Origin of the sequence: Pseudomonas sp. JV449 (assembly GCF_032424295.1) — a bacterium.
Taxonomy (GTDB): domain Bacteria; phylum Pseudomonadota; class Gammaproteobacteria; order Pseudomonadales; family Pseudomonadaceae; genus Aquipseudomonas; species Aquipseudomonas marginalis.
The window spans coordinates 1-56,438 of sequence record NZ_VYKD01000035.1 but is presented as its reverse complement, the minus strand read 5'-3'; the positions used below and the strand labels follow the sequence as shown (position 1 = coordinate 56,438).

Genomic DNA, 56,438 nt, shown 5'->3' with positions numbered 1-56,438 from the left:
CTGCTGATCGGCTATCCGATGGCCTATGCCATTGCCACCGCGCGCAAAGAGATGCAGACCGTGCTGGTGCTGCTGATCATGATGCCGACCTGGACCGCGATCCTGATCCGCGTGTATGCGTGGATGGGCATCCTCAGCAACAACGGCCTGCTCAATGGCTTCCTGATGTCCATGGGGCTGATCAACGAACCGCTGCAGATCCTCAACACCAACATCGCGGTGTATATCGGCGTGGTCTATTCGTACCTGCCGTTCATGATCCTGCCGCTGTACGCCAACCTGGTGAAGCATGACCAGAGCCTGCTGGAAGCCGCATCGGACCTGGGTTCGAGCACCTTCAACAGCTTCTGGAAAATCACCGTGCCGCTGTCCAAGAACGGCATCATCGCCGGCTGCATGCTGGTGTTTATCCCGGTGGTGGGCGAGTTCGTGATCCCGGAACTGCTCGGCGGCCCGGAAACCCTGATGATCGGTAAAGTGTTGTGGCAAGAATTCTTCAACAACCGTGACTGGCCGGTGGCGTCTGCCCTGGCGGTGGTGATGCTGGCGATCCTGATCGTGCCCATCATTCTGTTTAACCGCAGCCAAGCCAAAGAGATGGAGGGCAAGATATGAAGCGCGTCAGTTTCTCAAGCTTCATGCTGGTGGCGGGGTTGTTGTTCATCTACCTGCCGATGCTGATCCTGGTGATCTACTCGTTCAACGAATCCAAGCTGGTGACGGTGTGGGGCGGTTGGTCGATCAAGTGGTACGTGGGCCTGCTGGACAACACCCAGTTGATGGGCTCGGTGGCACGTTCCCTGGAAATCGCCTGCTACACGGCGGTGGCCGCCGTGGCGCTGGGTACGTTGGCGGCGTTTGTGCTGACGCGCATCAGCCAGTTCAAGGGCCGCACGCTGTTCGGCGGCCTGGTGACCGCGCCGTTGGTGATGCCGGAAGTGATCACCGGTCTGTCGCTGCTGCTGCTGTTCGTGGCCATGGCGCAGATGATCGGCTGGCCCCAGGAGCGTGGCATCGTCACCATCTGGATCGCCCACACCACGTTCTGTGCCGCTTATGTGGCGGTGGTGGTATCGGCGCGCCTGCGTGAGCTGGACCTGTCGATCGAAGAAGCGGCGATGGACCTGGGTGCACGGCCGTGGAAGGTGTTCTTCCTGATCACCATCCCGATGATCGCGCCGTCGCTGGCGGCGGGCGGCATGATGTCGTTCGCACTGTCCCTGGATGACCTGGTACTGGCCAGCTTCGTCTCGGGACCGGGTTCGACCACCTTACCGATGGAAGTGTTCTCGGCCGTGCGCCTTGGGGTTAAACCCGAGATCAACGCCGTGGCCAGCCTGATTCTGCTGGCAGTGTCGCTGGTGACCTTCCTGGTGTGGTTCTTCAGCCGGCGTGCCGAAGAGATGCGCAAGAAGGCCATCCAGCAGGCGATTGAAGAAGCCGCCGCCGATGGCTGGCAGCAGCCGGACAAGCGTCGGGCTCCAGCGCCGGTCTAAATGTGGGAGGGGGCTTGCTCCCGATGGCGGTGGGTCAGTCAATAGATGCAGTGACTGACACTCAGCTATCGGGGGCAAGCCCTTCCCACATTTGATCGCATTTCAACTCCGCTACGCCAACCACGGCGACTTGCGAATCACCTCGACAAAATTCATTGGCTTGAACCCCGGTTCCTGATCCACCAGCACATCGGTCTTCACGTTGCCGAACGTGGTCTGCGGGCGATGGCGCAAGCCGTCGGCAAACGCGCAGATGATGCACTCCTTGAACCCTTCACCGCGTGGATGCGCATGCACCACGGCTTCGCGCTGCACGCTGCTGAACGCGGCGTAGTCCATGCCCAGCACGTCCATTTCCACACCGGCGGTCACCAGTGCCACGGTCGGGCGCAGGTGTTGCGGCACGCCCGGCGTGGTGTGCAGGGCGATGGACAGCCACACCTGTTCGATATCGTCGTCGCTCAGCCCGTAAGGCTTGAGGAAGGCCGCGGCGGCGTTGGCGCCGTCCACTTCGAAGCGCTGGTCATCACTGCGATGGCCTGCCACCAGGCCCAGGTCATGGAACATGGCGCCGACGTAGAGCAGCTCCGGGTTGTAGGCCAGTTGCTTGCGCTCACCGCTCAATGCGCCGAACAGGAACACCCGGCGGGAGTGGTGGTAGAGCAGGTCGGATTCGATGTCGCGGATGTAGTCGGTGGTGGCTTTGGCCAGGGCGCTGTCCGGGATCTTGATACCGGCGATGGTGGTGGTCATGGTGGTTCTCCTCTGGAAAGCAGTCAGTTTGGTCGCTGGTCGGTGCAGCGAACATCGCGGTGAGGGCGCGATCCCGGCCAATGTGCCGACACATCGTGCCAAGCAGAAATCGACTAGGGTGTAGCGGGCGATATCACTCTGGAAGCCTGCGAAAATCCCAGTGTGGGAGGGGGCTTGCTCCCGATTGCTGAGTACCAGGCACTGCATCTGCTGACTGATACAGCGCCATCGGGAGCAAACCCCCTCCCACAGGGTTTGCATTTTATTCCGCTAGAAAAAGGTGTCTGTGAGCATGCACAAGACCGTCGCGATCCTGATCTTCCCCGGCGTCCAGTCACTGGATGTGACCGGTCCCATGGACGTGTTCTACGAGGCCAACCGCTTTCTGGTGCCCGAAGATCATTACCAGTTGGAAGTGATAGGTTTAGGCCACGGCACGATGGCGGCTTCCAATGGCCTGTCACTCCAGGCCCATAATCATTACAGCGAAGCCCTGCAGGCCTATGATCTGCTGCTGGTCGCGGGCGGCCCGCAGTTACCCTTCGAGGACTTCGGCGCTCCGTTCGATGATTGGCTGCGTGGCGCCACCGCCCGGGCGCGACGGTTTGGCTCAATCTGCAACGGGGCCTTCATGCTGGCGCGCGCCGGATTGCTGGACGGAAAAACCGTCACCACCCATTGGAACGACGCCGCCGACCTGGCGCGTCTGTGCCCCTCGGCCCAGATCGAAGCCGACCGCCTCTACGTACAGGATGGCAATCTCTACACCTCGGCGGGCGTCACGGCAGGCATCGACCTGTCGCTGTACCTGCTGGCCCAGGACCACGGCCCGGAAGTGGCGTTGAGCGTGGCCAAGCGCCTGGTGGTGTTCACCCAGCGCTCGGGTGGGCAGTCGCAGTTCAGCCCGTTCCTCACGCCCCACGCCGAAACCACCTCGGCGGTGGCGCTGGTGCAGTTATACGTATTGGCGAACCTGACGGGTGACCTGACCATCGCCGACCTGGCCAAGGCCGCCAACATGAGCGCGCGCAACTTCTCCCGGGTGTTTGCCCGTGAGGCGAGGATTACGCCAGCGGAGTTTGTCGAACGGGCGCGGGTGGATGCGGCGCGGGTGATGCTCGAAAGCACGCATGCGCCGCTGAAAACCGTGGCCTATCAATGCGGGTTTCGCGATGCCCAGCACATGCGCAGCGTGTTCAATCGCCGGCTGGGCGTGACGCCGCAACAGTTCCGGCTCAATTTTGCGGCACCGGTCTAAGCCCCTTCCACAGGTTGACCGATTTCCAAGGGGCTATCGCGCCGGCAGCAGTTTCAGCGTGCTGCGGGTATTGGCCGTGACTTCCTCATCACTGAAATGCGCCTGCTCATAACCCCCTTCGATATAGGTCTCGGCCTGGTCGCCATAGTGCTTGTCGAACGGCACGCCGCTTTGCCCCACCGGATTGATGGTGAGGGCGTGGGCCACGTCGGCAAAGTCGATCAGGCGGCGAGTGGACGGGCCGTAGGTCACCGGCCATGGTGCCGTGCCGATATTGGCGGATTGGTTATTCGGCACTTCGTGAGTGCCGGGTGCCGGGAACGGGCCGACGTTGACGATCAGGTCCAAGGGTTTCTGTGAGCCCAGCGGATGACCGTGGGTCAGGGTATGAGCCTTGCCCCACTGCCATTGCGTCGGGTCATCGCCGAAGGTGGCCTTGAGGTGCGCGAGGCTGTTGTCCCAGGCCCGCTTGACGGTGTCGGCGCGCTTGCCGTCCCACCAGGGCGAGGCCGGGTCGGCAGCCAGGCGGGGCAGGGCGGCGTCGATCACGCGGGTGGTGAGTAGGGTCTTGAACATCCCGTCACCCAGCTTCGGGTGGAAGGCCGCGTCGGCGAGGTTGAACAGGAACTGGTTGAACAGCGTGGCGCTGGTGGAATCCAGCGGGTAGTCACCCTTCCAGCCGGCAAGCTGTTCCACCAGCTTCAACTGCGCCGGGTCTGTGACCACCTCACGCAGCACCGGTAACAGAGGCGCCAGCAGGCGCGGGCCGAAGGCGGTGGTGGTGCCCAGTTGCAGGGCCTGGCTGTTGGTCACATCCCACTTCACGCTCTTGTCGCTCAACTGCGCGTTCAACTGCTGGCCCCGGTCGGCGAGGTTGTAATAGCCGGGGATTTCCATGCCGGTGGGCGACGCCGGCTGGGCATTGGCCGAGACCACATAGCCACGCGCCGGGTTTTCTTCCTGGGGGTTGGCGCTGAAGGGGTAGAAGCCCAGCTTGTCGGCCTCGGCGGTGCTGCCGTCGAGGATAAACCCTGGGTTGGCACCTGCCGGGCGAATCGGCAACTGTGCCGCCGCCCACCAGCCGATATCGCCCATGGCATTGGCCCACACGATATTCAGCCCCGGTGCCGACACTTTGGACGCCGCCCTACGTGCCTTGGCCAACGTGTCGGCGCGGTTGAGCTGGTAGAAACCTTCGAGGATCGGGTTCTGGGTGTCGAGGAACGCCCACCACATGGCAATCGGCGTCTTGCCGCCGTTGTCGCCGAGCACGTCATTGACGATCGGGCCGTGGGGTGACTGGCGCAGGGTGAGGCTGACCGGTGCCTGGCCTTTTACGGCGATCTGTTGCTCGCTGCGGGTCATGTCGACCCACTGGCCGTGGTACCAGACCTGGTTGGCGTTGTCCGGGTTGACCTTTTCGGCGATCAGGTCGAGGTCGTCGTTCTGGAACATGGTCAGGCTCCAGCCGAAATCCAGGTTGTGCCCCAGGAACGCCACGGGTACCAGCGCGTTGTGATAGCCATACAGCTCGAAGCCCGGCGCCGACAGCTGCGCCTCGTACCACACCGACGGCACCGAGAAGCGAATATGCGGGTCACCCGCCAGCAGCGGTTTGCCGCTCTTGGTGCGACTGCCACTGATGGCCCAGGCGTTGCTGCCCTCGAATTGCGGCAAGCCGTTGTCGGCCAACGCCTGCTCGCTCAGGGCGGCGAGGGCGCCGAGGGTTTTCCAGTCACTGTCGGCCAGGTTGAGGGCGCCCTTGGGTTGCCAGTCGAGGTCGAAGACGTTCAGGTAGTCGCTGCCCAGTTGGTCGCGGACGTAAGTCAGCAAGGGCTCGGTACGAAACGCAGCGGCAAAGCTGTAGGCCATGTACCCGGCGACGCTGATGGTGTCCTCGGCGGTAAACGCGCGCCTGGGGATGCCCAGTACGTCGAACTCCATCGGGCGGGTGTGGCTGTCCTGATACTGGTTGATCCCGTCCAGATAGGCTTGCAGGGCCTTCCAGTGCGCCGACTCATGGTCCTGCTGGGCCACGTAGGTGGCGGCGCGGTCACGAATGCGCAGGCTGCGGAACAACTTGTCGGTCTCCAGCAGCTTCGGTCCGAGCACCTCGGCCAGTTCGCCACGGGCCAGGCGGCGCATGATCTCCATCTGGAACAGGCGGTCCTGGGCATGCACGTAGCCCAGGGCGCGATACAGGTCGGTCTCGTTCTCGGCGCGAATATGCGGCACGCCACGGTCGTCGTAGCGCACGGTGACCGAGCCTTGCAGGTTGGCCAGTTCAACCGTGCCCTGGCGGGTGGGTTGCTTGCTGTAGACGTACCAGCCCGCACCGAGGCCGATCAGCACCAGCAGAACCGCAAGAACCTGCAGGACGCGCTTCATGAACATTCCTTACCAAGAGTGGGGTGGCGGGCTACTCATCTTTCGACCACGAACAATAGCAGCCCACCGCCAGGGTGTGCGTGGCGTTCACGTCTCGGCCGGCTTCAAGGGCTTTCAGGATCGGCTCGATAAAACTGTTATTGGAATTACACGTCAGCCCTTCGCTGTAGGGCCCGAAATACGCGAGCTTGCCGGTGCGGTCCCAGATGCCCACGGCGGGGCTGGCCGGCACCTCGCCGGCGCCGGGCAGGGCGGTGAGGGTTTTCATCTTGCGCAGGTTATCGGGCAACTGGCCGTGGCTGCCGGCTTTTTGCAGGGCATAGAACTCGACGCCCTGGGGTGCGTATTGCGCGATCAACTCGCCCAGGTGCTGCTGGTTGCCGACGTTGCACGGGCAAGCGGGGTCCCAGAAGTGCACCAGGCGGATCGGCCCGGGGCCGCTGAGTTCGGCGGGCAGGCGCAGGGCGTCGCCGGAGAATACCGCGGTGTGTTCGCTGAAGGCGCGCAGGTAGCGGCCCTGGAACCAGTCATAGGCCGCCCACAGCACACCGGCGCAGATGATGAGGATCAGGCTGGCGAACAGGGCGTTACGGTAAGGCTGTCGCATTCGGATCTATCCTCGCAGGTCGCGTAGCTTGCCATGCTTGTCCTGACAGATGAATATCGCAGCTCGATATTCATCTTCGCCGCAAGTCTGGAAGCCTTTATGCCTGTGACCTTTGACCCTGATCACCTTCGCGAAAGCCTGCGGCCCCTGGTGGATGCGCAACCGCTTTCAGCCGAAGCACGGGTCTACCAGCGTTTCTACGGACTGGACCTGAGTGCACGCAAAGTGCCGACAGTGAGTCGGCTGGGGCGTTTCGAGGTGGCTGGGTTCGAGGTGGTCGCCCAGGTGTGGTGGCCGCCCGTGCCGGTGGCGACGATGTTTATGTTCCACGGCTTCTACGACCATATGGGCCTGTATCGCCACGTGGTGGACTGGGCCCTGGACCAGGGCTTTGTGGTAATCGCCTGCGATTTGCCGGGCCATGGCTTATCCAGTGGCGCGCGCGCCAGCATCGATGATTTTGCCGTGTACCAGGATGTGGTGCAGGCACTGTTCGCCCAGGCCCAAGCGCTGCAATTGCCGCAGCCCTGGCACTTGTTCGGGCAAAGCACCGGCGGCGCGGTGGTGGTGGATCACTTGCTCAACCGGGGGGCCGACAGCCCCGCCCAGGGCAAGACCTTCCTGCTCTCACCGCTGGTGCGGCCGCGCGCGTGGGGATGGTCACAGGTCAGCTATTACCTGCTGCGCCCGTTCGTCAAAGGCATCGCCCGGCGTTTCAGCGAGAACACTCACGACCCGGCGTTCAAGCCGTTCCTGGAAGCCGACCCGCTGCAACCCCGCCAACTGCCCACCGCCTGGGTAGGTGCCCTGGCGCGCTGGATCAAACGCATCGAAGCCGCCCCGCGCAGCCCTCGGCGGCCGGTGATTGTGCAGGGTGAGGAAGACATGACGGTGGATTGGCAGCACAACTTGCAGGTGCTACGGGGCAAGTTCGACCAGCCCGAGGTGTTGATGCTGCCGCGCGGCCGGCATCACTTGGCGAATGAGATTCCTGAGATTCGCGAAGAGTACTTCCGGTATTTGACGGACCATCTGAAATAACGCAGTCCAAATGTGGGAGGGGGCAAGCCCCCACATTTTATTACTGCGTCAGGCTTGAAGTGCTCTGGCCGACTGCCAGACCTGCGCGAATCGCCGCCAGCGCCGCCTGGTAATACGCCTTACCTTCCGGTGACTCCGCAAACGTCGCGAACTCTTCCAGCTCCGGGTCGGACAAATCCCGATAGACGTAGAGCAGAGTGTTGTTCAGGTCATTGCCAATCTGTTGCATCAGCCGCTCACGCTGGCCATTCAGCATGCCTTGGGCCTGGCCGCCACCCAGCAGGCCGGGGATCATCTGGCTCAAGCTGTCGGCGGCCACGCCGGCGATCGCCAGGCTCACTTCCGCCCCGGCTTCGCGGGCGGGCAAGGCCTGGGCCAGGTGGCCGATGATCAGGCTGCGAGTGGCGTCAGCCTCGATGTGCGGCAGGCCTTGGGCGTTTTTTGCCAACTGGTCGCGGCGCGTGGCCAGCAACTCGGCCGCAACGACCTTGCGGCCCAGGGGCGATTGGAAAAACGCCAGGGCCGGCGCAGGGTCCGCCAGGTGCTTGCGTAACTGGGCTTCGGCGCGCTGGTCCATGGCCTGGGCGGCAAAGCGCTTGTTGCTGTTGTCCACCAGCGCCTGGTACACCGCCGGCGGCAGGCTGTTACGGTAGCGTTGCTGGGCAGCACTGAGGGCGTCATTGAAATGCGCACGTTGTTCGGCCCAGCCGGCGACCTTGTACAACTGGTCATGGCCGTCTGCCCAGGCGGGCAAAACGCAGAACATCAGCAAGGAAAAAAACAAACGACGCATATGGACTCCTGTCAGTCGGCCACTATTGTCCGTGTCGGGCGTAGGATTTGTCGAGAAGTCCTATCAGTCAGCTGACTAAAGTGTATTCAGACGCTCGGCGGCTCTGTCGGATTCACAGGCGTATGGATACTATGCGCGCCATGCAAATACCCCTCGATCACCCCCTGCTGCAACGCATCGTCGATGACCTGGCCGAAAAAGGCTGGTCGCAGCAGAACGGCTTCCTGCCCCAGGCTCTGACCCTGGAACTGGCGGCTGAGTGCCGTAAACGTGCGGCCGAGGGTGAACTGGCCCCGGCGGCAGTGGGGCGCGGGCCGGCCCAGGAGATTCGCGAGGGTATTCGCGGCGACCATATCCAGTGGCTGGAGGAGGGCGACGCGGCGGTCTGTGACAGCTATATGGCGTTGATGGACACGCTGCGCCTGGCGATGAACCGTGGTTTGTTCCTCGGCCTTGAGGATTTCGAAAGCCACTTCGCGATGTATCCCCCCGGCGCGTTTTACCTCAGGCACCTGGACCGGTTCCGCGACGATGATCGGCGCATGGTTTCGGCGGTGATCTACTTGAACGACGCCTGGTTGCCCGAGCACGGTGGCCAGTTGCGTATGTACCTCAAGGACGGCGTCGAATACGACGTGGTGCCCAGCGGTGGATGCCTGGTGGTGTTCCTGTCGGGCGAAGTGCCCCACGAAGTCATGCCGGCTACGCGCGAGCGCCTGTCTCTCACCGGCTGGTTTCGTCGGCGCGGCAACGAGCCGTTCTAACCATGCAAAAGATTCTGATCAGCCGCTGCCTGCTTGGCCACAAGGTGCGCTACGACGGTGGGGCCAGCGGGCCGTTCGATCAACTGGCGGCGTGGCAGGCTGAAGGGCGCGTGGTTGCGATCTGCCCGGAAGTGTCGGGCGGTCTGCCGACGCCCAGGCCCTCTGCCGAGATTCCAGGTGGGCAGGGCATCGATGTGTGGGAAGGCCGCGCCCAAGTGTTGACGGCCGAGGGCGAAGACTTCAGCGCCGCCTTCCTCGACGGCGCCCGGCAAGCCTTGGCGTTGGTGCAGCGCCATCACATCCGCATCGCCATTCTCAAGGCCAATAGCCCGTCCTGCGGCAACCTGCTGACTTATGACGGCACTTTCACCGGTGTCAAGGTCAGTGGCGAAGGTGTCACGGCGGCGCTGCTCAAGCGCCATGGCGTGCAGGTGTTCAGTGAGCTGGAGTTGCCTGCGGCGGCACTGGCGTTGGCGCGCCTGTAGGGGCCTGGTCCTCGAACCACTTCTGGGACAGTGCCTTTAATCGGCCATCGTCCTTCACCCGCTTCAACGCCCCGTCCAGGCTGGTCTTGAAGGCCGGGTTGCCCTTCTGGAACGGGATCGCCAGTTCAGGCTTGTCGTGATAAGCCTCGCTGAAATCGAACTGATCCTTAAGCTCGGCAGTCATAGCGACATGGTTGATGGCCACATCGTATTTGCCGGTTGAGACCCCCGGCAGCATGTCGGCATCGTCGGTGGTGATAAACGAGGGGCGCACGTCCATTTCCTTTGCCAGCAATTCACCCAGCTCGACTTCAAAGCCGGTGAGTTTGTCGCCTTCCTTGAAATTGTACGGTGGTGTGTTGGCTTCAAGGGCGATGCGGAGTTCGCCGCGATCGTTTACATCGTCGATCAGTTCGGCATGAGCCAGGGGGCTCAGAAGGGGCAGCAACAGTAACAGGCCAGGCGAAAAGCGCATGGTCACTCCTAAAGAATTCGAATGTGCGAGGCGCCGTTCAGCATCGCTTTGCTATGGTGGTGAGTGCCTTGGACAGCAATTTGTCGCGAAGTTGTCAGAACCCTACAGATTTCATGGAAAAACTGGAGAAGCGAATGAAAGCCCTATTGTCCCGTGCAACCATTGCCAGCCTGCTGCTGGGTGCCTCGATGTTGGCGAATGCCGCCGATGTTCCGCGTACCCCCGCGCCCAAGGGGGCTGAGGTGTTTATCGTCTCGCCCAAGGATGGCGCGACCGTCGACAAAACCTTCACCGTCAAATTCGGCGTCAAGGGCCTGGACCTTGAGCCGATCGACAAGCAAGTACCAAACGCCGGCCACCATCATCTGCTGGTAGACCAGGATGTACAGTCGCTGAAGGCTGATGAGGCCATCCCAGCCACCGCCACGTCGATTCACTTCGGTAAGGCGCAGACTGAAACCGAACTGACCCTGGCTCCAGGCAAGCACACCCTGCAACTGGTCGCAGGCGACAACGTGCATCGCCAATTCGAGCCCACTGTAGCCTCGAAAGTGATCACGGTTAACGTCAAGTAAGATTTGTTCAGACAAAAAAATGGGAGGCCCCTGCGGGTCTCCCATTTTTTGTGCAGCGTGTGCAGCGTTAGAACAACACGCGGCTACGGATAGTGCCGTTGATGTGCTGCAGCTTCTCTTGCGCCAGGTCCGAGTACTCGGCGTCGACGTCGATCACCACGTAGCCGACCTTCTCGTTGGTCTGCAGGAACTGACCGGAGATGTTGATGCCGTTTTCCGCGAACACCTTGTTGATCTCCATCATCACCCCAGGGATGTTCTGGTGGATGTGCAGCAGGCGGTGCTTGCCAGGGTGAGCCGGCAGGGCCACTTCCGGGAAGTTGACGGACGAGACCGAGGTACCGTTGTCGCTGTACTTGACCAGCTTCTCCGACACTTCCAGGCCGATGTTGGCTTGGGCTTCGGCAGTGGAACCACCGATGTGCGGGGTCAGGATCACGTTGTCCAGGCCACGCAGCGGGCTTTCGAAGATGTCGTCGTTGGAGCGTGGCTCCACCGGGAACACGTCGATTGCCGCGCCGATCAGGTGCTTGTCCTTGATGGCGTCGGCCAGGGCGTCCAGCTCGACCACGGTGCCCCGTGCAGCGTTGATCAGGATGCCGCCTTTCTTGATGGCGCGGATTTCCTTCTCGCCGATCATCCACTGGGTCTCAGCGGTTTCCGGAACGTGCAGGGTGACGATGTCGGACATGCCCAGCAGTTCGGTCAGGCTCGACACCTGGGTGGCGTTGCCCAATGGCAGCTTGGTCAGGGTGTCGTAGAAGAACACCTGCATGCCCAGGCCTTCGGCCAGTACCGACAGTTGCGTGCCGATCGAACCGTAACCGACGATACCCAGCTTCTTGCCCCGGATTTCGAAGGAGTTGGCCGCGCTCTTGATCCAGCCGCCACGGTGGCAGGAGGCGTTCTTCTCAGGGATACCGCGCAACAGCAGGATGGCCTCGGCCAGCACCAGCTCCGCGACGGAACGGGTGTTGGAGTACGGGGCATTGAACACTGCGATGCCGCGCTCGCGCGCTGCATTGAGGTCGACCTGGTTGGTGCCGATGCAGAAACAGCCAACTGCCACGAGTTTCTTGGCGTGATCGAAGATCTCTTCGGTCAGTTGAGTGCGGGAGCGAATGCCGATGAAGTGTGCATCGGCGATCTTTTCCTTGAGCTGGGCTTCCGGCAGAGAACTGGTGATGTACTCAATGCTGGTGTACCCGGCAGCTTTCAGAACGTCGACAGCCGATGGGTGGACGCCTTCCAAAAGAAGGAACTTGATCTTGCTCTTATCGAGAGAAGTCTTGCTCATCTGCGTAAACCTGTATCCCGGAGAAAAATGGCAGGGAATCGAATAGCCGGATGTGCCCTGATTCACCAATACTGTTCCCGTTTGACGGCGTCTGTTGCCGTCATGCTGCGTTGCCGCTCCTCCCCATAGCCAGCTATGAGTCGTCGCGGCGTCTTGCCTGACGACAACAGCCACTCGTCAAACAGAAACGTATTGGTAAATCAGGGCACAGAGCTGACCCGGACGGCAGGAAAGCCGTCACCGCAGAAACGCCCTTGGGCTCTGTCCTGCGGGGGCGGTATGCTAGCATACGCGCCCCGCTAAACACCTATTCCTGCGACGTGAAGCGTTCTCAGGATGACCATGAATTGTTCGAGAGTTCTGTCGATGACCCATCCTGCCCTGATTGATGAGCTAAAGACCCTGGTTGAGCCCGGCAAAGTGCTGACCGACGCCGACTCCCTGGAGGCTTACGGCAAGGATTGGACCAAGCACTTCGCGCCCGCGCCCACCGCCATCGTGTTCCCCAAGACCACCGAGCAAGTGCAGGCCATCGTCCGTTGGGCCAATGCGCACAAGGTGGCGCTGGTGCCATCCGGTGGTCGTACCGGCCTGTCGGCTGCTGCCGTGGCGGCCAATGGCGAAGTGGTCGTCTCGTTCGATTATATGAACCAGATCCTCGACGTGAACCTCACCGACCGCACCGCCGTGTGCCAGCCGGGCGTGGTCACCAAGCAATTGCAGAACGTCGCCGAAGAAAAAGGCCTGTACTACCCGGTGGACTTCGCGTCGTCCGGTTCCAGCCAGATTGGCGGCAATATCGGCACCAATGCCGGCGGGATCAAGGTCATTCGCTACGGTATGACCCGCAACTGGGTGGCTGGCATGAAGGTCGTCACCGGCAAGGGTGATGTGCTGGAGCTGAACCGCGATCTGATCAAGAACGCCACCGGCTATGACATGCGCCAACTGTTTATCGGCGCCGAAGGCACCCTGGGCTTTGTGGTCGAAGCCACCATGCGCCTGGACCGTGCGCCGAAAAACCTCACCGCGATGGTGCTCGGCACCACCGATTTCGACTCGATCATGCCGGTGCTACACGCCTTCCAGGGCAAGCTGGACCTGACCGCCTTCGAGTTCTTCTCCGACAAGGCCTTGGCCAAAGTCCTCGGTCGTGGCGATGTGCCGGCGCCGTTCGAAACCGAGTGCCCGTTCTACGCGCTGCTGGAATTCGAAGCCACCACCGAAGAAGTCGCCAACCACGCCCTGGAAACCTTCGAGCACTGCGTCGAGCAGGGCTGGGTGCTGGACGGCGTGATGAGCCAGAGCGAAACCCAGTTGCATAACCTGTGGAAACTGCGCGAGTACATCTCCGAGACCATTTCCCACTGGACGCCGTACAAGAACGATATTTCGGTCACAGTCTCCAAAGTTCCGGCGTTCTTGAAGGAAATTGACGCTATCGTCGGCGAACACTACCCGGACTTCGAAATTGTCTGGTTCGGCCATATCGGCGACGGCAACCTGCACCTGAACATCCTCAAGCCGGAAAACCTGAGCAAGGATGAGTTCTTCGCCAAGTGCGCCACGGTGAACAAGTGGGTGTTCGAAACCGTTCAGAAGTACAACGGCTCGATCTCCGCCGAACACGGCGTGGGCATGACCAAGCGTGATTACCTGACTTACAGCCGTTCGCCGGTTGAGATCGAATACATGAAAGCAGTGAAGGCGGTGTTCGACCCGAACGGGATCATGAACCCTGGCAAGATTTTCGCGGTTTAACCGCCCCCGAAGGAGTCGTTTCATGAGCTACCAGCACAAGTATGTCGACGGCACCAATATCCACTTTCCTGTGGGTAAAGTGGTGTGTATTGGGCGTAACTACGCCGAACATGCCAAGGAACTGGACAACCCGGTGCCGACCGAGCCGTTGCTGTTCATCAAGCCGGGCAGTTGCGTCGTCCCGCTGGAAGGCGGTTTCAGCATTCCGACCGAGCGCGGTTCGGTGCACTACGAGGCGGAAATCGCGGTGCTGATCGGCAAGCCGCTGTCGAACAAGCCCAGCCGTGAAGAGGTGCTGGACGCCATCTCCGGTTTCGCCCCGGCCCTGGATCTGACCCTGCGCGACAAGCAATCCGAGCTGAAAGCCAAGGGCCTGCCGTGGGAAATCGCCAAGTCCTTCGACGGCGCGGCGGTGATTGCGCCGTTCGTGGTCGGCAGCACCTTCGCGGACGTGACCGATATTGGCATTCGCCTGACCATCAATGGCGAAGTGCGCCAGGACGGCAACAGCGCGAGCATGCTCAACCCGATCGTGCCGATGATCCAGTACATGGCCGGCTGCTTCTCGCTGCAGGCCGGCGACGTGATCCTCACCGGCACCCCGGCCGGCGTGGGCCCATTGAATGTGGGTGATGACCTGGTGTTGGAATTGACCGGCGTGAATCGTTTCGAAAGCAGCGTTCGATAAGCACCTGATGTGGAAGGGGGCAAGCCCTAATGCCAGTCAGTTAAGGCTTTTTGTAGGAGCGAGCTTGCTCGCGAAAAACTCACAGGCGCCGCGTTCATTCAGGAAGCACGCGTTATCGTTGACGTTTTTCGCGAGCAAGCTCGCTCCTACAGGAGGCGATGTACGCTTAACTGACTGGCATTAGGGCTTGCCCCCTTCCACATTGGGTCCGAATCCATCTCGTGCATCGGCTTTTGCATTTTTTTCACACCCCATCCGGATAATCCTCAGCCTCCTGCGCGCGGGTCCATTGATCCTGTGCTATCACCTACCGCTGACTTTCCGGAAAAGCACCCAATGGCCGTGTCCCTGCCTTCCGCCACACCCAAGCCGCGCTCTCGCTTTGCCTTGCGCTGGTATTCCTGGCTATTTCTGGCGGGTGCCATCGTGTACGGCATTTCCTGGGCCATGCATTGGGACGATCGCGGCGTGCTGTGGCTGTTGGAGGGCTTTGAAACGCCCGCCGAGCGCAGCGAAAGTGTGTGGTTGCCTGACTATCACGTTGTCATCGACGCCAAGGTTTTGCCGGGCATGGAGAAAGACGAAGCCTCGGACGTCTCCTATAACCCGCAGACCAAAACCCTGTTTTCCGTCATGGGTAAAAACCCGTTCCTTGTCGAGCTGAGCCTGCAAGGCGATGTATTGCGCAAGATGCCGCTCAATGGCTGGGACAACCCGGAAGGCGTGACCGTGATGGAAAATGGCCTGATGGCCGTGGTCGACGAACGCCAGCACAACCTGACCATCGTCAAGATCGACGCTGCCACCCAGCAATTGAACAAGGCCGACTTCCCGAGCTATGACCTGGGCCCGTCCAAGGATCAGAACAAAGCGTTCGAGGGGCTTACCTGGGACAAGCGCAATCAGCAATTTGTGCTGGGAGAAGAGCGGCCGCCGGCGTTGTTCACCTGGAAAAGCGACGGCAGCCAGACCCTTGTCGGCGATAAACAGAAACTGGCCAGCAAAGAGCTGGACATGCGCAACCTTTCGGCCCTGGCCATCGACCCGCGCACCGGCCATCTGCTGGTGTTATCGGCCGACTCCCACTTGTTGCTGGAGTTGGATGAGAAGGGTGAACAAGTCAGCTTCATGACCCTGCTCGGTGGCTTCAACGGCCTCAAGAACACCATCCCTCGTGCGGAGGGGGTAACGATGGATGAGGACGGCACGCTCTATATGGTCAGTGAGCCAAACCTGTTCTATCGTTTCGAAAAGCAGAAATAACAGACGAATCACGTCGGATATTTCTCTATTAGCGGCATTCGCCAGACACCGGGGCGCGTTTAAGTTTAAATTCAGACAGGCGTGATATTCATTCGCCACTTTTGACTTTGAGCACCGCCCGATGCGTCGATTTGCCCGCCCCAAACCCATTCTTTTTATGCTGGTGTTGATCGCCCTGGTCAGCGCCGGGGCTGTTGCGCAGCATTTTCGCCTGTTCGAGCGCGCCTGGTTCAACTGGCAGGCCTGGCGTCAGCCGGCGGACGAGCGCTCCATCGGCCTGGCGGATTACCGAGTGACCCTTGAAGCCCAGGTTATCGAAGGGCTCGACGACGATGTCTCGGCCCTCACCTACGATCCGGTACGCAAGAGCCTGTTTACCGTCACCAATAAAAACGCCGAGCTGATCGAGCTGTCCCTTGAGGGCAAGATCCTGCGACGCATCCCGTTGGTGGGGTTTGGTGATGCCGAGGCGGTGGAATTTATCAGCGACAACATCTATGTCATCACCGACGAGCGCCAGCAGCGGCTGATCAAGGTGCATGTGGACGACGATACCCAATTCCTCGACGCCGCCGATGCGGAACAGATGACCCTGGGCCTGCATGTCGGGGGCAACAAGGGGTTTGAGGGGTTGGCCTATGACTCGGTGGGCAAGCGCCTGTTCGTGGCCAAGGAACGCGACCCGATGCTGATCTACGAGGTCCACGGCTTTCCCCATTTCAAACCGGAAAAAACCTACTCGGTGCACGTGATCAACAACCCCAAGCGCGATGCCGGGTTGTTTGTACGCGACCTGTCGAGCCTGCAATACGACGAGCGCAGCGGTCATTTGCTGGCGCTGTCGGATGAGTCGTTCCTGGTGCTGGAGCTGGACATCGACGGTCGCCCATTGAGCAGCCTGTCTCTGCTCAATGGACGCCATGGCCTGAAAAAACGGGTGCCCCAGGCCGAAGGAATCGCCATGGATGACGAGGGTACGTTGTACCTGGTCAGCGAGCCGAACCTGTTTTATGTGTTCAAGAAACCCAATCCCTGAGACACATTGGGTTTTGCATCAGGCTTTAAGGGTTTTCACGCCTTCGGAAGTGCCCAGCAGCAGCACATCCGCCGGACGCGCAGCGAACAGGCCATTGGTGACCACGCCGACGATGGCGTTGATCTGGGTCTCAAGCTCCACCGGGTGGGTGATCTGCATATTGAACACGTCGAGGATAATGTTGCCGTTGTCGGTCAACACGCCTTCGCGGTACACCGGATCGCCACCGAGCTTTACCAGTTCGCGGGCTACGTGGCTGCGAGCCATCGGGATGACTTCCACCGGCAGCGGGAACGCGCCGAGCACCGGTACCAGCTTGCTGGCGTCGGCGATGCAGATAAAGGTCTTGGCCACCGCCGCGACGATCTTCTCGCGGGTCAGGGCTGCACCGCCGCCCTTGATCAGGTTCAGGTGTTCGTCGCTTTCATCGGCGCCGTCGACGTAGAACTCCAGGTCGCTCACGGTGTTGAGTTCGTACACCGGAATGCCATGGCCCTTGAGACGCGCGGCGGTGGCTTCGGAACTGGCCACGGCGCCGTCGAATGCGCCTTTGTGCCGGGCCAGCGCATCGATAAAGCAGTTGGCGGTGGAGCCGGTGCCGACACCGACGATGCTCTTGTCGTCGAGTTTGGGAAGGATTAAATCGACGGCGGCCTGGGCCACTGCCTGTTTGAGTTGATCCTGGGTCATGCGGGCTCCGGAACGGGCGGGGAGTTATCGAGGCGCGCGAGTATAACCCAACAAAACCTCCGGATTCGTGTGGTCGCCCGGCCAAACGCTGGGTTAGACTCCTTGGCCCTGCCCAACCCGCCCAGTGATTTCCGCCGATGCTTGAACAGTACGTCAAAAAGATCCTCACCTCGCGCGTCTATGACGTTGCCGTAGAAACCCCGCTGCAGACCGCCCGCCAGCTCTCCGAGCGGTTGGGCAACAAGGTCTGGCTCAAGCGTGAAGACCTGCAGCCGGTGTTCTCGTTCAAGATTCGCGGCGCGTACAACAAGCTGACTCAATTGACGGCTGAAGAGCGTGCACGCGGCGTGGTCACGGCCTCGGCGGGCAACCATGCCCAGGGCCTGGCCCTGGCGGCCAAGGTGCTGGGGGTCAAGGCCACGATCGTGATGCCCAAGACCACTCCGGAGATCAAGGTCGAAGGCGTGCGCTCCCGTGGCGGTAAAGTGGTGCTGCACGGCGATTCCTTCCCGGAAGCCCTGGCCTACTCGCTGAAGCTGGTCGACGAAAAAGGCTACGTCTACATTCACCCCTACGATGATCCGCACACCATTGCCGGGCAGGGCACCGTGGCGATGGAGATCCTGCGCCAGCACCCGGGGCCCCTGGACGCGATTTTTGTACCGGTGGGCGGCGGCGGGCTGATCGCGGGCATTGCGGCGTACGTGAAATACCTGCGCCCGGAGATCAGGATCATCGGCGTCGAACCGGACGACTCCAACTGCCTGCAAGCTGCCATGGCCGCCGGCGAGCGTGTGGTGCTGCCCACCGTGGGCATTTTTGCCGATGGCGTGGCGGTGGCGCAGATCGGCCAGCACACCTTCGACATCTGCAAACACTATGTGGATGAAGTGATCACCGTCAGCACCGATGAAATCTGTGCGGCGATCAAGGACATCTACGACGACACCCGCTCCATCACCGAGCCGGCCGGCGCGCTCGGCGTAGCAGGCATCAAGAAATACGTGGAGACCCGTGGCATCAGCGGGCAAACCCTGGTGGCCATCGACTCCGGCGCTAACGTCAACTTCGACCGCCTGCGCCATGTGGCCGAGCGCGCCGAGCTGGGTGAAGGCCGCGAAGCCATTATTGCCGTGACCATCCCTGAGAAACCGGGCAGCTTCAAGGCGTTCTGCGAGGCGGTGGGCAAGCGCCAGATCACCGAGTTCAACTACCGCTACCACTCCGGCAGCGAAGCGCACATCTTTGTCGGCGTGCAGACCCATCCGGAAAACGACCCGCGCAGTGCGCTGATCGCCAGCCTCACCAGCCAGGGTTTCCCGGTGCTGGACCTGACCGAGAACGAACTGGCCAAGTTGCACATCCGCCATATGGTCGGCGGGCATGCGGCCAAGGTCAGTGATGAAGTGGTGTTTCGTTTCGAATTCCCGGAACGTCCTGGGGCGCTGTTCAACTTTCTTAACAAATTGGGCGGACGCTGGAACATCTCGATGTTCCACTATCGCAACCACGGTGCCGCTGACGGCCGTGTGGTCGCCGGCCTGCAAGTGCCGGCGAACGAGCGCCATCTGGTACCGGCGGCCCTGGAGGCCATTGGCTACCCGTATTGGGATGAAAGCGATAACCCGGCCTACAAACTGTTTCTCGGTTGAGCGACTACGCTGATTGGGGCGGCCTTTAAGGAAAACGACATATGGAAACCCTGACCACCCTCAAAGTTATCCACATCGCCGCCACGGTGTTGCTGCTGCTCAGCGGCCTCGGCCTGGCGCTGTTGGCCTGGCGCAAGCGCAGCGCCGGCCCGGCCGTGACTGTGCAGCGCCCGTGGGCGTTCGTGTGGTTGCTGATGGGCGTTTGCATGGTCAGCATGCCGTTTACCGGCTGGTGGTTGGTGCACCTGGTCGGCTGGCCGCTGGGGCAGACCTGGATCCTGGGTTCCAGCATCCTCTACACCGTGGCCGCGCTGGCCTGGTTCTGGCTGGTGGCACGGCTTAACCGGCTGCGCAAAGGCGAGGGCGGCAGCCTGAATTTCACCTTGGTGCTGGCGGTGGTAAGCCTGGTGGGGTTTGTGGCGATTGCCGGGCTCATGGGCGCCAAGCCGGTGTGGTGAGCGGGGCAAGCCCGCTCACCACGGTTACTCGCTACGCAGGGTAATCACCGGCCAACCCCGCTTCTCGGCTTCAGCGCGCAGATTCGGATCCGGATCCACCGCCACCGGATGCGTCACCTGCTCCAACAGCGGCAGGTCATTCATCGAGTCGCTGTAGAAGTAACTGTCTTCCAGGCTGTAGCCAGTCTCTTCCAACCACCGATTCAAGCGCGTCACCTTGCCTTCACGAAAACACGGCACATCAGTGCTGCGCCCGGTGTAGCGGCCATTTTCCATCTCGCACTCGGTGGCGATCAGCGTCTCGACGCCCAGGCGTGCGGCAATTGGCGCGGTGACGAAACGGTTGGTGGCGGTGATGATCACCAGCTTGTCGCCAGCGGCGCGGTGCTTGGCCAGCAGTTCAGCAGCCAGGGGCAGCATGATCGGCTCGATGCAGTCGCGCATATAGTCGTTATGCCATTCGTCCAGCTGGGCCATCTCGGTGCGGCCGAGGATGTCCAGGCAGAAGTTCAGGTAGGCGGCGTTGTCCAGCTTGCCGGCCAGGTAGTCCTGGTAGAACTCGTCGTTGCGGGCTTTGTAGGCGACCGCGTCGAGAATCCCCCGTTCGCAGAGGTAATCGCCCCACGCGTGGTCGCTGTCACCGCCGAGAAGGGTGTTGTCCAAGTCGAATAAAGCCAGGCGCATTGCAGTTACTCGCTGAAAAGTCTGTAAAAAGGCGTCCAGAATACGGTCTTTTCACAAGAGTGCACATAAGGTAAGAAGCCTCGTTGCCGCTGGAACAACCTTTGTGGAACAATGCGGCGACATGCGTTTGCGAGGTTGTTGCCGTGATCGACCCCGATGGTTTCCGTCCTAATGTCGGGATTATTCTTACGAATGATGCCGGACAGGTGCTATGGGCTCGCCGAATCAACCAAGATGCCTGGCAGTTTCCTCAAGGCGGAATCAACCCCGACGAAACCCCTGAAGACGCCTTGTACCGTGAGTTGAACGAAGAAGTCGGCCTTGAGCGTGAAGATGTGCAGATTCTGGCCTGTACCCGGGGCTGGTTGCGCTATCGTTTGCCGCAACGCCTGGTGCGTACCCACAGCCAACCGCTGTGCATCGGCCAGAAGCAGAAATGGTTTCTCCTGCGCCTGATCTCCAACGAGCAGCGGGTGCGGATGGATTTGACCGGTAAGCCGGAGTTCGATGGCTGGCGTTGGGTCAGTTATTGGTACCCGCTGGGCCAGGTGGTGACATTCAAGCGCGAGGTTTATCGTCGCGCTCTCAAAGAGCTTGCCCCGCGCCTTTTAGCGCGCGACTGACGACGGAGTTCGACCCCGAGCCATGCTCAATACGCTGCGCAAGATCGTCCAGGAAGTTAACTCCGCCAAGGATCTCAAGGCGGCGTTGGGGATTATTGTGTTGCGCGTCAAGGAAGCCATGGGCAGCCAGGTCTGCTCGGTTTACCTGCTGGACCCAGAGACCAACCGTTTTGTGCTGATGGCCACCGAGGGCTTGAACAAGCGCTCCATCGGCAAGGTCAGCATGGCGCCCAATGAAGGTCTGGTGGGCTTGGTGGGGACGCGTGAAGAACCCCTGAACCTTGAAAACGCGGCCGATCACCCGCGTTATCGCTACTTTGCCGAAACCGGCGAAGAGCGCTACGCCTCGTTCCTCGGCGCACCGATCATTCACCACCGCCGCGTCGTCGGCGTATTGGTCATCCAGCAAAAAGAACGTCGCCAGTTCGACGAGGGCGAAGAAGCCTTCCTCGTGACCATGAGCGCGCAGCTCGCCGGGGTTATCGCCCACGCCGAAGCCACCGGCTCGATTCGCGGCCTGGGCGGCCAGGGCAAGGGTATCCAGGAAGCCAAGTTCGTCGGTGTACCGGGTTCGCCGGGTGCGGCGGTCGGTACTGCCGTGGTCATGTTGCCGCCGGCCGACCTCGATGTGGTGCCGGACAAGCACGTCGACGACATCGACGCTGAAATCAAACTGTTCAAGACGGCCCTGGAAGGCGTGCGCGCCGACATGCGCAACCTGTCGACCAAGCTGGCCACCCAGTTGCGCCCCGAAGAGCGCGCGCTGTTTGACGTGTACCAGATGATGCTCGACGACGCGTCCCTCGGGAACGAAGTCAAGACCGTGATCAAGACCGGCCAGTGGGCCCAGGGCGCGCTGCGTCAGGTGGTCACCGATCACGTCAACCGTTTCGAATTGATGGACGACGCCTACCTGCGCGAGCGGGCCTCGGATGTGCGCGACCTCGGCCGCCGCCTGCTGGCCTACCTGCAGGAAGACCGCAGCACCAACCTGGTCTACCCCGACAACACCATCCTGATCAGTGAAGAACTGACCGCCACCATGCTCGGCGAAGTGCCCGAAGGCAAGTTGGTGGGCCTGGTCTCGGTCCTGGGTTCGGGTAACTCCCACGTCGCGATCCTGGCCCGGGCCATGGGCATTCCGACGGTGATGGGCCTGGTGGACCTGCCGTACTCCAAGGTCGACGGTATCGACATGATCGTCGATGGGCATCGCGGCGAGGTGTTTACCAACCCCAGCGAAGTCCTGCGCAAGCAATACGCCGAGGTGGTGGAAGAAGAGAAGCAACTGGCGCTCGGGCTCGATTCCTTGCGCGAACTGCCGTGCGTGACCCTCGACGGTCACCGTGTACCGCTGCTGGTCAACACCGGCCTGCTGGCCGATGTGGCGCGCGCGCAACAGCGCGGCGCCGAAGGCGTGGGGCTGTACCGCACCGAAGTGCCGTTCATGATCAATCAGCGGTTCCCGAGTGAGAAGGAGCAACTGGCGATTTATCGCGAGCAACTGTCCGCCTTCCACCCGTTGCCGGTGACCATGCGCAGCCTGGACATCGGTGGCGACAAGTCACTGTCGTATTTCCCGATCAAGGAAGACAACCCCTTCCTCGGCTGGCGCGGTATTCGCGTTACCCTCGACCACCCTGAAATCTTCCTGGTGCAGACCCGAGCCATGCTCAAGGCCAGCGAAGGCCTGAACAACCTGCGCATCCTGCTGCCGATGATCTCCGGCACCCATGAGCTGGAAGAAGCCTTGCACCTGATCCACCGTGCCTGGGGCGAAGTGCGCGACGAAGGCGCCGACGTACCGATGCCGCCGATTGGCGTGATGATCGAAATCCCGGCGGCGGTGTACCAGGCCAAGGAACTGGCGCGGCAGGTGGACTTCCTGTCCGTGGGCTCCAACGACCTGACCCAGTACCTGCTGGCCGTGGACCGTAACAACCCACGGGTGGCCGACCTCTACGACTACCTGCACCCGGCGGTGCTGCAAGCCCTGCAACACGTGGTGCGCGACGCCCATGCCGAAGGCAAGCCGGTGAGCATCTGCGGTGAAATGGCCGGTGACCCGGCGGCAGCGGTGCTGTTGATGGCGATGGGCTTTGATAGCCTGTCGATGAACGCCACCAACCTGCCGAAGGTGAAGTGGATGCTGCGCCAGGTTGAACTGAGCATGGCCAAGGATCTGCTGGCGGAGTTGATGACCATCGACAACCCGCAGGTTATCCACAGCTCGCTGCAATTGGCGCTGAAAAACCTGGGGCTGACGCGGATGATCAACCCGGCGTCTGCCAAGACCCTTTAATGGCGATACGCAGCCCCCGCCCGTAGCAGCTGTCGAGCGCAAGCGAGGCTGCGTCGGGCGCGCTGCTGGGTAAGACGGCATCAGCGTCAGAACTTGAGTTCTACCTCTCCGAGCCGCCCACCATGCGGTCCAAAGCTTCGCTCCACCATCCGCCGCGTGCCATCGGCATTCACAATCAACGCCGTGCTCGCCCGTGTCCCATAACTCGGGCTGGCGATAAACACACTCGACAGCAAACTCTCCGTCGCCAACCCCACGCCGGTATCCGGCAGCTCGGCAAACGGTGCAATCTGCGGATCGCTCAGAATCTCCAGTAGCGCTTCGGGCTGGGGATCGTTCAGCAACTCACTCAGCGCGGCTTTGGCCTTAAGCAGTTTCGGCCAAGGTGTATCCAGCCCTGCATTGGATAACCCATACACGCCCGCTTTCAACTGCGTCGGCTCGGTGTGATTGGCGTTGTAATGCCACAACTCTTCCCGCGTCCCCACCAGCAGGTTAAACCCGGCATATTCAATCGAACGGCCGTTAACCTCGGCCAAATACTGGTCAATCGGCAGCGAACCACTGAGAAACCGTGCCACCAGTTCCCCGCGGGACTTGCGTGCCGGCGGCTGGTGCGGATCACGGATATTGGTCAGGGCAGCAAAACGCCCATCGGCATTCACGCCCAGCCAGGTGCCGCCCGCTTCCTGATCGCGGCCGGCGTAGACTTCGGGCGCATCCGGCCACTGGGCCAGCGGCAGGCTGGGGCGGGCGTAGAACTCGTCACGGTTGGCCGCGACGATCAGCGGCTGGGCATGGCCCGGCCGCCAGGCAAAAACAATCAGGCACATCAGGCGATTCCCGTTTGTGTTTTTTGCCACTCTACCCACACCGGCAGCAGTGTTCCATCGTATCCAGTTGGGTCGCATGCCTTCCATCCGTTAACATGCCGGACCTGGTTTGGGGGCTCCCATGGAATTTCTGCTGTATTTGCTGCTGGGCGCGTGCGCGGGCGTGCTCGCCGGGCTGTTTGGCGTGGGCGGCGGGATCATTATCGTGCCGGTGCTGGTGTTCAGCTTCACCTTGCAGGGCTTCGACCCGCAGGTGCTGACCCACCTGGCCGTGGGCACCTCCCTGGCGACGATCATCTTTACCTCGGTCAATGCCGTGCGTGAGCACCACCGACGTGGCGCGGTGCGTTGGCCGATCTTTGTCTGGATGACCGTGGGCATCCTGCTCGGCGCCGGTTTTGGTGCGCTGACCGCCGAGGCGATTTCCGGCCCCCACTTGCAGAAGATCATCGGCGTATTCGCCCTGATCATCGCCGTGCAACTGGCCCTGGAGGTCAAGCCCAAGGCCAGCCGCACGGTGCCGGGCAAGCTCGGCCTGACTGTGGCCGGTACCCTGATTGGCTGGGCTTCGGCGATTTTCGGCATCGGCGGCGGCTCGCTGACCGTGCCGTTTTTGACCTGGCGCAGCGTGCCGATGCAACAAGCGGTGGCCACCTCGTCCGCCTGTGGCCTGCCGATTGCCTTGGCCAGTGCGTTAAGTTTCATGATTCTGGGCTGGCATGACCCGCTGTTGCCCGCTCATAGTCTAGGGTTCGTGTATTTGCCGGCGCTGCTGGGCATTGCCCTGACCAGCATGGTGTTTGCCCGTTTCGGCGCACGCCTGGCGCACCGGTTGTCGCCGCGCTTGCTCAAGCGGTTGTTCGCCGGCTTGCTGTTTTGTGTCGGTTTGAATTTTTTGCTGTAACGCAGGCTTAATCGCGCCCGGGCATGGTCCGGTTGCCATAACGAATGATTTAACGAGGAGTCGCAATGCTGCCTTACCCGCAGATCGACCCGGTGGCCCTGGCCATCGGTCCGCTGAAAATCCACTGGTACGGGTTGATGTACCTGATCGGCATCGGCGGTGCATGGCTGCTGGCCTCCCGGCGCCTGAACCGTTTCGACCCGACCTGGACCAAGGAGAAGCTCTCCGACATGGTGTTCTGGTTGTCGATGGGGGTGATCGTCGGCGGGCGCCTGGGGTATGTGCTGTTTTACGATCTCTCGGCCTACATCGCCAACCCGACGCTGATCTTCGAAGTGTGGAAAGGCGGCATGGCATTCCACGGTGGCTTTATCGGCGTAATGATCGCGGCCTGGTGGTTTGGCCGGCGCAACGGCAAGTCGTTCTTCCAACTGATGGACTTCGTCGCGCCGCTGGTACCGATCGGCCTGGGCGCCGGGCGCATCGGCAACTTCATCAACGCCGAGTTGTGGGGCAAGCCGACTGACGTGCCGTGGGCCATGGTGTTCCCGCCGTTCAGCGACCCGGCGCAACTGCCGCGCCATCCGTCGCAGCTGTACCAGTTCGCGTTGGAAGGCGTGGCCCTGTTCCTTATCCTGTACCTCTTTTCGCGCAAACCACGCCCGACCATGGCCGTTTCCGGCATGTTCGCGCTGTTCTACGGGATCTTCCGTTTCATCGTCGAGTTCGTGCGCGTGCCGGATGCCCAGCTGGGTTACCTGGCATGGGGCTGGCTGACCATGGGACAAGTGCTCAGCATTCCGATGATCCTGGTCGGCCTGGGCCTGCTGTGGTGGGCGTACAATCGCCCGCAACCGCTGAAGCACACCGCGCTTTAAATTCGAATGCCGAGGCCCGCGAGGTCTCGGCTTCAACGATACGGGTAATGACATGAAGCAATATCTCGAACTACTGAACGACGTCGTGACCAATGGCCTGACCAAAGGCGACCGTACCGGCACCGGCACCAAGGCCGTGTTCGCCCGTCAGTATCGGCATAACTTGGCCGACGGCTTCCCGCTGCTGACCACCAAGAAGCTTCACTTCAAAAGCATCGCCAACGAACTGATCTGGATGTTGAGCGGCAACACCAACATCAAGTGGCTGAACGAAAACGGTGTGAAAATCTGGGACGAGTGGGCCACCGAAGACGGTGACCTGGGCCCGGTGTATGGCGAGCAGTGGACCGCCTGGCCGACCAAGGATGGCGGCACGATCAACCAGATCGACTACATGGTGCACACGCTCAAGACCAACCCCAACAGCCGTCGCATCCTGTTCCACGGCTGGAACGTCGAATACCTGCCGGACGAAACCAAAAGCCCCCAGGAAAACGCGCGCAATGGCAAGCAAGCCCTGCCACCGTGCCACCTGCTGTACCAGGCGTTCGTGCATGACGGCCATCTGTCGATGCAGTTGTACATCCGCAGTTCCGACGTATTCCTCGGCCTGCCGTACAACACCGCCGCCCTGGCGCTGCTGACCCATATGCTGGCCCAGCAATGCGACCTGATTCCCCACGAGATCATCGTCACCACCGGCGACACCCACGCCTACAGCAACCACATGGAGCAGATCCGCACCCAGCTGGCGCGCACGCCGAAGAAGCTGCCGGAACTGGTGATCAAGCGTAAGCCGGCGTCGATCTACGATTACAAGTTCGAAGACTTTGAAATCGTGGGCTATGACGCTGATCCAAGCATCAAGGCCGACGTGGCTATCTAAAGGCTGCCTCAGTCTAAGGGTGTGGGCTTGTGTGGGAGGGGGCTTGCTCCCGATGGCGGAGTTTCAGCCACCAAATATTTAGCTGATCCACTGCCATCGGGGGCAAGTCGAATCGTCGCACCGCCCCTCCCACATTTGGTCCGGTTAATGCCCGTGGCTTCTGCCTACGTGTGAGGGCTCGGCCTCGCTGGCGGCTACACCGCCGTTGACCTCCAGTCGCTGCAAAATCCCGCAGTGGTCCCCACCGCCACAGCGTTGGCGCAGGTCCAGCAACTGCTCCTGCAACGCCAGCAGCCCGTCAATCCGCGCTTTTACATGGTGGATATGCTCGTCGATCAACGCATTCACGTTTTCACACTGGTCCTGGGGGCTGTCCCGTAGCCCGAGCAGGCTGCGGATCTCTTCCAGGGTCATGTCGAGGCTGCGGCAGTTGCGGATAAAGATCAGTCGCTCGGTGTGCGCCTGGGTGTACACGCGGTAGTTGGCCTCGGTGCGTGCCGGGGGTGGCAGCAGGCCTTCCTTCTCGTAATAACGGATGGTTTCCACCGGACAATCGGTCAGTTTGGCCAGTTCGCCGATCTTCATTGCAGCAATCTCCAAATGGGTGCTTGACCCTATAGTGGCTACAGGGTCTTTACTTGGCAACAGGCACCTTACGGACGCGACCTGATGAGCGACTCCATTCACACCCCGCACAAACACGACCATGACCATGATCATGGGCCGAAGAAACTCACCCCCGTGCACGATCACGGCCATGGCGGTTCCTGCTGTTCCGGCACGCCTGCGCCTGCGCTGGTGCAGTTGAGCGAGGCGCCCACCGCCGGCTCGCGCCTGAGTACCTTCCGCATCGAAGCCATGGACTGCCCCACCGAGCAGACGCTGATCCAGAACAAACTGGGCAAGCTGGCCGGTGTGCAGCAGCTGGAATTCAACCTGATCAACCGCATCCTCGGCGTCACCCATGACCTGCCGAGTACCGCGCCGATCATCGATGCGATCAAATCCCTGGGTATGCAGGCCGATCCGATCGTGGAGGGCACCCCGGCCGCCGAGCCGCCCGCCAAGAAGCATTGGTGGCCGCTGGCGTTGTCCGGTGTGGGCGCGTTGGGCGCCGAAGTACTGCACTTCACCAACGCCGCGCCCACTTGGGTGATTGCGCTGGTAGCGCTGGTGTCGATCCTCAGCGGCGGCCTCACCACCTACAAGAAGGGCTGGATTGCCCTGAAAAACCTCAACCTGAACATCAACGCGTTGATGAGTATCGCGGTCACTGGCGCGATCCTGATCGGCCAGTGGCCGGAAGCGGCCATGGTGATGTTCCTGTTTACCGTGGCCGAGCTGATCGAAGCCAAGTCCCTGGACCGTGCGCGCAATGCCATCAGTGGCTTGATGCAGATGACACCGGAACAGGCCACGGTTCGGCAGGCTGATGGAAGCTGGGTTGAAATGGAGGTCAAAAGCATTGAGCTGGACGCAATCGTGCGGGTAAAACCCGGCGAGCGTATCGGCCTTGACGGTGAAGTCACTGCTGGCCAGTCCACCATCGACCAGGCGCCGATCACCGGTGAAAGCCTGCCGATTGAAAAGACCGTCGGCGATAAGGTCTTCGCCGGCACCATCAACCAGGCCGGTTCCCTGGAGTACAAGGTCACGTCGGCTGCCAACAACTCCACCCTGGCCCGCATCATCCATGCGGTGGAGCAGGCCCAGGGCGCGCGGGCACCGACCCAGCGGTTCGTCGACAGCTTCTCGAAAATCTACACCCCGGCCGTATTCCTGTTCGCCCTGGGTGTGGCGCTGATCCCGCCGCTGTTCATGGCCGGCGCCTGGTTCGACTGGATCTACCGCGCCCTGGTGCTGCTGGTAGTGGCGTGCCCGTGCGCGCTGGTGATCTCCACCCCGGTGACCATTGTCAGCGGCCTGGCGGCTGCGGCGCGCAAAGGCATCCTGATCAAGGGCGGTGTGTACCTGGAGGGCGGTTACAAGCTTGACTACCTGGCCCTCGACAAGACCGGCACCATCACCCACGGCAAGCCGGTGCAAACCGATTACCTGGCACTGTTCCCCACTGTCGAAGACAGCGCCCCGGCCCTGGCCGCCAGTTTGGCCGGGCGCTCCGATCACCCGGTGTCGCTGGCGATTGCCAATGCGGCGGTGGATAAAAACCTGCCGGTGCACGTTGTGGATAACTTCGAAGCCCTGGCCGGTCGCGGCGTGCGCGGCGATATTAATGGCCAGACCTATCACTTGGGCAACCACCGCCTGGTGGAAGACCTCGGCCTGTGTTCGCCGGAGTTGGAAGAAAAGCTGTTCGCCCTGGAAAAACAGGGCAAGTCCGTGGTGCTGTTGCTCGACAAGTCCGGCCCGCTGGCGCTGTTCGCCGTGGCCGACACAGTCAAGGACAGCAGCCGCGAAGCCATCCAGCAACTGCATGAGCTGGGCATCAAGACTCTGATGCTCACCGGCGACAACACCCACACCGCCCAGGCGATTGCGGCCCAGGTCGGCATCGATCAGGCCCAGGGCGACCTGTTGCCCACCGACAAGCTGCACGCCATCGAAACCCTCTACGGCCAAGGCCACCGGGTGGGCATGGTCGGCGACGGCATCAACGACGCCCCGGCCCTGGCGCGCGCCGAGATTGGCTTTGCCATGGCCGCAGCAGGTACCGACACCGCTATCGAGACGGCCGATGTGGCCTTGATGGACGATGATTTGCGCAAGATTCCGGCATTCATTCGTTTGTCGCGGCAAACGTCGAGTATCCTCAAGCAGAACATCACCCTGGCCCTGGTGATCAAGGCGATCTTCCTGGTGGTCACGTTCCTGGGCATGGCGACCATGTGGATGGCAGTGTTCGCCGACATGGGCGTGGCCCTGCTGGTGGTGTTCAATGGCCTGCGCCTGTTGCGCAAATAGAGGATGAGAGGGTGGTGTGCTGAGTGCCGAGTTGAAGGCGTTTTTTATGGTCGCCCGCCTGGGCAGCATCACCCAGGCGGCGAAAAAACTCGGCCTGAGCCAGCCCACGGTCACCACCCAGATTCGCAACCTGGAAAGCCAGTACGGCGTCGAGCTGTTCTACCGTGGCGGGCGCCGCCTCACCGTCAGCGACGAGGGCGCGCGCCTGCTGCCGATGGTCAAGACGCTGCTGCAGCAGGAAGCGGACATCGAGTTTTTCCTGCGCAACAGCGGCCAGGTCCAGGGCGCACTGAGGATTGCCGCGACGGCGCCGTACTACATCCTCGACCTGGTCAAAGCCTTTCGCGAACGCCTGCCGCAGGTGGAGGTATCGGTGGAAATCGGCAACTCCCAGCAGGTACTCGAAGCGCTGGACGATTACCGCGTCGATGTCGCTGCATCCTCGCAGTTGCTCGAAGACCCGCGCCTGATCCGCCGTGTATTGGGCACCGACCCGTTGGTGCTGGCGGTACACCGCAACCATCCACTGGCCAAGCTCGACCATGTACCCCTCAGTGCGTTGGCGGGGCATACGCTGTTGATGCGTGAAGCCGGCTCCACCACGCGGCGGCTTACGGAAGAGATGCTGCAAGGTGCGGGCGTCAGTTACGGGCCGCTGCTGGAAATCGGCAGCCGTGAATCGATCCGCGAAGCGGTGCTGCGCAATATCGGCATCAGCATCATCGCCCGCCAGGAAGTGCCCCATGACCCGCAGCTGAAGGTGCTGACCCTCGAGCATGCGCCGCAGATTCCCGAGTACCTGTACTGCCTCAAGGAAAGAAAAGGCGCTCGTCTGCCGGCGGCGTTTCTGGGGTTGGCGCAGGAAATGTCGCCGATCTAAAGCCTTGTAGTGGCTTTGGGGACCAATCGGGGGCAAGCCCCCTCCCACAGGTGCCCGCATTTCCATGTTGGAACTCGGTCAAGTGTGGGAGGGGGCTCCCGACTGCGGTAGACCAGGCAGCCCACCGCCAAGCGTCCTACACAAATCTGCGAATACCACTATCGCCGCCTTTTGCCTTCCTGCCATAAGAGCGACGCATTGCCTGCCTAGCATGGCCTTCATCAGTTTGATGAGGTGCCACCATGAACACAGTCCTGACCCAACCCGGCGCGCCGATGAACGTGCGCGGTATCCAGAAACGCTTCGGCGCCTTTACGGCGTTGGACAATGTGTCACTGGACGTGGCTGCCGGCGAGCTGGTGTGCCTGCTCGGCCCTTCCGGCTGCGGCAAGACCACGTTGCTGCGCTGCATCGCCGGCCTGGAACGCCAGGACAGCGGCGAACTTTACCTGGGTGACCGCGATGTTTCCCTGCTGCCGCCCCAGGCGCGGGACTACGGCATTCTGTTCCAGTCCTACGCGCTGTTTCCCAATCTCACCGTCGAAGCGAACATCGGCTACGGCCTCACCGGCAGCGGTCGCGATGAAGTGCGCCAGCGTGTCGGACAGATGCTTGAACTGGTGGGGCTGCTTGGCAGTGAAAAGAAATACCCCGGCCAACTCTCCGGCGGCCAACAGCAGCGGGTCGCCCTGGCCCGTGCCCTGGCACCGGCGCCGTCATTGCTGTTGCTGGATGAGCCGATGTCGGCCCTCGACGCCCGCGTGCGCGAGCATCTGTGCACCGAGCTGCGCCAACTGCAACGGCGCCTGGGTATCACCACCCTGATGGTCACCCACAACCAGGACGAAGCCATGTTGATGGCCGACCGCATTGCCGTGATGAACAACGGCAAGGTCGAGCAATACGCCACGCCCCAGGAAATCTACGACCGCCCGGCCACGCCGTTTGTGGCGGAGTTTGTCGGCCAGGGCAACTGGCTGCCGTTCAGTCGCAACAGTGCCAGCCATGCCCAGGTCGGTGGGATGAACATGCGCCTGGCCGAGGACGCCGGCGTGGCCAGGTCCGGCCGGCTGTTCTGCCGCCCGGAAGCGATCAGCGTCAACCCGTCGGTGCATGAGGAGAACCTGTTCCCGGCCAAGGTCCGCGAGATCACTTTCCTCGGCAACCGCTGCCGCATGAGCTTTGAGTTGGAGCAACTGCCCGGCCATCCGCTGCTTGCCGAACTGGCCCCGGAAGCCATGCCGCGCCTGGGCGCCCAGGACATCTGGGTAGCCTTGCCGCCGCGCAGCCTGCAGGTGTTTGCCTGAGATGGCCGCTGTCTTGACTCTGGCGCGTCAAGCGTCACGCGCCGAAACCGGCGACCGTATTTTCGTGGTCGGCGGCAAACTGCTCTGGCTGGTGCTGCTGGGCATCGCCGTATTGCTGCCACTGCTGGCGATCTTCTGGCGCGGTTTCAGCAGCGAGGCCGGGCAGGGCGGTGGCCTGGTGGCCGCACGGGCGTTGGTCACCAGCGCCAACTTCCACTGGCTGCTGGGCAATAGCCTGAAAGTCTCCCTCAGCGTGGCGGCCATTGTCGTGCCGCTGGCCTACCTGTTTGCCTACGCCCTGCAACGCACGTTGATTCCCGGCAAGGCCATCTGGCGAGGCCTGTCGCTGCTTCCGCTGATGGCACCGTCGATGCTGCCGGGGATTGCACTGGTCTACCTGTTCGGTAACCAGGGCCTGTTGCGCGGGCTGCTCTCGGACAACATCTACGGCTTCTGGGGCATTGTCCTCGGTGAAGTGATCTACACCTTCCCACATGCCCTGATGATTTTGCTGTCGGCGCTGTCCCTGGCTGATGCGCGCTTGTTCGACGCGGCCTCGAGCATGGGCGCCAGCCCTGCGCGGGCGTTCCGCAGCATCACCTGGCCGGCCACGCGCCAGGCGGTGTTTGCTGCGTTCTGCCTGGTGTTCACCTTGACCATTACGGATTTCGGCGTGCCCGTGGTGGTGGGCGGGGATTACCAGGTGCTGGCGCTGGAAGCCTACAAGGCGGTGGTCGGCCAGCAACAGTTCGGTCGCGGTGCGTTGATCGGCATGGTGTTGCTGCTGCCGGCGCTGTTCAGCTTTGGCGTCGACGCCTGGTTGCGCCGTCGCCACGGCGAGGCCATGAGTGGCCGCGCCCAGGTCTTCCAGCCGGCGCCGTCACGCCTGAGGGATAGCGCCTATCTGCTTATCGTGCTGCTCATCAGTGCCGTGTTGCTGCTGGTGTTCGGCATGGCGGTGTACTCCTCGCTGGTGAAGTTCTGGCCGTACAACCTGTCGCTGTCGCTCAGCCACTACCAGTTCGAAGACACGGCCGGCGGCGGTTGGCTGGCCTATCGCAACAGCTTGACCCTGGCGTTGTGCACGGCATTGATCGGCAGCGTATTGATCTTCACCGGCGCCTACCTGATGGAAAAGACCAAGGGCCAGAAGGGCCTGAACCTGGCGCTGCGCATGCTCAGCTTTGTGCCGATGGCCGTGCCTGGGTTGGTGTTGGGCCTGGGCTATGTGTTCTTTTTCAACCTGAGCGGCAACCCGCTGCATGTGTTCTACGGCACCATGACCCTGCTGGTGGTGTGCACCATTGCTCACTACCTGACCACCGCACAAATGACCGCCACCACCGCGTTGCGCCAGCTGGACGCCGAGTTCGAAGCGGCGGCGCTGTCGCTCAAGGCGCCGCTGTATCGCCATTACTTGAAAGTCACGGTACCGATTTGCCTGCCGGCACTGCTGGACATCGTGCGCTACCTGTTTGTGTCGGCGATGACCACCGTGTCCGCCGCGATCTTCCTCTACAGCCCCGACACCATCCTCGCCGCCGTCGCCGTGTTGAACATGGACGACGCCGGCAATGTGGGCGGCGCGGCGGCCATGTCGACCCTGATCCTGTTCACCTCAGGCAGCGTTTCGCTGCTGCTGGCGTGGGCTTCACGTGGCGCCTTGCGCCGCTCCCAAGCCTGGCGCCAGACCGCGCCCGGCCAATAACCATCCCTGAAGGAGGTGCTCCATGTTCAAACCCCTGGCGCTGGTCGCTGCCGTACTCACTGCATTCAGCCTGAATGCCTTCGCCAAGACCGAGTTGACCGTGTACACGGCCCTTGAAGCCGAGCAGTTGAAGACCTACAAAAAAGCCTTCGAGCAGGCCAACCCTGACGTCGAGATCAAATGGGTCCGTGACTCCACCGGCATCATCACCGCCAAGCTGCTGGCCGAAAAAGACCGCCCGCAGGCCGATGTGGTCTGGGGCCTGGCCGCATCGAGCCTGGCGATCCTCGATCAGCAGGGCATGCTGGACAATTACGCCCCCAAGGACCTGGACAAGATCGGCAAGCATTACCGTGACGCCGCCAACCCACCGGCCTGGGTCGGCATGGATGTGTGGGCGGCAACCATTTGCTTCAACACAGTCGAAGCCGAAAAGCAGGGCCTGACCAAGCCGGTGAGCTGGCAAGACCTGACCAAGCCCGAGTACAAGGGCAAGATCGTGATGCCCAACCCGGCCTCGTCCGGCACCGGCTTCCTGGATGTGAGCGCCTGGCTGCAAACCTTCGGCGAGAAGCAGGGCTGGCAGTACATGGACGACTTGCACCAGAACATCGGCCAGTACGTACATTCGGGCTCCAAGCCCTGCAAGCTGGCGGCTTCCGGTGAGTTCCCGATTGGTATTTCCTTTGAATACCCGGCCGTACAGTTGAAGCGCCAGGGCGCGCCGCTGGACATCATCCTGCCGAAGGAAGGCCTGGGCTGGGACATCGAAGCCACTGCCGTGATCAAGGGTACCGCCCATGCGGACGCCGCCAGAAAGCTCGCCGACTTCTCCGCCAGTACAGCGGCAATGGACCTGTACAAGGACAACTTCGCCGTGCTCGCCCAGCCGGGGATCGCCAAGCCGCAGACCGAATTGCCGGCCGACTACGAGCAGCGGTTGATCAAGAACGACTTCGGCTGGGCCTCGAAAAACCGCGACAGCATCCTGGCTGAGTGGCGCAAGCGCTATGACGGCAAGTCGGAGAAACAATAATTTTCACCTCTACCTGTAGGAGCGAGCTTGCTCGCGAAGAACGAATAGACGGCGCGGATAACCTGAAGCGCTGCCTTATCGTTGACGTTCTTCGCGAGCAAGCTCGCTCCTACAGAGGGTTGCATATTCCATGACAGATTTACTGATCATCGGCGCCGGCATCCTCGGCCTGTCCCACGCCTACGCCGCCGCCAGGCGCGGGCTCAAGGTCAAGGTGTTCGAGCGCAGCGCCACGCCCCTGGGTGCCTCGGTACGCAACTTCGGCCAGGCCCTGGTCACCGGGCAGCCGCCGGGGCCGATGCTTGACCTGGCACGGCAAAGCCGTGATATCTGGGGGCAATGGGCTCGGGTTGCCGGCCTGCAGCTCAAGCGCAACGGCTCGTACCTGTTCGCCCGAACCGAAGCCGAAGAGCATCTGCTGGAAGCCTTCTGCGCCGGCCGCGCGCGTGAACACGGCTATAACGTCGACCTGTTGCAAGGCGCGCCGTTGAAGGATCTGTACGGCGGCCAGTTCCGCCATCACCGCGCCGCGCTGCATGGCCGGGACGACCAGCAACTGTATTCGCGCGAGGCGATACCGGCGCTGATCCACTACCTGAGCCAGCAACTGGGTGTGGAATTTTACTTCTCCACCCTGGTGCGCGATGTCGAACCGGGCCAGGTGCACAGCACGGCGGGCAGCTTTCGTGGCGAGCAGGTTATCGTCTGTTCCGGCCACGATTATCAAACCCTGTTGGCCGAGGCCATCGCCGAACTCAATCCGCAGATCTGCCGCCTGCAAATGCTGCGCGCCCGGCCTGCACTCAACCTCAACCTGCAACACGCCTTGCTCACCGGCCTCAGTTGCGTGCACTACGGCGCTTTTGCCGACCTGCCTGAAGCCGCGCCGGTACAGGCGCAGATCCTGCGCGAGGCGCCGCACTTGCACGAGCACGGGATTCACCTGCTGATCAGCCCGACGCCCCATGGCGAACTGATCATCGGCGACTCCCACGACTACGGGAGCGATGCCTCGCCGTTCAATGCCGAGCAGGTGGATGACTGGATGATCGAGTTGGCCGAACAGACCTTGGGTTGCAAGATCCAGGTGATGGAACGCTGGCAGGGCGTCTACGGCGCCAGGGGCCCGGCGCCGTTTTCATTTGTGCAGGCCGCACCTGGCGTGAGCGCCGCCTTGATGCACACCGGTGTGGGCATGAGCGTGGGGCCGGCGATGGCCGAGCGCAATATCACAACCCTGTGGGGGCCGGCGTGATGAGCCCGGAACAGGCGATTGCCACAATCTTCGCTTTGTACGAGCAGCACGGCGCGGCGGATTACATCGGCGAGCCGGTGTCGCAGATCGAGCACATGTCCCAGGCCGCGCAGTTGGCCATGGCCGAAGGTTTCGATGATGAAGTGGTGCTGGCGGCGTTTTTCCACGATATCGGCCATCTGTGTGGCCAGGGTGGCGAGAACATGGGCGGTTATGGCGTGGTCAGCCATGAGCGGTTGGGCGCGGATTATTTGCGCCGTGCAGGCTTCAGTGAGCGCCTGGCCAGGCTGGTGGAGTACCACGTCCAGGCCAAGCGCTACCTGACGTTCAGCCGGCCGGACTACTACGCATGCTTGAGCGAGGCGAGCCGCCGCACCCTGGGTTACCAGGGCGGCGTGATGACGGCCGAGGAGGCTCGGGCGTTTGAGCAAGACCCGCTGTGTCAGGTCAGCCTGCGCCTGCGCCACTGGGACGAACAGGCCAAGGCAATGCACGTGCCGGTGCTCGACCTGGAAGTGCTCAAGGCCAAGGCCCGGCAGCTGCTGGCGGCTTAAGTCTCGTCGAGGCGCTGGGCCAGGGCTTCGACCTGCTCCTGGCGTTCGGCCTGGCTCAGTCTGGCCTGGGGGTTGAGGGACGACCATTGCGGGTGGGCGCGGGCCTTGTGCAACGCGTCCGGCAATTTGCCTTCGCGCCAGGTCTTGTCCTGGGGCGTATCGACCTTGATGCTGTGCATCGCCGCATGGCCGCGCAGGTTCAGGGCCTTGAGCAACTGGCGCTGGCGCAGGGCGAGCAGGCGCAGCACGCTGTCGTCCACGGTCAGCTCGCGTTGGCCCTTGATCTTGCCCAGCAGGCGGCTGCCGTAGCTGCGGGCGGTCTGCAACGCGCCACCGGCGATGGCGCCCGCCAGGGCGGCGGCGCCGAGGGTCAGTCCGCCGACCAGCAGGTCCACCCCGGCTCCGGCCGCTGCGCCTGCAGCGATGCCACCGCCGACGCGCACGCCGAGTTGCTTGAGGGTTTCCGGGTTGAACAGGTCATCACCCCAGCGGCCGTCGAGCAACGGCAAATCGCTGGCGGCGGCGTCCTGGGGGCGGAAGCCGAACAGCTTGAGCAAGGCCTCCACGCATTTTTGTTCGCGCTGACGCACCGCCTTGCGCAAATCGCTGATGGCTTGTTGCTCATCTTCAGTCACCACGCTGCGTCGGCACGCGGCGCAGTCGATCAGCAATTCGGCAATCAACCGCGCGGCGCTCTGTTGACGGGCCTGGCGTTGGGCTTCCTGGTCGAGGATCAGGCGCTGCAACTGCGGCCGGGCGTTTTCCAGCAGCAGGGCGAGGCTTTCATACAAGCGACGTTCGCCGTCTTCCGGCGGCGCGACGCTGTCGAAACGCACCAGCGCATGCAGGCCCAGGCGTGCCAGGGCTTCGCGCCAGTCCGGCTCGCGGTGGTCGCTGCTGCTGACGAAGTTGAGCACCGGCAGCAACGGTTTACCGCAACTGGCCAGCACTTGCAGCTCATCACGGTACTTGGCCAGCACCGGTTCGCGAGCGTCGATCACATACAGGCCGGCGTCCGAGGCCAGCAGTTGGCGCAGCACCTTGGCTTCCTGTTCGAAACGCTGGCGGGCTTCGCTGCCTTCCAGGAACCGGGCCAGGCGGGCCGGGCCGTCCAAGCGTTCGCCGGGGCGATCCAGGCGTTCCAGGTAGTCGAGCAGGGCGATGGCATCTTCCAGGCCGGGTGTGTCGTACAGCTCCAGCAAGGCTTCGCCGTCGACCGACAAGCGCGCGCCTTCGACATGCCGCGTGGTGCTGGGGCGATGGGAGACTTCACCGAACCCGACGTCACGGGTGAGGGTGCGCAGCAACGAGGTCTTGCCGACGTTGGTGTGGCCGACCACGGCGAGTTTCAGTGGCTTAGTCATGACCGGTCTCCAGCCAGTTCAACGGCGCGCAATCGGCGAACGGCAGCTCCAGTTGTTGCAGCGCGCTGTGCCAGTCGCCCAGGCGCTCGGCATCCAGCGCCTGGCCGGGCGGGGCTTGCAGCAGCCAGATACGGGTGGCGGCGGCGCTGCGTGCGAGTTCGGCGATCAGCGCCAGGCTGCCGCGGTCCGGCGAGCGGCGCGGGTCGCAGGCGATGGCCAAGCGCGCGGGCGGGAAGCGGCTGAGTTGCTCCAGGAGCTTGTTGCGCGATTCGCGGCTGTCGAGGATGCCGGCGTGCTTCACATTAGCCGGCAGCTTGGGTGGCCAGGGGTGCTGATCGTCCAGTTCGATGGCGACGAGCAAGGCGCCGTCGCTGTCCAGCTCACTGACGCCGCCGGTGACGGGGTGCAGTTGTTCCGGCGCGGCGTCGTTGACGCCAAGGCGCTCGCTGCTGGGCATCAGGCGTTCGCGCAGTGGGCTGTAGCCGGGCAGGTTGAGGTCCAGGCGCAAGGCGGCGCGCCCGCGTTTCCAGCGCCACAGGCACAGCAGTGCGAGGATCAATCTTGGCAGCAGGCCGTAGACCAGCAATACCCCGACCAACCAGGCGGCCCACGCCTGGCGGGCGCTTTCGATGTTCAGGGCGGAATCGCCGCTGGCGCGGATCATCTCGACGGTCGGTACGTTGAAGCCCAGCAGGGCGGGCAGGGTGCCGAGGGCCTGGGTCACGGCGACGAAGGTGTCGGCGCCGAGGATAGTGGTTTCCCACACAAAGCCGTAACGGCGGGTGGCGAGCAGCGTCAGCAGAATCACCAGCGCACTGAGCAGCGCCAGCAACCACAGGCTGTTGACCAGCACACCGACCGCCCAGCGATTGAGTTTCTGCCGTTGCAGCAACAGCAGCAACGCCGGGGCCAGTTGGGCGGCCTTGGCATCGCGCGCAAGTTTTTCACTGAGCCACAACCACAAGCGCCCGAGGCTGGCGCTGTGCTCGCCGGCAAACAACAGCCCCAACGCCCAGCTCAACAGCAGGATCAGGTTCAGGCCGAGCAGGCTGCCCAGGGCCCAGAACACATTCACCGGGGTCAAGCCGTTGCCCAGCGCAGCAAAGGCCAGCCCCGCGCCGCTGATGACGGCCACCACCGCCAGCAGCACCAGCGCCAGGCGTGAGCCTTGCAGCCAGCGCGTGAGGGCGGCGGTCAGGCCATCGCGCTCGGCCAGGTGCAGGGCGCGCTGCTGGATGCGCGTCGGCAGGTCGCCGCCCGCCGTGCGCGCGAGGCGATTGGCTTCCTGGTCTTCCAGGGGGCCGGCGTGTTCTTCACGCAGGCGCACGGTTTCCGTCAGCCAGAGTTTGTGCAGGGGGGTCAGTGCGGTCACGCGTCTTCCTGTCGTGCAAGTGAGCTTGGAGCATAACCGCTGGTTCGTGGCTCTGGTATTCTCGTCGCCATGAAAAAAACTCTCCCTTTAAGCCTGATCGCAGCCCTCGGTGAAAACCGCGTGATCGGCGTCGACAACAGCATGCCCTGGCATTTGCCGGGGGATTTCAAATATTTCAAGGCCACCACGCTCGGCAAGCCGATCATCATGGGGCGCAAGACCTGGGACTCCCTGGGCCGACCGCTGCCGGGGCGCTTGAACATTGTGGTCAGCCGTCAGACCGACCTGGCGCTGGAAGGTGCGGAAGTTTTTCCGTCACTCGATGCCGCCGTGGCGCGGGCTGAAGCCTGGGCGCTGGAGCAGGGCGCGGATGAGCTGATGCTGATCGGCGGTGCGCAGTTGTATGCGCAGGGGCTGGAACAGGCGGATCGCCTGTACCTGACGCGCGTGGCGCTGAGCCCGGAGGGGGATGCGTGGTTTCCGGTGTTTGATGCGAGCCAGTGGAAGTTGGTGTCGAACGTCGAGAGTCCGGCGGAAGGGGACAAGCCGGCGTACAGCTTTGAGGTTTGGGAAAAGGCCTGACTGGCACCAGATTAGTCAGACTTGCAAAAGAAGCCTCGATGCGACACTGTAATGACCAATGTCTTTACAGTGAGGGCTGCCCCATGGCTTCTATCAACGTACGTATCGACGACGACCTTAAGGCTCGTGCTTATCACGAGTTGGAAAAGCTCGGCGTCACCCCATCGGAATTAATGCGGCAAGCCTTGCAGTACGTGGCAGAGCGCGGCCAGTTACCTTTCAAGCCTGTCCTCATGACTGAAGATGATGAGGCATTGTTGGCAACCGTTCGGGAGCGGCTGGCTGCGCCTCAGCGGGTGAAGGTCTCACTGGATGACCTATGAGCTGGATTTCGATACACGGGCTTTGAAGGAATGGCACAAACTGGGCGATACCGTTCGTCAACAGTTTAAAAAGAAGCTGGTTGAGATCCTGATCAATCCACGTATTGAAGCCAGCCGTCTGCATGGCTTGCCCGATTGCTACAAAATCAAGCTGCGCAGCAGTGGCTATCGGTTGGTGTATCAAGTCATTGACCAGGAGATCACGGTGCTTGTCGTGGCTGTCAATAAGCGTGAGCGTGATGAGGTTTACCGAAAGGCTGCTGATCGTTCGAGCTAGCAGGGACTGAGGTCCCTGCTAGCTTATTCCGTCAGGCCTGCGCCAACGCCCCATGCTCATCCGCATCCAACAACGCTTTATCCGTCTGCCCCATGATCTGGCTGGTAATTGCCCCCGCCGTCATCGAACCATTCACGTTCAGCGCCGTACGGCCCATGTCGATCAGCGGCTCCACGGAAATCAGCAGCGCCACCAGTGACACCGGCAAGCCCATGGCCGGGAGCACGATCAACGCGGCAAAGGTCGCGCCGCCGCCCACGCCCGCCACACCGGCCGAACTCAGGGTCACAATCGCTACCAGAGTCGCGATCCACAGCGGGTCCAGCGGGTTGATGCCCACGGTCGGCGCCACCATCACCGCCAACATGGCAGGGTAGAGGCCGGCGCAGCCGTTCTGGCCGATGGTCGCGCCAAACGAGGCGGCGAAGCCGGCGATGGATTGCGGGATGCCCAGGCGGCGGGTCTGCGCTTCAATGCTCAGCGGGATGGCCGCCGCGCTGGAGCGGCTGGTGAAGGCAAAGGTCAGTACCGGCCAGACCTTGCGGAAGAAGCGCAGCGGGTTGATCCCGGCCAACGACAGCAACAGGCCGTGCACCACGAACATCAGGCCCAGGGCCAGGTACGACACCACCACAAAACTGCCGAGCTTGATGATGTCCTGCAGGTTGGAACCGGCGACCACCTTGGTCATCAGCGCCAGCACACCGTACGGCGTCAGCTTCATCACCAGGCGCACCAGGCGCATCACCCAGGCTTGCAGGGTGTCGATGGCGTTGAGCACCTTCTGGCCTTTTTCCACGTCATCCTTGAGCAGTTGCAACGCGGCAACCCCGAGGAAGGCGGCGAAAATCACCACGCTGATGATCGACGTCGGCTTGGCCCGGGCCAGGTCGGCGAACGGGTTGGCCGGCACGAACGAGAGCAGCAACTGCGGGATATTCAGGTCGGCGACCTTGCCGGCGTAATCGCTCTGGATCACTTGCAGGCGTGCCATTTCCTGGGTACCGGCCACCAGGCCTTCGGCGGTGAGGCCGAACAGGTTGGTCAGGCCGATACCGATCAGCGCTGCAATCGCGGTGGTGAACAGCAGCGTACCGATGGTCAGGAAGCTGATCTTGCCCAGGGACGAGGCGTTATGCAGGCGCGCCACGGCACTGAGGATCGAAGCGAATACCAGCGGTATCACGATCATTTGCAACAGTTGCACGTAGCCGTTGCCGACCAGGTCGAACCAGCCGATGGAGGCTTTGAGCACGGGGTTGCCGTCGCCGTAAATGGCGTGCAAGGCCGTACCGAACGCTACGCCGAGGACCAGGGCGAACAGGACCTTCTTGGCGAGGCTCCAGTGGGTGCGACGGGTTTGTGCCAGGCCCAGCAACAGGGCCACGAACACCAGCAAGTTGAGAATCAGGGGCAGATTCATTGAAGCTCCGTTGAGAAGGCAGCCAATCGCGTGAGCCCGCGATTGCGAACCGGAAATCCTAACAGCTTGAAATATATTGATTTAATACCGATATGGAATGGCAGCTGTCGTTTTCGGAATAAGGCTTTGACGCTCTGGCGTATGCCCGTGACGGAATCAGGACGCACACCGTCGTGCTCGCGTTGGGAACTGTCACAGGGATTTGTTAGCGTCCATGTCTTTCACTCAGGGAGACAACGCCTATGAAGCTCGCGCCGAAATTACTAGCCGCCGCATTCTGCCTCGGACTCGCCAGCCAGGCGTTCGCCGCAACCGAGTTGAAACATTGGCCGGCACCCGCCGCCAAACAACTGAACGAGATGATCGCCGCCAACGCCAACAAGGGTAACTTTGCGGTGTTCGACATGGACAACACCAGCTACCGCTACGACCTCGAAGAATCCCTGCTGCCCTACATGGAAAACAAGGGCCTGATCACCCGCGACAGCCTCGACCCGTCGCTCAAGCTGATGCCGTTCAAAGACACCGCCGACCATAAGGAAAGTCTGTTCAGTTACTACTACCGCCTTTGCGAAGTCGACGACATGGTTTGCTACCCGTGGGTTGCGCAGGTGTTTTCCGGCTTTACCCTCAAGGAACTCAAGGTCCAGGTGGATGAACTGATGGCCTCCGGCAAAGCGGTGCCGGTCAGCTATTTTGAAGGCGACGTGGTCAAGCAGTCCGAGGTACAACCGCCGAAGGTCTTCACCGGCCAGGCCGAGCTGTACAACAAGCTGATGGAAAACGGCATCGAGGTGTACGTGATGACCGCCGCGTCGGAAGAACTGGTGCGCATGGTCGCCGCCGATCCGAAGTACGGCTACAACGTCAAACCCGAGAATGTCATCGGCGTGACGACCTTGCTCAAGGACCGCAACACCGGCGAACTGACCACCGCACGTAAACAGATCGCCGCCGGCAAATACGACGAAAAAGCCAACCTCGGCCTGGAACTGACCCCCTACCTGTGGACCCCGGCGACCTGGATGGCCGGCAAGCACGCGGCGATCCTCACCTACATCGACGAATGGAAAAAACCGGTGATCGTCGGCGGCGATACGCCGACCAGCGACGGCTACATGCTGTTCCACGATGTGGACGTGGCCAAGGGCGGCATCCACCTGTGGATCAACCGCAAGGACAAATACATGACCCAACTCAACGGCATGATCGCCAAGCATGCAGCGGCGCAAGCCAAGGAAGGGTTGCCGGTGACGGCGGACAAGAACTGGGTGATCGTCAAGCCTGACGAGATTCAGTAACACCGAGTCGCCTGCATTCCAGGCAAGCCAGCTCCCACATTTTTAAGGTGTTCACACATCAAAAGGTGGGAGGGGGCTTGCCCCCGATGGCTGTCTGAATAGCACTACAAAACCCAGCCTAAAATAGATATCAATTGCGAACCAATCTCATCCTCTGCTAGCGTGCGCACTTCCTGAACCCTCCGTTCTTCTCAAGGTAGTGCTGTGCCCTCCTGGAATTCGCAGATCGCGCGCCTGTTCGCGGAGCAGAAGAAAGCCCTCGAAGCCTTTGTCACTCGCCGCACCGGCAGCGCCCAGGTGGCCGCCGACCTGACTCAGGAGTCGTTCCTGCGCCTGGCTCGCATGGACTGCGGCGAAAAGATCGACAACCTCCCAGCCTTCCTCTTCACCATCGCCAGCAACCTGGTGCGCGATCACCAGCGCCAGGCCATCCGCCGTGAGCGCCTGGACGCCGGCGAGCCCAGCGAAGAGCTGCCGTGCAGCAATCCGGGTGCCGACGAGCAATTAGCCGCTTACCAACAGGAACAACTGATGCAGGATGCGATCCTGGCGTTGCCCCCAGCGACTCGGCAGATCTTCCTGCTTTATCATGTCGACGAACTTTCCTATCGCGAGATCGGCGAACGTCTATCGATCACGGCACGCAGTGTGGAATACCAACTGCGTCGCGCCTTGATTGAATGCCGCGCGTACATCAAGACGCGGCTTGCCTGCGATGAACAAGGATGTCGCTCATGACCGCCACCTCCACTGCCGACGTGTTGTTCGACGAAGCGTCCGGCTGGTATTTCCGCCTGCAGGCCGAGGACGTGACGCCGGCCGACATGGACGCCTTTGCCGCCTGGCTGGGGCAAGGTCCGGCCCAGGATGACGCCTGGCGGGAAGTGCAGGCGATGCTCGGCGGCCTGCGCGAACCTGCGCGGGTGATTCGCCGCGCCGAACAGGCCGCCTGGCGCAAACCGGCGCGAGCCTGGCAGCGCTGGGCGTGTGCTGCGGCGGTGTTGTTGGCCGTGGGGCTTACCGTGCAGAGCACGCCATGGCCCGATCGCCTGCGCGCGGACTACGCCACCGGCACCGGCGAGTCGCGCAGCATCGAACTGGCCGACGGCTCGCACCTGCAACTCAACACCGACAGCGCGGTGCAGATCCGCTTGAGCGGGGGCGAACGGCAAATCCGTTTGCTGCGTGGCGAAGGCTTTTTCGACGTAACCAAGGATCCGACACGGCCCTTCGTGGTGCAGTCCGGCGACGGCTGGGTGAAGGTGGTCGGGACGCAGTTCAGCGTTGCGCGGCGCGATGCGCAGACGCGGGTGCAGGTGGCGCAGGGCAAGGTGCAGGTCAGTGCCGGCAGCGGTGAACCGGTGTACCTGGAGCCAGGGCGGGCCGTGGAATATCAAGGCCAGCGCCTGGCCGAGGTGCATGCTTTCGACCCGGCCAGCGGCTTTGCCTGGCGCCAACGGCAACTGGTGTTCCGCCAGCAGCCGCTGTCGGAAGTGGTGAGCGAGTTGAATCGCTATTGGCCCGGCAAGACTCTGGTGCTAGGTGATGCGCTGCGCAACCGCGTGGTGTCGGGTGTGTTTGAAATCGACAAACCCGAAGCCGTGATCAAAGCGCTGGAGTACACCCTCAACCTGCGTGCCGAGCACTACACCCCGTATTTACTGGTGTTGCGCGAAGGCAAGGCATCGTAATCGCAACTTTTTGAAAAAACTTTCAGGGTTTCTCCCCAGGCACTCGTCCTTGATCACTGAGGCGTAAATAGTAAGCACTCTCAAGTAGTGCGGCGCCGATCACAGACTTTTTGCACCGGGGAGCACCATCCATGGCACATCGATTCGCCGCACGGTCCTTGTTGGCACTGGCCATTTCCATGGCCTGTGGCACTGCGCCGCTGTATTTGCAGGCCGCCGAAACCACCCAGGCCCAGACCTACCGTTTCGATATTGCAGGGCAAAGCCTGGACGGTGCGCTGGCGGCGTTTTCGGCGGTGACGCGAGTTCAGGTGCTGGTGTCGGGTGAGTTGACCCAGGGCGTGCTGTCGCCGGGTGTCAAAGGCAACCTCGGCCAGCGCGAAGCCTTGGGGCAACTGCTCGGCGGTACCGGGCTGAGTGCGGCGTTTATCAACGCGGACACCGTGACCCTGGAAAAGCGCATGGACACAGGCTCTGCCATCGAAGTCGGCGCCACCACCATCAGCGCCGAACACCTGGGCGTGACCACTGAAGGCAGCGGTTCCTACACCACGGGCGCCGTGACCCTGGGCAAGGGCGAGCAAAAGCTCAAGGACATCCCGCAATCGGTCAGCGTCATGACCCGCAAGCAGATGGATGACCAGAACACCACCAAGCTCTCCGAGGTGGTCAAGCGCACGCCCGGCCTGACCGCGACCAAATCTCCCGGCCCCGGCATGTTCATCTTCTCCCGTGGTTTTGAAGTCGGCACCCTGCAATACGACGGTGTGGGCATCCCGCGTAATACCTACACGCTGGGCAGCTACCTCACCGAGAACATGGCGATCTACGACCGCGTCGAAACCCTGCGCGGCCCGGCCGCCTTGCTGCAAGGCGCCAACAGCCCCGGAGGCACGATGAACCTGGTGCGCAAGCGCGGTCAGCAGGCGCCGACCGTGACCATCACCGCCAAGGCGGGCTCATGGGACCATTACGGTACCCAAGTGGATGCTGGCGGCCCGCTGAACGCCGAAGGCACGTTGCGCGGCCGTTTTGTGGCTGACTACGACACTACGGATTCGTTTGTCGATTACGTCGGTGGCTGGAATCAGACAGTCTACGGCGCCGTGGACTACGACTTCAGCCCCGATACCACCGTCGGCGTCGGCATCAGCAACCAGAAAGGCCACTCGCGCCCCAACTTCATGTCGCTGCCGCGTTACGCCGATGGCAGCGATATCGGTCTGTCGCGCTCGACCTTCGTTGGCGCCAGTTGGAACCGTAATGTCAACAACCAGACCCAGGTGTTTGCCGATATCGAGCATCGCTTCAACGAGGACTGGAAGGTGAAAGCGGCGCTGGTGGCAATGGACGAGCACAACGACGCAACCTACCAGGCGACATGGGACACCGTCCCTGTAGGCGGCGGCACTGTGCCCTACGTGGACTGGATCACCGACTTCAATACCAAGAGCCGCGGCGCCGATGTGTATGTAAACGGCAAGTTCGAGGGGCTGGGTTTGCAGCAGGAGATGGTGCTGGGTGCCAACTATTCCAAACTCACCACCAATGACCAGTGGGCTCGGGCGTCAAATCCCGGTGCGGATATCTTCAACATCGACCACAACCGCCCGCAGCGCGACGCATCGCAATTGTTCAGGGACGGCGCTGCCTCCAAGAGCTGGTATGACATCCGTCAGAAGGGCATCTATGGCACCTGGCGCGTAAAAGTCCTGGACCCGCTGACCCTGATCGTCGGTGCACGCACCAGTTGGTATGACTATTCATACATAGGCCAGGGCGGGTTTGGCGGTGTGTATAACGCAGCCGAGAAAAGCACCACGCAAACCACCGGCAAGGTCACGCCGTATGCAGGCCTGGTCTACGCCCTGAATGATCAATGGTCGGCCTATGCCAGCTATGCCGATGCCTTTGAGCCGCAAACCAACCTGACCACCTCCGGCTCGTTGCTCAAACCTATCGAAGGCAAAAACTACGAACTGGGCATCAAGGGCGAGTTGGCCGAGGGTCGCCTCAACACCTCGTTTGCCATCTTCCGTTACGACCAGGAAAACCGTGGCGTCCAGGACCTGCAAGGGCCGATGAACTGCAATGGTTGGTACTGCTCGGTCGCCTCGGGCAAAGTCCGCAGCCAAGGCTTTGAAGCTACCTTGAGCGGTGAAGTGCTGCCAGGCCTGCAACTGGCCTCCAGTTACACCTACAACACCACAAAATTCCTCAAGGACGACACCTACGAAGGCAAGATCTTCAGCACCTGGACCCCCAAGCACCTGCTCAAGGTCTGGGGCGATTACCAACTGCCGGGTGACTGGCAGAAGTTCAGTGTCGGCGCCGGCGTGACCGCGCAAAGCAGCACCGAAGCCTACGACCGCACCTTCAGCGTGCCGGGCAATGCGCTGTGGGATTCACGGGTGGCTTACAAGATCAATCAGGAATTCACCGTGGCGGCGAACCTGTACAACCTGTTCGACAAGAAGTATTACATCCCGGCCTACAACGCGAACTGGGGCAGCAACTACTACGGCGATCCGCGTAATGTGATGTTTACGATGACCTACACACCGCAGTTCTGATTACATCCGGATATAAAAATGCCCCGCATTTAGCGGGGCATTTTCATGTGTGGCGGTTAGCCCTTACAGCCCATCCAGCATCGCCTTGTTACGTACCGCACCCTTGTCGGCACTGGTCGCCAACAGGGCATAGGCCTTCAACGCGGTCGTGACCTTGCGCGGACGCTTCTCCACCGGCTTCCAACCTTTCTTGTCCTGCTCGACCCGGCGTGCCGCCAGCTCTTCGTCACTGATCAACAGGTTGATCGAGCGGTTCGGAATGTCGATCAGGACCTTGTCGCCGTCCTGCACCAGGCCAATCGCACCGCCGGCAGCGGCTTCAGGTGACGCGTGGCCGATGGACAGGCCCGAGGTGCCGCCGGAGAAACGGCCGTCGGTGAGCAGGGCGCAGGCTTTGCCCAGGCCTTTGGATTTCAGGTACGACGTCGGGTAGAGCATCTCTTGCATACCCGGGCCGCCTTTCGGGCCTTCGTAGCGGATGATCACGATGTCGCCTTCCTTGACTTCGTCGGCAAGGATGCCGCGAACCGAGCTGTCCTGGCTTTCGTAGATCTTGGCGCGACCTTCGAAGACGTGGATGGATTCATCCACACCGGCGGTTTTCACCACGCAACCGTCGAGGGCGATGTTGCCGTACAGCACGGCCAGGCCGCCTTCTTTGGAGTAGGCGTGTTCGACACTGCGGATGCAGCCGTTTTCACGGTCGGCGTCCAGGGTGTCCCAACGGGTCGACTGGCTGAACGCGGTCTGGGTCGGGATACCGGCCGGGCCAGCCTTGAAGAAGGTGTGCACGGCTTCGTCGTCAGTCAGGGTGATGTCCCACTTGGCGATGCCTTCGGCCAGGGATTTGCTGTGCACGGTCGGCAGGTCGGTGTGCAGCAGGCCGCCACGGGCCAGGGAGCCTAAGATCGAGAAGATCCCGCCGGCGCGGTGCACGTCTTCCATGTGGTACTTCTGGATGTTTGGCGCGACCTTGCACAGTTGCGGCACATGGCGGGACAGACGGTCGATGTCGCGCAGGTCGAAATCGATCTCGGCTTCCTGGGCCGCAGCCAGCAAGTGCAGGATGGTGTTGGTGGAACCGCCCATGGCGATGTCCAGGGTCATGGCGTTTTCGAACGCCTTGAAGTTGGCGATATTGCGCGGCAATACCGACTCATCGTTCTCGCCGTAGTAGCGCTTGCACAGCTCGACGATGGTGCGGCCGGCCTGCAGGAACAGTTGCTCGCGGTCGCTGTGGGTGGCCAGGGTCGAACCGTTGCCCGGTAATGCCAGGCCGAGGGCTTCGACCAGGCAGTTCATCGAGTTGGCGGTGAACATGCCGGAGCACGACCCGCAGGTCGGGCAGGCGCTGCGCTCGTATTCCGCGACCTTCTCGTCAGAAGCGCTGGAATCGGCGGCGATGACCATGGCGTCGACCAGGTCCAGGCCATGGGAGGCGAGCTTGGTCTTGCCGGCTTCCATCGGGCCGCCGGAGACGAAGATCACCGGGATGTTCAGGCGCAGGGCGGCCATCAGCATGCCGGGGGTGATCTTGTCGCAGTTCGAGATGCACACGATGGCGTCGGCGCAGTGGGCGTTGACCATGTACTCCACGGAGTCGGCGATGATCTCGCGGCTCGGCAGCGAGTACAGCATGCCGTCATGGCCCATGGCGATGCCGTCGTCCACGGCGATGGTGTTGAATTCCTTGGCTACACCGCCGGCGCGCTCGATCTCGCGGGCGACCAGTTGGCCCAGGTCCTTGAGGTGCACGTGGCCGGGTACGAACTGGGTAAAGGAGTTGGCAATGGCGATGATCGGCTTCTTGAAGTCGTCATCTTTCATCCCCGTGGCACGCCACAGTGCGCGGGCGCCGGCCATGTTGCGGCCGTGGGTGGATGTTTTCGAGCGGTAATCAGGCATTGGAGCACTCCGGGCGGCTAATCGGTATCAAAGGGGAGTGAGCTTCTATTGACGTCTGGAACACCCGAAAAATGGCACTGGTGTCCGGAAGTTGCCGCAAACGTGACGGGATCGCCGTGCGCATTGGCCTTGAGCTCATAAACCCGCCGGGGGATGACTGGCGATGAATAGGGCCGATTCTACACCGCTGGCGGCTGGAGGGAATGGGCGTATGTGTATTGGCGGGTTCAACCGACGTTCAGCAATTCCAGGCGACGTGAAATCAACGAATTCAACACGAGGGCCGCTGTACTCAGCAGCAAAAAAGCTAATGCCAGGGTCATCTGCGGGTTATCTGTATTCATGTTGATCAATGCGCTAATCAATCCACCCAGTATAAAAATTAAAGTGTTCCCAGCCGACGCCGCGGTGCCTGCATTTTCCGGAAACACGTCCATAGCTTTAGAGGTAGCGATGGGCCGACAAATGGTAGTTCCGGTGGTGCAGACGATCATTGGGATTAATACTGTCATCGTTGAAAGCTCAAAAGTGCTGGAAAAAAAGAGCATCAATAGCCCAGAACAAAAAATCAGGGCCAAACCGAGCACGATTTGAACCTTGGGCGCCAGCCTATTAGCGAGTATGCGAGCTACGATGCCGCCAGCAATATAGGCCGCGCCGTAAAGTAGCAAGGTTAGTGAGAATTCATAAGTGGATAGCTGCAACTGATCCATGAAGATGAGCGGTGATATGACGATGAATGAAAAGTGGCAGGCGAAAGCAATTGCTGCAATTAGCCAGTAACCGACGAAGCTGCGGTTGCTGAGTACCCGTTGATAAGCGCAGAAAATATCTTCCTTTGGATGAAAGTTTACATGATGATTGTCTAGTAAAAAATACGCTTTTGACAAAACGCCAAGGGCCAATACGATAAAAAGAAAAAAGCTGCCAGGCCAGTCAAAAAGCTGTTGCAGTACACTACCAAGTAGCGGAGATATTGAAATAAAAATGCCACTCGCCGTGATCATCAGGATTCTCAGCTGGTCCCTTTCTTTACCTTCAAACATATCCTGAACCAACGCCTGTGACAGCACGAAGCAGCCGCAACCGATGGCTTGGACCATTCTAAATATCAGAAACCACATATATTCGGTCGAGAATACGCAACCGGTGGCACCTACAATGGATACAACCATCCCGCCAATCAACAACCCCTTGCGCCCTACGATATCTGAGAGTGGTCCGATTAAAAGTTGTGATAGGGAGATACCGATAGCAAAAAGGCTAATAGAGAACGCAATATCCGAAGGTTTATTTTGAAAGTGTTCAGCCAGTGCGGGGAAAGAAGGGAGTAAAACATCTAGAGGGAAAACACCAAGTAACACCATGGTCATTAATAGCACGATCGCCGACCTTTGTCTTTTTTTGTTACCGTTAGCGGTACGTGTCTTATTCATCTATAAGCCCCACATTTGAGAACAGCTGGCGAATATCAGTTCGTTTAAAAAAACCTGCTTTTTTCAATGCTTGAAATGTGGTGCTGGCACCTTCGCGAGCGCGAAGAATATGGGCGTGCGGGTCAGCCATCATGGTCAGGACTTGATCGACAGTGGTCTCACTTAATTGCACGCTTCGTAAACTCAATTCGAGCCATTTCTTATCCGTCTCAAAGAAAATAAGGATAATATCTAAGAGCTGTTTGGCAGATAGAATTCGTTGCTCGTCACTCATCTGAATCCACAAATAATGAAAGACTTCGCTAAAATATCGACTGTGTCGGGCCTCGTCAGCGAGGTGATCTTTGAGCATCTCCTGAACGCAGCAGACCAAGTTTTTTTGATAAACATCACGTAGATCTTTTGCAATGATGGTTTCCGATACGAAACCAATTAGAAGCCACGTGATCGACTTCTGCTTATTCGGGGTGGTATCGATTAGCTGATTGAGTTTTGTTATTCGTCTGTGGATAGTTGATTGAGTTGCCATATCATAAAATTTACTGACTTGTTCGGCAAGCTGATAGGAGAATAGCGCGTGATAACCTTCGTCAGTGTAAAGCTGCAGTGCCGCTGTTTTCATACGAGAAGGTATCGTAAATTCAAGCTCGTCATGAATTATTATTTCTACGGAGCGATTAACGATCTGGTGTTCAAGTAGTGTTGTGTAGTTTAGGAAGTTTACTAAGTGATTGGCGCAGAGACGCTTAGTGATGGCTTTGTCGGCTAATTTGACTTCCGGATGTTTAAGATAGGGAAGTAGGGCGGGAGGAAACCAATCTCTTGACTCCAGCTGTTTTTCTAAATCTTGAGGTAACTTGTATTGGTAATCGCTGGTTCTTACTGATGCGCGGGTGTTCCAGTCTCCAAGAGTGAAGCTGGCTTTCCACAGATCAGAGTCGATGAGCGGCTCAACCATAATTCCTACCCTCGGTTGTTTAGCAGCGATTTTAGTTCCCTGCATATCACTTGTCCGTCACTTTTACCGCACCCGACAAAAAATAAAACTTGTTCAGGATTGTTTTCTTCAAATCCTAATAAGGATTCAACTTGATTGTCTGTAAGTGCGCCCGTTAACCAAGTGCTCAGTCCCATCGCTGTTGCGACCAGTTGGTAGGTTTGTGAAATATGTCCCGCTTCGACATAAGCCATTCGATAAGCTCGTGAGTGCTCGTATTTCCACCAGAGTTTGTCAAATCGACAAGTGATGAAGAGACCTGCCGGGAGTTCGTTAATGAAGTGCTGTCCTGAAAGCACTTGCCCCAATGCCGTTTTCAGTTGCGTATTGACGGTGCTTAGAGTGTGCTCGGATGCGTTATAAGCGTAAATGCCCGGCTTCAACCCATCTATATTTTTAGCGTAAAGGAAACCTTCACACGCGTTTAATCCCCCACCGGAAGGGCTGCTCCTTCGGGCTTCGAGTCCTTTTGCAATACTTTCATCAACATTGTTTGCTCGTTCGTTTAAGTGTCCTAAGCATAAGTAAAGAATTGTACTTATGGTTTGCAGGGCAACGGATTCGCCTGTGAATGTACGGCAGGTTTTTCGGGTGAGCAATGCACTTTGAAGTGAATTCTCTGAAAGGTTAATAGGTGCTGGTAAGCGAATTAATGGAGTGTCAGCTTCGTGTTTGTGTATTCGGTCTGGAGGGGGAGGTGTTGATAATGTTTTTGCACAATGGTCTAAGTAGATGCTCGCCCATTCGTCTGCGTTTTCGGGCATTCGGTCACAAGGTATGTTTTTGGTGCCAATATGGAAAATTTTTGATAACTCATCCCAGCCCCAATTAATTGGCGTAGACGGTGTGTCTGTCAAAATTTCGGCTTCTAATAGCTGAGTGTCTATTGGGTTTGAATCATCGAAGATTTTTGGATCGTTTATCAGGTTGGTGAGTCGTACTGAGTATTCTAGGTTGAGCTCGTATTGTTTGTGATTTTTATAGTTCCAAACTATCGCTGTAGGTGTTTTGGAGAGTATAAATATATAAGGGTTTATCTGCATTGCACTGCCTCCGTGCGGAGCGGAAAAACGCTGGGTAGTCGGCACTCCCCAGCGTTTTAGTTGCTTAGCGGGCTTTCAGTGCTACCAAGAAAGCCAAGTTGGCGATGTGGGAAGTTTCCAGTTTGATATTTTTCACTTTGGATCTCCTTATTTATTTTCAACTTTATATTCAATCAAAGTGTTGCCGTCATCGGTGACAATTGAATGATAGGATTTAATGATGAAATTTCAAGAAAAAAACGCGTAGGAATATTCGAGTTTTTTTGTCGGATTGGTACTACGAAGTGGCGTGGGGTAGTTATTCTATGCTTAATAGGCAGTCGGTAAAATACGGTCGGGCGGAATGGCTTAGATGTAATGAAATCATGGGAGATCCATTTTGGATCCCCTATTCAGATGTTAATCAGCTATTAGGCAACAACCGGCACGTAATGCTCTTGATATACCGCGTCTCGACAATCGCCGGATGCACCGGATGATCCGGGCCCTGGCCGCCACGTTCCAGCATCTGGATATTGCGGTCCAGATGGCGGGCGCTGGTCAGCAGGATGTTCTGCAGGTCGTCTTCCGGCAGGTGCATGGAGCACGAGGCGCTGACCAGGATGCCGTCCTTGCTGAGCAGGCGCATGGCTTGCTCGTTCAGGCGGCGATAGGCGCCTTCGCCGTTCTTCATGTCTTTCTTGCGCTTGATGAAGGCCGGTGGGTCGGCGACGATCACGTCGAAGCGCTCTTCGCTGGCTTTCAGCTCCTTGAGGGCTTCAAAGACGTCGCCTTCGATGCAGGTCATCTTCTCGGCGACGCCGTTCAGCGCGGCGTTGCGCTCCACGCCATCGAGGGCGAAGGCCGAGGCGTCGACGCAGAACACTTCACTGGCGCCGAAGGCCGCGGCTTGCACGCCCCAGCCGCCGATGTAGCTGTACAGGTCGAGTACGCGTTTGCCTTTGGCGTATGGGGCCAGGCGCGCGCGGTTCATGCGGTGGTCGTAGAACCAGCCGGTTTTCTGGCCCTGGATCACCGGGGCTTCGAATTTCACGCCGTTTTCTTCCAGCGCCACCCACTCCGGCACCAGGCCGAACACGGTTTCGACGTAGCGGTTGAGGCCTTCGGCGTCGCGCGCGGCGGAGTCGTTCTTGAACAGGATGCCGCTCGGCTTGAGCACTTGGGTCAGGGCGGCGATCACGTCGTCTTTATGGGCTTCCATGGTCGCCGAGGCGATCTGAACTACCAGGATATCGCCGAAACGGTCGACCACCAGGCCCGGCAGCAGGTCGGAATCGCCGTAGACCAGGCGGTAGAACGGCTTGTCGAACAGGCGATCACGCAGGGACAGGGCGACGTTGATGCGGTGCACCAGCAGCGACTTGTCCAGTGGCAACTTGATGTCGCGCGACAGCAGGCGTGCGCAGATCAGGTTGTTCGGGCTCATGGCCACGATGCCCAGGGTCTTGCCGCCGGCCGCTTCCAGGATGGCCTGGTCGCCCGCCTGGAAGCCGTGCAGAGGGGTGGCGGCCACGTCGATTTCGTTGCTGTAGACCCACAGGTGGCCGTTGCGCAAACGACGATCGGCGTTGGCTTTGAGACGCAGGCTTGGCAGGGACATGACTGTCGCTCCGGAAAAAAGAGCGGGAGTATACCTTGTTATGTAGGAAATGGCCGGGCTGCCGGATGTGCGGGGAGGTGTCAGCCGGGGGGAGATAAGGGTTAGAATCCCCACCTAGCCCAGAGTGTGTACTTATGTCCCAAGAGCTTTCCGCCGAACAGATCCAGCAGGCCCTCCAAGGCATCAGCGTGCCGCCCCAGCCGCAAATCATGGTGGATTTGCAGATGGAGCAGTACATGCCCGACCCGGACCTGGAAGTGATCGCGCGGTTGATCTCCCAGGACCCGGGCCTCTCCGGCGCGCTGCTGAAGATCGTCAACTCGTCCTATTACGGCCTGAGCAACAAGATCGCCTCGATCCAGCGCGCGGTGAACCTGCTGGGCAGCCGCTCGATCATCAACCTGATCAACGCCCTGTCGATCAGGGGCGAGATGAGCGACGACACCATCGTCACCCTCAACCGCTTCTGGGACACCGCCCAGGACGTGGCCATGACCTGCCTCACCCTGGCCAAGCGCACCGGCGCCCAGGCGGTGGACGAGGCCTATGCCCTGGGGCTGTTCCACGACTGCGGCGTGCCGCTGATGCTCAAGCGTTTCCCCAACTACATGACGGTGCTCGAAGAGGCCTACGCCAATGCCGGCCCCGACTGCCGCGTGGTCGACACCGAAAACAATGCGTTCAACACCAACCATGCCGTGGTCGGCTACTACACCGCCAAGTCCTGGCGCCTGCCGGAGCATGTGACCGACGCCATCGCCAACCACCACAATGCCCTGGCGATCTTCAGCGATGAGACGTCGCGCAATCCGCAGCTGAAAAACCTGCTGGCGATCCTGAAGATGGCCGAGCACATCTGCTCGTCCTGCCGCGTGCTGGGCAACCAGTCGGTGGACCATGAGTGGAATGCCATCGGCCACCTGGTGCTGGACTACGTGGGCCTGTCGGACTACGACTTCGAAAGCCTGAAGTTGTCGATCCGCGAACTGGGCGCGCACTGATCCCCCCTTCACGAGGTACACATGCCCGAGTTACCAGAAGTCGAAACCACCCGGCGTGGGATTGCGCCGCACCTGGAAGGCCAGCGGGTCAGTCGCGTGGTGGTGCGTGAGCGGCGCCTGCGCTGGCCGATCCCGGAAGACCTGGATGTGCGCCTGTCCGGCCAGCGCATCGTGCTGGTGGAGCGGCGCGCCAAGTACCTGTTGATCAATGCCGAAGTGGGCACCTTGATCAGCCACCTGGGCATGTCGGGCAGCTTGCGCCTGGTCGAGGTCGGCATGCCGGCGGCCAAGCATGAACATGTGGATATCGAGTTGGAATCCGGCCTGGCCCTGCGCTACACCGACCCTCGGCGTTTCGGCGCGATGCTCTGGAGCCAGGACCCGCACAACCATGAACTGCTGATTCGCCTGGGGCCGGAGCCGTTGACCGAGCTGTTTGACGGTGAGCGGTTGTTCCAGCTGTCCCGCGGCAAGTCGATGGCGGTGAAGCCGTTCATCATGGACAACGCGGTGGTGGTGGGCGTGGGCAATATCTATGCGACTGAAGCGTTGTTTGCGGCGGGGATTGATCCGCGCCGCGCGGCCGGCGGTATTTCACGCGGGCGTTATGTGAAGCTGGCGATCGAGATCAAGCGCATTCTGGCGGCGGCGATCGAGCGTGGCGGCACCACGCTGCGGGACTTTATCGGTGGCGATGGGCAGCCAGGGTATTTCCAGCAGGAATTGTTCGTCTACGGCCGCGGTGGCGAGGCGTGCAAGGTCTGTGGGAGCGAATTGCGCAACGTGGTGCTGGGGCAGCGGGCGAGTGTGTTTTGCCCCAGGTGCCAGAGCTGATTGCTGGGTGATGACTGATATGGCCATCGGGGGCTTGCCCCCGATGAGCATAAGTATCTACACAACTTCAGTAGGATAACGCGTAGCAGCTGTCGAGCCTTGGCGAGGCTGCGTTTGCGGCGTGTCTGACACACCGCCGACGCAGCCTCGCCAAGGCTCGACAGCTGCTACGCAGGGGGCTCGGCTCAAGATGTGTAGATACTTATGCCCCGATGAGGCCCTGATAGGCGCTGAAGAACCTCAAGCCTTACCGGTAATCTTCCGGTACTTCTCCATCAACTGCTCTTCCGTCTCCGGATGGGCTTCATCCAGCGGAATGCAATCCACCGGGCACACTTGCTGGCACTGTGGCTCGTCGTAGTGACCGACGCACTGGGTGCACAGGTTGGGGTCGCTCACGTAGATCTCTTCGCACTGGGAGATGGCGGCGTTCGGGCACTCGGGTTCGCAGACGTCGCAATTGA

At 60.9% G+C, this 56,438-nt stretch carries 53 protein-coding genes (1 of these 53 running past the window's edge); 34 read left to right on the top strand and 19 right to left on the bottom strand.

Annotation, left to right across the window (positions count from 1 at the left end; all coding sequences use genetic code 11):
• A protein-coding gene (locus F6S08_RS30655; RefSeq protein ID WP_027608406.1) for an ABC transporter permease subunit crosses the window boundary here: on the top strand, positions 1-615 show its 3' portion. It extends 306 nt beyond the left edge of the window; the window shows 615 of its 921 coding nt (coding positions 307-921); its start codon lies beyond the left edge, outside the window; its stop codon occupies positions 613-615.
• Positions 612-1,496 carry an ABC transporter permease subunit gene (locus tag F6S08_RS30650; protein ID WP_015886412.1) on the top strand — a complete coding sequence of 295 codons (885 nt, stop codon included), beginning with the start codon at positions 612-614 and terminating at the stop codon, positions 1,494-1,496. Before F6S08_RS30655 ends, F6S08_RS30650 begins: the two co-directional genes overlap by 4 nt.
• A gap of 111 nt (positions 1,497-1,607) precedes the next feature.
• Here the strand turns inward: F6S08_RS30650 and F6S08_RS30645 are convergent, their stop codons facing one another.
• Entirely contained in the window at positions 1,608-2,249 is a 642-nt protein-coding gene (locus tag F6S08_RS30645; RefSeq protein ID WP_065924361.1) for an HD domain-containing protein, read from the bottom strand.
• A gap of 292 nt (positions 2,250-2,541) precedes the next feature.
• On the opposite strand from F6S08_RS30645, the gene F6S08_RS30640 reads away from it, so the two are divergent.
• Positions 2,542-3,507 carry a GlxA family transcriptional regulator gene (locus F6S08_RS30640; RefSeq protein WP_065948772.1) on the top strand — a complete coding sequence of 322 codons (966 nt, stop codon included), beginning with the start codon at positions 2,542-2,544 and terminating at the stop codon, positions 3,505-3,507.
• Between the two features lie 33 nt (positions 3,508-3,540).
• Here F6S08_RS30640 and F6S08_RS30635 read toward each other — a convergent pair whose 3' ends face one another.
• Positions 3,541-5,895 (bottom strand): penicillin acylase family protein, encoded by a 2,355-nt coding sequence (locus F6S08_RS30635; RefSeq protein ID WP_315872726.1) that lies wholly within the window; start codon positions 5,893-5,895, stop codon positions 3,541-3,543.
• 31 nt (positions 5,896-5,926) lie between these two features.
• A complete protein-coding gene (locus tag F6S08_RS30630; protein WP_315872725.1) occupies positions 5,927-6,502 on the bottom strand; it encodes a DUF6436 domain-containing protein in 576 nt (191 codons plus the stop codon).
• A gap of 99 nt (positions 6,503-6,601) precedes the next feature.
• Between F6S08_RS30630 and F6S08_RS30625 the strand changes: the two genes are divergently transcribed.
• Positions 6,602-7,543, top strand: coding sequence for an alpha/beta hydrolase (locus F6S08_RS30625; protein WP_065924357.1), 942 nt, complete (start codon positions 6,602-6,604; stop codon positions 7,541-7,543).
• Positions 7,544-7,583: 40 nt separating this feature from the next.
• Here the strand turns inward: F6S08_RS30625 and F6S08_RS30620 are convergent, their stop codons facing one another.
• On the bottom strand, positions 7,584-8,336 hold the full coding sequence (locus F6S08_RS30620; protein WP_027608412.1) for a DUF2059 domain-containing protein: 753 nt from the start codon (positions 8,334-8,336) through the stop codon (positions 7,584-7,586).
• Positions 8,337-8,467: 131 nt separating this feature from the next.
• Between F6S08_RS30620 and F6S08_RS30615 the strand changes: the two genes are divergently transcribed.
• A complete protein-coding gene (locus F6S08_RS30615; protein ID WP_065924356.1) occupies positions 8,468-9,100 on the top strand; it encodes a 2OG-Fe(II) oxygenase in 633 nt (210 codons plus the stop codon).
• 2 nt (positions 9,101-9,102) lie between these two features.
• The gene (locus tag F6S08_RS30610) at positions 9,103-9,585 is read left to right on the top strand and encodes a DUF523 domain-containing protein (RefSeq protein WP_027608414.1); all 483 of its coding nucleotides are present in this window, start codon (positions 9,103-9,105) and stop codon (positions 9,583-9,585) included.
• Here the strand turns inward: F6S08_RS30610 and F6S08_RS30605 are convergent.
• On the bottom strand, positions 9,536-10,060 hold the full coding sequence (locus tag F6S08_RS30605) for a transporter substrate-binding domain-containing protein (protein WP_051429424.1): 525 nt from the start codon (positions 10,058-10,060) through the stop codon (positions 9,536-9,538). The genes F6S08_RS30610 and F6S08_RS30605 overlap by 50 nt on opposite strands.
• 134 nt (positions 10,061-10,194) lie before the next feature.
• Between F6S08_RS30605 and F6S08_RS30600 the strand changes: the two genes are divergently transcribed.
• The gene (locus F6S08_RS30600) at positions 10,195-10,635 is read left to right on the top strand and encodes a DUF4399 domain-containing protein (RefSeq protein ID WP_027608415.1); all 441 of its coding nucleotides are present in this window, start codon (positions 10,195-10,197) and stop codon (positions 10,633-10,635) included.
• Positions 10,636-10,702: 67 nt separating this feature from the next.
• Here the strand turns inward: F6S08_RS30600 and serA are convergent, their stop codons facing one another.
• A complete protein-coding gene (gene serA, locus F6S08_RS30595; protein ID WP_003176761.1) occupies positions 10,703-11,932 on the bottom strand; it encodes a phosphoglycerate dehydrogenase in 1,230 nt (409 codons plus the stop codon).
• A 366-nt stretch (positions 11,933-12,298) separates the two neighbouring features.
• On the opposite strand from serA, the gene F6S08_RS30590 reads away from it, so the two are divergent.
• The 4 genes from F6S08_RS30590 (at position 12,299) to F6S08_RS30575 (ending at position 16,680) form a co-directional block, all read left to right on the top strand.
• Positions 12,299-13,693: an FAD-binding oxidoreductase gene (locus F6S08_RS30590; RefSeq protein WP_065948776.1), complete on the top strand. Its 1,395-nt coding sequence runs from the start codon at positions 12,299-12,301 to the stop codon at positions 13,691-13,693.
• Positions 13,694-13,715: 22 nt separating this feature from the next.
• Positions 13,716-14,381 (top strand): fumarylacetoacetate hydrolase family protein, encoded by a 666-nt coding sequence (locus F6S08_RS30585; protein ID WP_027608418.1) that lies wholly within the window; start codon positions 13,716-13,718, stop codon positions 14,379-14,381.
• Between the two features lie 336 nt (positions 14,382-14,717).
• Entirely contained in the window at positions 14,718-15,644 is a 927-nt protein-coding gene (locus F6S08_RS30580; RefSeq protein ID WP_065938078.1) for an SdiA-regulated domain-containing protein, read from the top strand.
• A 121-nt stretch (positions 15,645-15,765) separates the two neighbouring features.
• Positions 15,766-16,680, top strand: a complete 915-nt coding sequence (locus F6S08_RS30575; RefSeq protein WP_027608420.1) for an SdiA-regulated domain-containing protein — start codon at positions 15,766-15,768, stop codon at positions 16,678-16,680.
• 18 nt (positions 16,681-16,698) lie between these two features.
• Here the strand turns inward: F6S08_RS30575 and rpiA are convergent, their stop codons facing one another.
• Positions 16,699-17,370 carry a ribose-5-phosphate isomerase RpiA gene (gene rpiA / locus F6S08_RS30570; RefSeq protein WP_065924352.1) on the bottom strand — a complete coding sequence of 224 codons (672 nt, stop codon included), beginning with the start codon at positions 17,368-17,370 and terminating at the stop codon, positions 16,699-16,701.
• A 137-nt stretch (positions 17,371-17,507) separates the two neighbouring features.
• On the opposite strand from rpiA, the gene ilvA reads away from it, so the two are divergent.
• Entirely contained in the window at positions 17,508-19,022 is a 1,515-nt protein-coding gene (gene ilvA / locus F6S08_RS30565) for a threonine ammonia-lyase, biosynthetic (protein ID WP_315872724.1), read from the top strand.
• Between the two features lie 41 nt (positions 19,023-19,063).
• Positions 19,064-19,480 (top strand): DUF2269 family protein, encoded by a 417-nt coding sequence (locus tag F6S08_RS30560; protein WP_315872723.1) that lies wholly within the window; start codon positions 19,064-19,066, stop codon positions 19,478-19,480.
• A 24-nt stretch (positions 19,481-19,504) separates the two neighbouring features.
• On the opposite strand, the gene F6S08_RS30555 is transcribed toward F6S08_RS30560, so the two are convergent.
• On the bottom strand, positions 19,505-20,164 hold the full coding sequence (locus F6S08_RS30555) for an HAD family hydrolase (protein WP_065924349.1): 660 nt from the start codon (positions 20,162-20,164) through the stop codon (positions 19,505-19,507).
• Between the two features lie 143 nt (positions 20,165-20,307).
• Here F6S08_RS30555 and F6S08_RS30550 point away from each other — a divergent pair, with 143 nt between their 5' ends.
• A complete protein-coding gene (locus tag F6S08_RS30550; protein ID WP_003176750.1) occupies positions 20,308-20,787 on the top strand; it encodes an RNA pyrophosphohydrolase in 480 nt (159 codons plus the stop codon).
• Between the two features lie 22 nt (positions 20,788-20,809).
• Positions 20,810-23,089, top strand: a complete 2,280-nt coding sequence (gene ptsP, locus F6S08_RS30545; protein WP_027608425.1) for a phosphoenolpyruvate--protein phosphotransferase — start codon at positions 20,810-20,812, stop codon at positions 23,087-23,089.
• 86 nt (positions 23,090-23,175) lie between these two features.
• On the opposite strand, the gene F6S08_RS30540 is transcribed toward ptsP, so the two are convergent.
• On the bottom strand, positions 23,176-23,922 hold the full coding sequence (locus F6S08_RS30540) for an NRDE family protein (RefSeq protein WP_137212343.1): 747 nt from the start codon (positions 23,920-23,922) through the stop codon (positions 23,176-23,178).
• Positions 23,923-24,043: 121 nt separating this feature from the next.
• Between F6S08_RS30540 and F6S08_RS30535 the strand changes: the two genes are divergently transcribed.
• The 3 genes from F6S08_RS30535 (at position 24,044) to F6S08_RS30525 (ending at position 26,590) form a co-directional block, all read left to right on the top strand.
• Positions 24,044-24,826 carry a sulfite exporter TauE/SafE family protein gene (locus F6S08_RS30535; protein ID WP_137212344.1) on the top strand — a complete coding sequence of 261 codons (783 nt, stop codon included), beginning with the start codon at positions 24,044-24,046 and terminating at the stop codon, positions 24,824-24,826.
• Between the two features lie 65 nt (positions 24,827-24,891).
• Positions 24,892-25,704 carry a prolipoprotein diacylglyceryl transferase gene (gene lgt, locus F6S08_RS30530; protein ID WP_065924346.1) on the top strand — a complete coding sequence of 271 codons (813 nt, stop codon included), beginning with the start codon at positions 24,892-24,894 and terminating at the stop codon, positions 25,702-25,704.
• A 52-nt stretch (positions 25,705-25,756) separates the two neighbouring features.
• Complete coding sequence (locus F6S08_RS30525; protein ID WP_015886389.1) at positions 25,757-26,590, top strand: thymidylate synthase; 834 nt, start codon at positions 25,757-25,759, stop codon at positions 26,588-26,590.
• Positions 26,591-26,734: 144 nt separating this feature from the next.
• Here the strand turns inward: F6S08_RS30525 and cadR are convergent, their stop codons facing one another.
• Positions 26,735-27,175, bottom strand: a complete 441-nt coding sequence (gene cadR / locus F6S08_RS30520; RefSeq protein WP_027606134.1) for a Cd(II)/Pb(II)-responsive transcriptional regulator — start codon at positions 27,173-27,175, stop codon at positions 26,735-26,737.
• An 84-nt stretch (positions 27,176-27,259) separates the two neighbouring features.
• On the opposite strand from cadR, the gene F6S08_RS30515 reads away from it, so the two are divergent.
• The 7 genes from F6S08_RS30515 (at position 27,260) to F6S08_RS30485 (ending at position 36,252) form a co-directional block, all read left to right on the top strand.
• A complete protein-coding gene (locus F6S08_RS30515) occupies positions 27,260-29,512 on the top strand; it encodes a heavy metal translocating P-type ATPase (protein ID WP_315872722.1) in 2,253 nt (750 codons plus the stop codon).
• Between the two features lie 16 nt (positions 29,513-29,528).
• Positions 29,529-30,392, top strand: a complete 864-nt coding sequence (locus tag F6S08_RS30510; RefSeq protein ID WP_027606132.1) for a LysR family transcriptional regulator — start codon at positions 29,529-29,531, stop codon at positions 30,390-30,392.
• Between the two features lie 242 nt (positions 30,393-30,634).
• On the top strand, positions 30,635-31,699 hold the full coding sequence (locus F6S08_RS30505) for a putative 2-aminoethylphosphonate ABC transporter ATP-binding protein (protein WP_315872721.1): 1,065 nt from the start codon (positions 30,635-30,637) through the stop codon (positions 31,697-31,699).
• A gap of 1 nt (position 31,700) precedes the next feature.
• Positions 31,701-33,407: a putative 2-aminoethylphosphonate ABC transporter permease subunit gene (locus F6S08_RS30500; RefSeq protein ID WP_315872720.1), complete on the top strand. Its 1,707-nt coding sequence runs from the start codon at positions 31,701-31,703 to the stop codon at positions 33,405-33,407.
• A 22-nt stretch (positions 33,408-33,429) separates the two neighbouring features.
• The gene (locus F6S08_RS30495; RefSeq protein WP_065924341.1) at positions 33,430-34,443 is read left to right on the top strand and encodes a putative 2-aminoethylphosphonate ABC transporter substrate-binding protein; all 1,014 of its coding nucleotides are present in this window, start codon (positions 33,430-33,432) and stop codon (positions 34,441-34,443) included.
• Positions 34,444-34,573: 130 nt separating this feature from the next.
• Positions 34,574-35,698 carry a TIGR03364 family FAD-dependent oxidoreductase gene (locus F6S08_RS30490; protein WP_315872719.1) on the top strand — a complete coding sequence of 375 codons (1,125 nt, stop codon included), beginning with the start codon at positions 34,574-34,576 and terminating at the stop codon, positions 35,696-35,698.
• Positions 35,698-36,252, top strand: a complete 555-nt coding sequence (locus tag F6S08_RS30485; protein WP_065924339.1) for a phosphonate degradation HD-domain oxygenase — start codon at positions 35,698-35,700, stop codon at positions 36,250-36,252. Before F6S08_RS30490 ends, F6S08_RS30485 begins: the two co-directional genes overlap by 1 nt.
• Here the strand turns inward: F6S08_RS30485 and F6S08_RS30480 are convergent.
• Both F6S08_RS30480 and F6S08_RS30475 read right to left on the bottom strand, forming a co-directional pair.
• A complete protein-coding gene (locus tag F6S08_RS30480) occupies positions 36,249-37,616 on the bottom strand; it encodes a DUF3482 domain-containing protein (RefSeq protein ID WP_315872718.1) in 1,368 nt (455 codons plus the stop codon). The genes F6S08_RS30485 and F6S08_RS30480 overlap by 4 nt on opposite strands.
• A complete protein-coding gene (locus F6S08_RS30475) occupies positions 37,609-38,988 on the bottom strand; it encodes a DUF2868 domain-containing protein (RefSeq protein ID WP_315872717.1) in 1,380 nt (459 codons plus the stop codon). Before F6S08_RS30475 ends, F6S08_RS30480 begins: the two co-directional genes overlap by 8 nt.
• A gap of 69 nt (positions 38,989-39,057) precedes the next feature.
• Here F6S08_RS30475 and F6S08_RS30470 point away from each other — a divergent pair, with 69 nt between their 5' ends.
• The 3 genes from F6S08_RS30470 (at position 39,058) to F6S08_RS30460 (ending at position 40,170) form a co-directional block, all read left to right on the top strand.
• Positions 39,058-39,570, top strand: a complete 513-nt coding sequence (locus F6S08_RS30470) for a dihydrofolate reductase (RefSeq protein ID WP_065923876.1) — start codon at positions 39,058-39,060, stop codon at positions 39,568-39,570.
• An 83-nt stretch (positions 39,571-39,653) separates the two neighbouring features.
• The gene (locus tag F6S08_RS30465; RefSeq protein ID WP_033897026.1) at positions 39,654-39,893 is read left to right on the top strand and encodes a type II toxin-antitoxin system RelB/DinJ family antitoxin; all 240 of its coding nucleotides are present in this window, start codon (positions 39,654-39,656) and stop codon (positions 39,891-39,893) included.
• The gene (locus tag F6S08_RS30460; protein WP_065923875.1) at positions 39,883-40,170 is read left to right on the top strand and encodes a type II toxin-antitoxin system RelE family toxin; all 288 of its coding nucleotides are present in this window, start codon (positions 39,883-39,885) and stop codon (positions 40,168-40,170) included. Before F6S08_RS30465 ends, F6S08_RS30460 begins: the two co-directional genes overlap by 11 nt.
• A 31-nt stretch (positions 40,171-40,201) precedes the next feature.
• On the opposite strand, the gene F6S08_RS30455 is transcribed toward F6S08_RS30460, so the two are convergent.
• Positions 40,202-41,593: an L-cystine transporter gene (locus tag F6S08_RS30455; RefSeq protein ID WP_065923874.1), complete on the bottom strand. Its 1,392-nt coding sequence runs from the start codon at positions 41,591-41,593 to the stop codon at positions 40,202-40,204.
• 242 nt (positions 41,594-41,835) lie between these two features.
• Between F6S08_RS30455 and F6S08_RS30450 the strand changes: the two genes are divergently transcribed.
• The 4 genes from F6S08_RS30450 (at position 41,836) to F6S08_RS30435 (ending at position 47,158) form a co-directional block, all read left to right on the top strand.
• Positions 41,836-42,894, top strand: coding sequence for a phosphorylcholine phosphatase (locus F6S08_RS30450; RefSeq protein ID WP_065923873.1), 1,059 nt, complete (start codon positions 41,836-41,838; stop codon positions 42,892-42,894).
• Between the two features lie 204 nt (positions 42,895-43,098).
• Positions 43,099-43,632 carry an RNA polymerase sigma factor gene (locus F6S08_RS30445; RefSeq protein ID WP_065923872.1) on the top strand — a complete coding sequence of 178 codons (534 nt, stop codon included), beginning with the start codon at positions 43,099-43,101 and terminating at the stop codon, positions 43,630-43,632.
• Positions 43,629-44,585 (top strand): FecR family protein, encoded by a 957-nt coding sequence (locus F6S08_RS30440; RefSeq protein WP_315872716.1) that lies wholly within the window; start codon positions 43,629-43,631, stop codon positions 44,583-44,585. The genes F6S08_RS30445 and F6S08_RS30440 overlap by 4 nt, the downstream gene beginning before the upstream one ends.
• Positions 44,586-44,716: 131 nt before the next feature.
• Complete coding sequence (locus F6S08_RS30435; RefSeq protein WP_065946528.1) at positions 44,717-47,158, top strand: TonB-dependent siderophore receptor; 2,442 nt, start codon at positions 44,717-44,719, stop codon at positions 47,156-47,158.
• 63 nt (positions 47,159-47,221) lie between these two features.
• On the opposite strand, the gene ilvD is transcribed toward F6S08_RS30435, so the two are convergent.
• The 5 genes from ilvD to F6S08_RS30410 form a co-directional block, all read right to left on the bottom strand.
• A complete protein-coding gene (ilvD, locus tag F6S08_RS30430; protein WP_027606118.1) occupies positions 47,222-49,063 on the bottom strand; it encodes a dihydroxy-acid dehydratase in 1,842 nt (613 codons plus the stop codon).
• A 227-nt stretch (positions 49,064-49,290) separates the two neighbouring features.
• Positions 49,291-50,499: a multidrug effflux MFS transporter gene (locus tag F6S08_RS30425; RefSeq protein WP_315335321.1), complete on the bottom strand. Its 1,209-nt coding sequence runs from the start codon at positions 50,497-50,499 to the stop codon at positions 49,291-49,293.
• Positions 50,492-51,457 (bottom strand): diiron oxygenase, encoded by a 966-nt coding sequence (locus F6S08_RS30420; RefSeq protein WP_315335414.1) that lies wholly within the window; start codon positions 51,455-51,457, stop codon positions 50,492-50,494. Before F6S08_RS30420 ends, F6S08_RS30425 begins: the two co-directional genes overlap by 8 nt.
• Positions 51,458-51,462: 5 nt before the next feature.
• A complete protein-coding gene (locus tag F6S08_RS30415) occupies positions 51,463-52,539 on the bottom strand; it encodes a SagB family peptide dehydrogenase (RefSeq protein WP_315872715.1) in 1,077 nt (358 codons plus the stop codon).
• A 403-nt stretch (positions 52,540-52,942) separates the two neighbouring features.
• A complete protein-coding gene (locus tag F6S08_RS30410; protein ID WP_065938099.1) occupies positions 52,943-54,139 on the bottom strand; it encodes a class I SAM-dependent rRNA methyltransferase in 1,197 nt (398 codons plus the stop codon).
• A 188-nt stretch (positions 54,140-54,327) separates the two neighbouring features.
• Between F6S08_RS30410 and F6S08_RS30405 the strand changes: the two genes are divergently transcribed.
• Together F6S08_RS30405 and mutM are read left to right on the top strand one after the other, a co-directional pair.
• A complete protein-coding gene (locus tag F6S08_RS30405; protein WP_169898796.1) occupies positions 54,328-55,140 on the top strand; it encodes an HDOD domain-containing protein in 813 nt (270 codons plus the stop codon).
• Positions 55,141-55,161: 21 nt separating this feature from the next.
• A complete protein-coding gene (gene mutM, locus F6S08_RS30400; protein ID WP_315872714.1) occupies positions 55,162-55,974 on the top strand; it encodes a bifunctional DNA-formamidopyrimidine glycosylase/DNA-(apurinic or apyrimidinic site) lyase in 813 nt (270 codons plus the stop codon).
• Positions 55,975-56,214: 240 nt separating this feature from the next.
• On the opposite strand, the gene F6S08_RS30395 is transcribed toward mutM, so the two are convergent.
• Positions 56,215-56,438 (bottom strand): YfhL family 4Fe-4S dicluster ferredoxin (locus F6S08_RS30395; protein ID WP_315872713.1); only part of this gene is annotated, 224 nt, incomplete at its 5' end.

Bases quoted from the DNA above. Each gene is read 5' to 3' on its own strand.
- ptsP (WP_027608425.1), top strand. From the start codon at position 20,810: ATGCTCAATACGCTGCGCAAGATCGTCCAGGAAGTTAACTCCGCCAAG.
- F6S08_RS30420 (WP_315335414.1), bottom strand. From the start codon at position 51,457: ATGGTTGAGCCGCTCATCGACTCTGATCTGTGGAAAGCCAGCTTCACT.
- rpiA (WP_065924352.1), bottom strand. From the start codon at position 17,370: ATGACCCAGGATCAACTCAAACAGGCAGTGGCCCAGGCCGCCGTCGAT.
- F6S08_RS30415 (WP_315872715.1), bottom strand. From the start codon at position 52,539: ATGCAGATAAACCCTTATATATTTATACTCTCCAAAACACCTACAGCG.
- F6S08_RS30645 (WP_065924361.1), bottom strand. From the start codon at position 2,249: ATGACCACCACCATCGCCGGTATCAAGATCCCGGACAGCGCCCTGGCC.
- F6S08_RS30635 (WP_315872726.1), bottom strand. From the start codon at position 5,895: ATGAAGCGCGTCCTGCAGGTTCTTGCGGTTCTGCTGGTGCTGATCGGC.
- F6S08_RS30495 (WP_065924341.1), top strand. From the start codon at position 33,430: ATGTTCAAACCCCTGGCGCTGGTCGCTGCCGTACTCACTGCATTCAGC.
- F6S08_RS30625 (WP_065924357.1), top strand. From the start codon at position 6,602: ATGCCTGTGACCTTTGACCCTGATCACCTTCGCGAAAGCCTGCGGCCC.
- F6S08_RS30460 (WP_065923875.1), top strand. From the start codon at position 39,883: ATGACCTATGAGCTGGATTTCGATACACGGGCTTTGAAGGAATGGCAC.
- F6S08_RS30600 (WP_027608415.1), top strand. From the start codon at position 10,195: ATGAAAGCCCTATTGTCCCGTGCAACCATTGCCAGCCTGCTGCTGGGT.
- F6S08_RS30435 (WP_065946528.1), top strand. From the start codon at position 44,717: ATGGCACATCGATTCGCCGCACGGTCCTTGTTGGCACTGGCCATTTCC.
- F6S08_RS30425 (WP_315335321.1), bottom strand. From the start codon at position 50,499: ATGAATAAGACACGTACCGCTAACGGTAACAAAAAAAGACAAAGGTCG.
- F6S08_RS30575 (WP_027608420.1), top strand. From the start codon at position 15,766: ATGCGTCGATTTGCCCGCCCCAAACCCATTCTTTTTATGCTGGTGTTG.
- F6S08_RS30610 (WP_027608414.1), top strand. From the start codon at position 9,103: ATGCAAAAGATTCTGATCAGCCGCTGCCTGCTTGGCCACAAGGTGCGC.
- F6S08_RS30560 (WP_315872723.1), top strand. From the start codon at position 19,064: ATGGAAACCCTGACCACCCTCAAAGTTATCCACATCGCCGCCACGGTG.
- F6S08_RS30505 (WP_315872721.1), top strand. From the start codon at position 30,635: ATGAACACAGTCCTGACCCAACCCGGCGCGCCGATGAACGTGCGCGGT.
- F6S08_RS30540 (WP_137212343.1), bottom strand. From the start codon at position 23,922: ATGTGCCTGATTGTTTTTGCCTGGCGGCCGGGCCATGCCCAGCCGCTG.
- F6S08_RS30535 (WP_137212344.1), top strand. From the start codon at position 24,044: ATGGAATTTCTGCTGTATTTGCTGCTGGGCGCGTGCGCGGGCGTGCTC.
- F6S08_RS30630 (WP_315872725.1), bottom strand. From the start codon at position 6,502: ATGCGACAGCCTTACCGTAACGCCCTGTTCGCCAGCCTGATCCTCATC.
- F6S08_RS30580 (WP_065938078.1), top strand. From the start codon at position 14,718: ATGGCCGTGTCCCTGCCTTCCGCCACACCCAAGCCGCGCTCTCGCTTT.
- serA (WP_003176761.1), bottom strand. From the start codon at position 11,932: ATGAGCAAGACTTCTCTCGATAAGAGCAAGATCAAGTTCCTTCTTTTG.
- F6S08_RS30615 (WP_065924356.1), top strand. From the start codon at position 8,468: ATGCGCGCCATGCAAATACCCCTCGATCACCCCCTGCTGCAACGCATC.
- F6S08_RS30605 (WP_051429424.1), bottom strand. From the start codon at position 10,060: ATGCGCTTTTCGCCTGGCCTGTTACTGTTGCTGCCCCTTCTGAGCCCC.
- ilvD (WP_027606118.1), bottom strand. From the start codon at position 49,063: ATGCCTGATTACCGCTCGAAAACATCCACCCACGGCCGCAACATGGCC.
- F6S08_RS30410 (WP_065938099.1), bottom strand. From the start codon at position 54,139: ATGTCCCTGCCAAGCCTGCGTCTCAAAGCCAACGCCGATCGTCGTTTG.
- mutM (WP_315872714.1), top strand. From the start codon at position 55,162: ATGCCCGAGTTACCAGAAGTCGAAACCACCCGGCGTGGGATTGCGCCG.
- F6S08_RS30470 (WP_065923876.1), top strand. From the start codon at position 39,058: ATGAAAAAAACTCTCCCTTTAAGCCTGATCGCAGCCCTCGGTGAAAAC.
- F6S08_RS30640 (WP_065948772.1), top strand. From the start codon at position 2,542: ATGCACAAGACCGTCGCGATCCTGATCTTCCCCGGCGTCCAGTCACTG.
- F6S08_RS30485 (WP_065924339.1), top strand. From the start codon at position 35,698: ATGAGCCCGGAACAGGCGATTGCCACAATCTTCGCTTTGTACGAGCAG.
- F6S08_RS30465 (WP_033897026.1), top strand. From the start codon at position 39,654: ATGGCTTCTATCAACGTACGTATCGACGACGACCTTAAGGCTCGTGCT.
- F6S08_RS30490 (WP_315872719.1), top strand. From the start codon at position 34,574: ATGACAGATTTACTGATCATCGGCGCCGGCATCCTCGGCCTGTCCCAC.
- F6S08_RS30525 (WP_015886389.1), top strand. From the start codon at position 25,757: ATGAAGCAATATCTCGAACTACTGAACGACGTCGTGACCAATGGCCTG.
- ilvA (WP_315872724.1), top strand. From the start codon at position 17,508: ATGCTTGAACAGTACGTCAAAAAGATCCTCACCTCGCGCGTCTATGAC.
- cadR (WP_027606134.1), bottom strand. From the start codon at position 27,175: ATGAAGATCGGCGAACTGGCCAAACTGACCGATTGTCCGGTGGAAACC.
- F6S08_RS30440 (WP_315872716.1), top strand. From the start codon at position 43,629: ATGACCGCCACCTCCACTGCCGACGTGTTGTTCGACGAAGCGTCCGGC.
- F6S08_RS30620 (WP_027608412.1), bottom strand. From the start codon at position 8,336: ATGCGTCGTTTGTTTTTTTCCTTGCTGATGTTCTGCGTTTTGCCCGCC.
- F6S08_RS30450 (WP_065923873.1), top strand. From the start codon at position 41,836: ATGAAGCTCGCGCCGAAATTACTAGCCGCCGCATTCTGCCTCGGACTC.
- F6S08_RS30455 (WP_065923874.1), bottom strand. From the start codon at position 41,593: ATGAATCTGCCCCTGATTCTCAACTTGCTGGTGTTCGTGGCCCTGTTG.
- F6S08_RS30480 (WP_315872718.1), bottom strand. From the start codon at position 37,616: ATGACTAAGCCACTGAAACTCGCCGTGGTCGGCCACACCAACGTCGGC.
- F6S08_RS30590 (WP_065948776.1), top strand. From the start codon at position 12,299: ATGACCCATCCTGCCCTGATTGATGAGCTAAAGACCCTGGTTGAGCCC.
- F6S08_RS30585 (WP_027608418.1), top strand. From the start codon at position 13,716: ATGAGCTACCAGCACAAGTATGTCGACGGCACCAATATCCACTTTCCT.
- F6S08_RS30500 (WP_315872720.1), top strand. From the start codon at position 31,701: ATGGCCGCTGTCTTGACTCTGGCGCGTCAAGCGTCACGCGCCGAAACC.
- F6S08_RS30650 (WP_015886412.1), top strand. From the start codon at position 612: ATGAAGCGCGTCAGTTTCTCAAGCTTCATGCTGGTGGCGGGGTTGTTG.
- F6S08_RS30555 (WP_065924349.1), bottom strand. From the start codon at position 20,164: ATGCGCCTGGCTTTATTCGACTTGGACAACACCCTTCTCGGCGGTGAC.
- F6S08_RS30515 (WP_315872722.1), top strand. From the start codon at position 27,260: ATGAGCGACTCCATTCACACCCCGCACAAACACGACCATGACCATGAT.
- lgt (WP_065924346.1), top strand. From the start codon at position 24,892: ATGCTGCCTTACCCGCAGATCGACCCGGTGGCCCTGGCCATCGGTCCG.